We start from the raw sequence: 49521 nt of genomic DNA, 5'->3' as shown, positions 1-49521 counted from the left end.
AAGGCTTCTCCCCCCTCCTTTTCTTTTTAAAATGACCAGTATCAAACTGTTATAGAACACGAAAAAGAGCAAATGGTTATCACCATTCGTGCACATACATTGTTGAAAACAATTAATATAGTAGAAAAACGTCTTTTCGACAAATTACACAAGCTGTGGATAAACAATTCAACAGGCTGTGTAATAACTTTCCACAGGTTATCCACAAATTGTGGATAATATAAAAGGGCCAGATAAGTAATTAAGAGTTAAAACACAAATATAATATCAAAATAAACAAGATGGTGCAATGGGTGTCACAAACTTATCCACACACTTTACATCCTGTTGAAAAATAATTATCCACATCGGTTATTTGTGTGAAAAAAATGTCGATAATGGGTGTGGATAGTCTAAATATGCCGGAAAAATATCCACATTCTTGTTTTAAAGGTCTTTTAGGAGGAAAAAGAGAATAAAATGTTGGAAACTAAAAAAGAAGGTTTCTTCGTTTGATAATTTATGTTATGCTTATAAGGTTGATAATAAGAGTTTTATCATTGATATTGACAATCGATGGGTTACACAAATATAATGAGTTAGACTGTCTTAAACAGCTATTCCTCAGGGAGGTGTCATAAATGAAAAGAACGTTTCAACCAAATAACCGTAAGCGTAGTAAAGTTCATGGCTTCCGCAGCCGTATGAGTACTAAAAACGGACGTCTAGTTTTAAAGCGACGCCGCAGCAAAGGTAGAAAAAAATTATCAGCTTAGGCCACTGAATAATGTCAGTGGTCTTTTTTACATAAAATCGTAAATGAACTGTCAGTTTTTATCGGAGTGGAAGAAAACATGAAGAAGCGAAACAGGCTAAAAAAAAATGAAGAGTTTCAAAAGGTGTTCAAAAAAGGTCAATCAATGGCAAATCGCCAATTCGTTATTTACCAGCTGGATCAGCCAAATCAAGTTGAACTGCGTCTAGGATTGTCTGTCAGTAAGAAGATTGGTAATGCAGTGATTAGAAACCGAATTAAACGTCTGATCCGTCAGGTGTTTTTAGAGGAAGGCCATAAGTTAAAGCAAGAAAAAGACTACATTGTCATTGCACGAAAACCAGCGAGTGAATTGACCTTTGAAGAAACAAAGAAGTCTCTCCAACATTTATTTAGAAAATCCGCTGTTTATCAACAACAACCGAAAAAGTCTTCGTAATAGAAACTTTCGTTGAATCAATTTTTAAAAGCGCTTCCTTCATCTAGTGAATTAAAATGAAACCACCACTTTGCAAAGAAAAAATGTTACCATACTGATTAGGTGAGTCACTTTCTTAATCAATTCCAACTTAAATAAAGTTTGAAGTAATGGGAGGAATCTTGTTGAAAAGGCGATTATTACTAATATTTAGCTTGATTGGCGTATTGGTTTTATTGGCAGGATGTACACAGATCAATGAACCAATTACATCAGATAGTAAGGGATTCTGGAATTCTTATATTGTTTACCCGCTATCTCAATTAATCACGTACATGGCAAACTTAACTGGTGAAAACTATGGTGTAGCGATTATTATTGTAACACTGTTAATTCGCTTGCTTATTTTACCATTAATGATTAAACAGTTAAGAAGTACAAAAGCGATGCAAGCATTACAGCCTGAATTGAAAAAGCTTCGTGAAAAATATAGCTCTAAAGATCAAAAAACACAGCAGCAGCTTCAGCAGGAAACAATGGCCCTTTTTCAAAAAAATGGCGTCAATCCATTAGCAGGCTGTTTCCCAATTTTAATTCAAATGCCAATCCTTATTGGTTTCTATCATGCAATTATGAGAACAGCAGAAATTAAAAAGCATACATTCTTATGGTTTGACTTAGGCAGCCCAGATCCATTGTTCCTATTACCGATTATTGCGGGTGTAGCTACTTTCATTCAGCAAAAGTTGATGATGGCTGGAAATCCTTCGGACAACCCTCAAATGGCTATCATGCTATGGGTGATGCCAATTATGATCGTTGTGTTTGCAATTAGTTTCCCAGCAGCACTTTCATTGTACTGGGTTGTAGGTAACATTTTCATGATCATTCAAACATTGGTGATTAAAACACCTCAAGTAAAAGTTGATACAAAAGAAAAAGCTGGCGGGAATAAAAAATGAAGGAAATAACTGCTGTCGGTCGCACAATCGAAGAAGCAGTAGATTCCGGACTTAAACAAATTCAGCTACTACAAGAAGAAGTAGAAATCACAATAGTAGATGAAGGAAATAAAGGATTTTTAGGATTATTTGGTAAAAGACAAGCTGTGGTCAAGTTAGTAGAAAAGATAAATGCTTTTAAATTAGCTACACAGTATTTAGATAAAATTGTTAAGTCTATTGATCCTAAAGCAAAGATTATTTCCAAACAGGAACCGAAAAACATTTCTTACCACATTGATGGAGATAAAACGTCATTAATGATTGGAAAAAGAGGCCAGACATTGTACTCTTTAGAAACGTTGGTACAGCTAGTGTTTAATCGTTATTCTGATCAGTATCATCATATAACAATTGATATTGGCGATTATAGGAAGAAACGACAAGAAGCACTTGAACAATATGCAGTCAAAACAGCAAATCGGGTTTTAAAAACGAAGAGAAAGGTTCATTTAGAACCAATGCCTTCGAATGAACGAAAAATTGTTCATGATGCGATTGCTGCATTCTCTAAAGAACTTGCAACGGCATCTGAAGATACAGGCAGCAAACGTCATGTTGTGGTGCTGTATAAAAAATAGCAGAAAGGCTAAGATTCAGCAAAGCTGGATTTTAGTCTTTTTTTATTGAAAAATTGCTTTTTATAGAGGATTCATCCTTTATTTCTAAAAAATGAGTGTGTGATATGAGTGCAAAACGCCAATTTAACAAGTAAGTATAGGGGTCAGGGCGTTTAAATTTATTGGATTTAGGTGTAAGATGTGAAGACAAGTTTCAAACGTCGTTATTCACATGTGGATAAGTTAAGTGTTAAAATAGATAAGATGCAAAGCTGTGGATAATTAGATATGGGAACTTTCACTTCGCTTTCATTTATGATATCTTTAAATTTTGGATTAAGCGTTTTTGATATAGAGATGGACAATGTCCATTTAATAGATAACAGACTGTTTATTAAGTAGAGAAAGAGGTGAATGAGTGATGGATACAATTGCAGCAATTTCTACACCGATGGGTGAAGGAGCAATTGCGATTATTCGTTTAAGCGGGCCTGATGCGGTACAGATTGCTGATCGGATGTATAAAGGTCCTAAGGAGAAAAAACTTGTATCGGTGGATTCACATACGATTCATTATGGTCATATTGTGGATTCTAGCACTGAGCAAGTAATAGAAGAGGTCATGGTGTCAGTATTAAGAGCGCCAAAAACATTTACGAGAGAAGACGTTATTGAGATTAACTGCCATGGCGGGATTGTAACGGTCAATAAAGTACTGCAGCTTGCTTTAAGAGAAGGAGCGAGATTAGCGGAGCCAGGTGAGTTTACAAAACGAGCTTTCTTAAATGGAAGAATTGATCTTTCGCAGGCTGAAGCGGTAATGGATTTAATTCGCGCAAAGACAGATCGTGCGATGAATGTAGCGATTACTCAAATGGAGGGACGCCTCTCAGGTTTGATTAAACGACTTCGCGGCGAGATATTGGAAACACTGGCCCATGTTGAAGTCAATATTGACTATCCTGAGTATGACGATGTTGAAGAAATGACGCATCGGGTTTTAGTTGAAAAGGCAACATCAGTGAAAAAGGAAATTGAGTCACTGCTAACGACTTCTCAGCAGGGGAAAATACTTCGCGAGGGCTTATCCACTGTCATTATTGGAAGACCGAATGTTGGGAAGTCTTCCTTGTTGAATAGTCTTGTACAGGAAACAAAAGCGATTGTAACGGATATTCCTGGAACAACGAGAGATGTCATTGAGGAATATGTAAATGTTAGAGGTGTACCGCTTCGATTAGTCGATACTGCGGGTATACGTGAGACGGAGGACATTGTTGAGCGTATAGGGGTTGAACGATCTAGACAGGTCTTAAAAGAAGCTGACCTGATTTTACTTGTGCTCAATTATAGCGAGGAATTGTCAGAAGAGGATATCAAACTTTTTGAGGCCGTCTCAGGCATGGATATCATCGTAATCGTGAATAAGACAGATCTTGAGCCTAAGCTTGATATTGAAAAGGTCAAGCAGTTAGCGAAGGATCGTCCGGTGGTTACTACATCATTATTACAAGAAAAAGGGATTGATGAGCTTGAAATCGCGATTCAATCACTATTCTTCACGGGTTCAATTGAAAGTGGAGATTTAACGTATGTAAGTAATACAAGGCATATTGCTCTTCTTCAGGCAGCAAAACAATCCATTGAGGATGCTCTTGAAGGAATTGAAATGGACGTACCGATCGATATAGTTCAAATAGATTTAACACGCTGCTGGGAACAGTTAGGTGAAATTATTGGAGATGCTGTTCATGAAAGCTTGATTGATCAGTTATTCTCTCAATTCTGTTTAGGAAAGTAAAGGGAGGAACATAAGAAATGGGTTATGAAGCTGGCAATTATGACGTAATCGTCGTGGGTGCCGGTCATGCTGGAGTTGAGGCTGCTCTTGCTTCTGCAAGACAGGGCGCCAAAACACTTGTATTGACTATCAACCTCGATATGGTTGCTTTTATGCCATGTAATCCGTCCGTAGGCGGCCCCGCAAAAGGGATTGTCGTCAGAGAAATTGATGCTCTAGGCGGAGAAATGGCACGAAATATAGATAAGACGCATATTCAAATGCGCATGCTGAATACGGGGAAAGGACCTGCTGTCCGTGCGTTAAGAGCGCAAGCAGATAAGTTCCAATATCAGCATGAAATGAAAAAAACAATGGAAAATGAACCAAACCTGACAATGCTGCAAGGTATGGTAGATCATTTAATTGTAGAAGATGATGAATGTAAGGGTGTTGTTACTCAAACAGGGGCGAACTATCGTGCGAAGTCTGTTGTTTTAACGACAGGGACTTTCTTAAAAGGCCGCATCATTTTAGGAGACCTTTCGTATTCAAGCGGTCCAAATAACCAGCAGCCTTCTATTAAATTATCTGATCATTTAGCAGAACTAGGATTCGATTTGGTTCGCTTTAAAACAGGAACACCTCCTCGAGTGAATAGCCACTCGATTGATTATAGTAAAACAGAAATTCAACCAGGTGATGATGTCCCGCGGGCGTTCTCCTATGAAACGGTTGAATATATTACTGACCAGCTGCCATGCTGGTTAACGTACACGAGTTTAGAGACTCATCAAATTATTGATGAAAATCTACACCGTTCTCCAATGTATTCAGGTATGATTAAAGGAACTGGTCCTAGATACTGCCCGTCCATTGAAGATAAAGTGGTTCGTTTCAATGATAAACCGAGACATCAAATTTTCTTAGAGCCAGAAGGTCGTAATACGCAGGAAGTTTATGTTCAAGGATTGTCTACAAGTCTTCCGGAGGATGTACAGCAGCGCATGCTTTCAACTATCCCAGGACTCGAGAATGTTCAAATGATGAGAGCGGGTTATGCCATCGAGTATGATGCGATTGTGCCTACTCAGTTGTGGCCTACACTTGAGACGAAGAAAATTTCTGGATTATATACAGCCGGCCAAATTAATGGTACGTCTGGTTATGAGGAAGCAGCAGGTCAAGGGATTATGGCAGGTATTAATGCAGGAAGAAAAGCATTAGGTAAAGAAGAAGTCATTTTAAGCCGATCTGATGCATATATCGGTGTCCTCATCGATGACCTTGTCACAAAAGGAACAAATGAACCATACCGTCTCTTGACATCACGTGCTGAGTATCGTCTCCTTCTCCGTCATGACAATGCTGATTTAAGATTAACTGAACTTGGCTATCAAATTGGATTAATTTCTGAAGAAAGATTCCAAGCATTCCAGCAGAAAAAAGAAGCCATTGAAGCAGAGAAAAAACGTTTATATTCTGTGATCATTAAACCTACAGCAGAGACTCAAGAATTTATTCGTTCACTCGGTGGAAGTGAGTTGAAGGACGGCATTCGTGCAAGTGATTTGATGAAACGTCCAGAAATGAATTATGAAACTGTTGTGAAATTAGCTCCTGCGGAAACACAGCTTCCTTCTGATGTGTGTGAGCAGGTAGAGATTCAAATTAAATACGAAGGTTATATTGAAAAGTCACTCCAGCAAGTTGAAAAACTGAAAAAGATGGAGAACAAAAAGATTCCTGATCGTATTGATTATGATGCCATCAAAGGGATTGCAACTGAAGCGAAACAAAAGCTGAAAGAAGTCCGACCGCTTTCTGTTGCACAGGCTTCTCGTATTTCAGGCGTTAACCCTGCTGATATTTCTATCCTTTTAGTATATTTAGAGCAGGGGCGTATTGCGAAGATAGCAGAATAGAAAGGATGTCGGCATGAACATTAAACAATTTACAGCAGCACTAGAGGAGAAAGGGATCACTCTTTCTCCTGTGCAGCTTGAACAATTTGAAACCTACTTCCGCATGCTTGTAGAATGGAACGAGAAAATGAATTTAACGTCCATTACTGAAAAGGAAGAAGTGTATTTAAAGCATTTTTATGATTCAATATCAGCAGCATTTTTTATTGATTTTCACAAAGTGACGACGATTTGTGATATTGGAGCTGGTGCTGGTTTTCCAAGCATTCCTCTTAAGATTTGTTTCCCTCATCTACATGTGACCATTGTTGATTCTCTTCAGAAACGAATTACGTTTCTCAATGAGTTAGCAAAAGGATTAAACTTACAAGATACTACTTTTTATCATGATCGTGCGGAAACGTTTGGACAACGTAAGGAAAAGCGTGAAAGCTATGATCTTGTCACTGCTAGAGCAGTTGCACGTTTATCCGTCTTGAGCGAACTATGTCTGCCTCTAGTGAAAAAGGAAGGATTGTTTGTTGCCTTAAAAGCATCTGCCGCTGATGAAGAAATGCAAGCAGGGAAAAAAGCTGTCACAGTCCTCGGAGGAGAGGTTGTTGAAAAGCATTCCTTTGTTCTTCCTTTAGAAGAAAGCGAACGGAACATCATTGTCATTGAAAAGAAAAAGCAAACACCAAAAAAATATCCTAGAAAACCAGGAACACCTAATAAATCACCAATAGAAGGTTGATCATGTAAAAGGTCGGTTTTTCTTCAATATTTATGATTTTACAGAAGGAAAAAACATGAGAAAATAGAATTATAAAAAGGTAGTTTTTAAAGGTGGTGTAGGTTCATGAAGCATTCACTCTCACGCTTCTTCGGGCTTGGAGACAAAGAACATCCTGAGCGTGAAACCGAAATAGAGGCAGAGATTGCTGAGCATGATACATTAAAGGAAGAGATACAGGAGCTCCCGGTCGACACAATTATGCCAAACCGTTTTCAGCCACGCACCATTTTTTCAGAAGAAAAGATACAAGAGCTGGCCACGACGATTCATACCCATGGCATTATCCAACCGATTGTTGTTAGACCAACAGAAGAAGAAGGAAAATATGAACTGATCGCCGGCGAAAGACGTTGGAGAGCGGTACAGACTCTTCAATGGGAGAAAATCCCCGCTATTATAAAAGATTTTACTGATACGGAAACGGCATCTGTGGCATTGATTGAAAATTTGCAAAGAGAAGAGCTGTCTTCTATTGAAGAGGCTCATGCTTATGCACGTCTTTTAGAGCTTCATGATTTAACACAAGAGGCGCTTGCTCAGCGTTTAGGCAAGGGACAATCAACTGTTGCTAACAAATTAAGACTTTTAAAGTTGCCTGAAGAGGTACAACAAGCCATTTTAGAGAAAAAAATCTCTGAAAGGCATGCACGTTCACTTGTGCCCCTAAAGCTTCCAGAATTACAAATCGCGCTATTGCAGGAAATCATCGAAAAGCAGTTGAATGTGAAACAGACTGAAGAGCGTGTAGTGAAGATGCTTGAACAAAAAACGGATCGCAAACCGAAGCCAAAACGTAAGGCGTTTAGTCGTGATACACGAATTGCGATGAATACCATTCGTCAGTCTCTCCACATGGTAGAAGACAGCGGACTTAAAATAAATACCGAGGAAGAAGAGTTTGAGGAATATATCCAATTAACGATTCGAATTCCTAAATAGAAAAAAGCTGATGAGCGCCACTCGTCAGCTTTTTTTGTTTGTCTTATTTCCTGCACACACCATATTTACATAATATTTATAAATTGGTAAAATATGATTTTCATAGTATAAAGGAGGTGACAACTACTGATGAAAATGAAGAAGACTATTTTCGCCATTATTTGCTATTTACTAATTTCTTTTTCTGTTTTTCCAAATGAAGCGACAATATACGCTGTGAAATCGCCAACGGCTCATGCGGATGAAGGCCTGATGACCAACGAAGAATTGAACGTTTTGAAGAAGCAAGGTGTTGTTTCTAAAGATGTGACTGTACAGCAATTTAATCAAGAGTATGCGTCTTCCGACGATTCGATCGACTTGATTACAGCTGACGATGATTTGAAGAACTATGGTTTACGACAAAATAAGCATGATGAGCTGGTGACGGATGAAAAGCCGCACACCCTCAAGCAACTTTTAGGAAAGCCGTATCCTGGTACCGATATTATCCCTAAAAAAGGAGATATCTTGGTGACAACCACTGATGCTGTGAAGGGTTTGGTTGGACATGCAGGTATCGTCATTAATGAGAAAAGCTATGCTTCTATTCCAGGGTTTCGAAAGCATCCTCAACTTGATTCCATTCATAACTGGTTTCGCTATAGTGCCAATACAAAGGTAATTCGGATTAATCAAGAGGAGAAGGCAGATTTAGCAGGGGAATGGGCACACGATTATGTGAAAGATCATCCGAAGGCTCGCTACTCCATCACCATGTCAATTCAATCATTGGACCCGACTTATTGTTCAAAGATCGTGTGGCAGGCCTATGGCAAAACAGGGGACGCTTTGGGACATGCGACTTTTACCATTAAGACACCCTATGGATTTTTAAAAAAGAAAAGCTATAAAACAGTAACTCCTAAGGTCATTGTCAGTGAAGGCCGTAAAATAGGTGAATTATACTTTTAATATGTGACCCTCACTTTTGATAGAAGTGAGGGTTTTGATGTATGTCTATTTCTTAAAAAAGATATATCAATATACTTTTTAGATGTGTTTTCATTCGTTCTTTTATGTACGAAAAGGCACATTCACCGACGAATTTATAATAGGGAAACAAAAAAAGCAAACGTTTCATACTTTTTTTGATAGAATAGGAAGTATGAATGAATGAGAAACTTGTTAAGTTGAAAGTGGGTGACATCGTGGGGAAAATCATAGCGATTACCAACCAGAAGGGCGGCGTCGGGAAGACGACAACTTCTGTTAATTTGGGTGCGTGTTTAGCATACATAGGCAAACGAGTGTTGTTAGTTGATATTGATCCGCAGGGCAATGCCACGAGTGGTATTGGGATTGAGAAGGCCGACGTAGAGAAGTGTGTGTACGATATTTTAGTTGATGATGCAGATGTTCTTGATGTGATTAAGACGACAGAGGTCGAAAATCTTGATGTCATTCCTGCGACGATACAGCTTGCAGGGGCTGAAATAGAGCTTGTGCCTACAATCTCACGTGAAGTGAGGCTGAAGAGAGCACTTGAATCTGTTAAGCAGAATTATGATTATATGATTATTGACTGCCCGCCATCACTTGGACTGCTGACGATTAATGCGTTAACTGCATCCGATTCCGTTTTAATACCAGTTCAGTGCGAATATTATGCGCTTGAAGGATTGAGCCAATTGTTAAACACAGTTCGTCTCGTGCAGAAACATCTAAATACCGATCTTGCCATTGAAGGTGTCTTGCTGACAATGCTTGATGCCCGAACAAATCTTGGGATTCAGGTTATCGAAGAAGTGAAGAAGTACTTTAGAGATAAAGTCTATCAAACCGTCATTCCGAGAAATGTGAGGCTGAGTGAAGCGCCAAGTCATGGAAAGCCGATTATCTTGTATGATCCACGTTCAAGAGGTGCAGATGTCTATTTAGACTTAGCAAAGGAAGTGGATGCGAATGGCTAAAGGTCTTGGAAAGGGTATTAATGCACTATTTAACAACGTAGACTCAAATGAAGAAACGGTTGAAGAAATTAAATTAAAGGATTTGCGTCCGAATCCTTATCAGCCAAGGAAAACGTTTGATGATGATGCATTGTCTGATCTGAAAGAATCCATTCAGCAGCACGGTGTTTTACAGCCGATCATTGTTCGTAAATCGATTAAAGGATATGACATAGTAGCAGGAGAACGTCGTTTTCGCGCAGCACAACAAGCTGGTCTGACAACAATTCCTGCGATCGTTCGAGAGTTTTCAGAAACGCTGATGAGAGAAATTGCCCTTTTAGAAAACCTGCAGCGTGAGGATCTCTCTCCACTAGAGGAAGCGGAAGCGTATGCTTCCTTGCTGGATCATCTAAGTGTGACGCAAGAGGAATTAGCGAAGCGATTAGGGAAAAGCAGACCGCATATTGCGAACCATCTCCGTCTGTTGACTTTACCGGATGACATCCAAAAGCTGATTGCAAATGGAACGTTATCAATGGGACATGGCCGGACATTGCTTAGCTTAAAGAACAAAAAGAAGCTGGCGCCTTTGGTAAAGAAAATCGTGGATGAGGGGTTAAACGTACGACAGGTTGAAAAACTTGTTCAGCAGTTAAACGAAAATGTTCCACGTGAAACAAAGAAAAAAGAAGCACCAAAGGATCGAGTGTTGAAAGAAAGAGAGTCTTTCTTACAAAACTACTTTGGTACTTCCGTGACGATCAAGAAACAGAAGAAAAAAGGGAAAATTGAGATTGAATTCCTCTCGAATGAAGATTTAGAAAGAATCCTTGAATTGCTTTCTACGAGGGAATCATCAGAGTGACCATCTTGATATGAGATGGTCTTTTTTATATTCTTCCAGTGATATTTTGAATAGGGGTGAAGAGAGACCGGCTTTTTTCTCTCGTCCAATCCATTTGGTCAATGTGAGATAGACTTTCAGAAAGTGTATTGGCCATAGACATGACAAGATGAAGACGTGTGTTTTGGAGGACGAAGTATTCCATGAAACCACTCACATTGACGATCCCATTAATATGAATATCTCCTACCTCTGGCAGCTCCTTTTGGACACCAGCTCCAGGCTTTAACGGACCATCACCAATTTGGAAGGAACCGACACTTTTCACTCTTCCTAAACAGGCATCAACCGCTACAATAAACGGGTGTTTATGAGCTTGTTCAATTTCAGCGAGTTTTTCTTTTAAATTGACCGCATGCACTGGGTCAGAGAGTGTTCCATATACATGAAGCTTTTTCAAATCCAGACCTGAAAGCTTTGTACCAACAAGTGGACCTAGAGAGTCGCCAGTTGAGCGGTCTGTTCCAATACAGACGATGGCAACGGGTCTTTTTCCTGCTTTCTGAAGATGCGAGAATAAAATACTTTTAAGCTGTTGAATGGCGTTTGTATCCGTATGGGACACGTATTCTTTTACCCTATTTCTAAAAAAAAGACCGTTCTTGCTATTCATAGGTCTCACTTCCTTGTCATAGTAGTTAGTAACAGTATACGGAAACAAGCTTAATTCTATACCTATGAGGTGATGATTGTGTGGAAGGCTGGTTCAAGGTGGACGCTTTTAATTTTAGGAAGCTTAATAGGTGCGGGATATGCTTCCGGCCAGGAAATTTGGCAGTTTTTTGGCATTGATAGCGGACTAGCCATTCTACTGTTTACATTGATGTTTATGCTGTCTACCTATGTGGTGTTAAAAATCAGTTATGAGGTGCGTGCCGATCACTTTGTGCCAGTGCTGGAACGGATTGTCGGTCCATGGCTGGCTAAGGTGTATGACGTGTTAATTGTCCTTTATTTATTCACGACAACGACGGTCATGATTGCTGGCGGCGGGGTGACTCTTGAGATGTATCATGTGCCTTTTTGGGTTGGCATCGGCGCGTTTTGTTTGTTTTCATTTATGATTTTTTTCTGGGATGTGAAAGGGCTCTTATCTGTGAATGCTTTCATTATACCAATTTTGGTGGCGGGGCTCATCTATGCGTTTGTTTTTTATTATATGAACCATGATCATATGTGGCGGATTGATTTTGGGCAGCAGTACAATTGGCCTGCCAGCATTGTCTTTGCTTCTTTGAACATATTATCTGTTGTGGCAGTGCTGTCTTCGGTTGGGAAAGAAATGAAGGGGCTTGGGGAAGCCAAAGTGGCGAGTATCTTAAGCGGTCTTATTTTTGGTGTCATCTCGTATGTGTATAACGAAATACTGGTTGATATTTCGGGAAGTCTTTCATCAGAGGGAATTCCTTTGTTTACAGTATTAGAAGGGGCGCCGACTTCTTTGTTTGTGTTTATGACCGTTGTCCTTTGTCTAGCAATTTATACGACGACGGCAGCAGGTTTATTTGGATTATCCAGCCGGATGCTTTCTTTTGTACGAATGCCCCGCTGGCTGGTTGTATTGGTGATGCTTCTTTTGATGGCACCTTTAACATCTCTTGGATTTGCTGATTTGATTGCTTTCTTGTATCCAATTTATAGTTTGTTGAATCTGTATTTGCTCGTCTGTTTAATGCTGTATCCGATTTTAAGTAAAAAGATATTTTCTCGTTCTAAAAATTATATTGATAAAACAAAATAAGCACCTCTCTTTTTTAGAGCTGTGCTTATTTGATCTGAATTGAATCAATAGCTTCTTTGATATCATCATAGACAGGCATTTGCTTGAGACGCTGGAGGCGATCCTCTAATTCTGAAATGGCCTGTCCCTTTAAATGCTGGGAAATGTGTTGTTTGACAATGGTCGTCTGGTTTATCATGTCTTCTGTTTTAGCCAATTGATACTCCAAGTGCACGCGAGTATTTGCTAATTCGTCGTGCAGCCGCATTTTGAGCAGCCGTTTTAGATCCTTTCGCTGTCCTTCTCTTCGCATGGCCTGAATGGCGGCCATTTCTTCTGGAGACTGTGTTTGTGTATTTGGTGCCGATTGATTTTCGAATACAGACATGGAGCGGCGGGCACTCACATTTTGCAAGAAACGCTGGGCGTCACTAGGAGGCTTATTTTGATTGATCATGCGATGACTCCTTTCTTAATGAATACCCATTTGCATTGCAAGGCGTCTATCTGCCTTGGCGTAGTCATCACCCATTGTGTACATATGTCTTGAAAGAGCAGAAAGCTCTTGTTCGTAATCCCTCAGGGTGTACAAGGCATTCAGCTGTTTTTCGTGTGAATAAAAGGAGGAATATGTCTGTTCCATTCTGACTTCCTCTACCAGTGCTTCCACATCACTATGACTTAATAAATCATAGTGGCCAAAGCCGACGAGTCCTTTGAGCTCTTGTTTCACATGATGGACGGCGTCTTTTACGCTTTCATCAATTCCATCGATTTTTTCAAATACAGTGTGCACTTCATGTTCAATAATACTTTGTAGATCATAGGATGAATTTTTCAGTAAATGGGATTTTATGATAATTTCAAGTCCGCTTTGTGCATATGCACGTCCAGAATGAATTTCTTGCAGCAGCATGGCTGTAAAACTTGTATTATGATCAAGCTGTTCATCTAAAATACGGGCGGATCCATTCGGATGGAATGAATATCCATTTGCTTTGAATTCTCCTGAAACGAGAGCTAAAAAAGCATTTGTATCAAAGGATTCGTTCCATTCTATATTCATAGATGCAAAAGCTGATTTTAAAAAGGTGTCAATTTCCCTTTTTTTGTATTTAACGGATTCTTGGACTGAGTCTTGCTGCCGTGGCGGCACGGTGTACTTGACTTGTCCAACTCCTTGATCATGGCGATTGAGTAAACCGACGTAATGACTAGGCTGAATATATTCAGTCAACATGCGTGTATATTGACCTTGCTGCGCCTTTTGCTGAATCGAAGGCGACAGGCTGCTCCATATATTTGGGCTGTCAAAGGTGACGGCTTTTTTGACAGCTGGCTGTTCTGTTGCAACATAAGCACAAACAGCACCGGCAAGTGCTTGTCCAGTGAGATGGATACCTGCATTCGGATGCTTCTGACAGACTTTCTCTATGTATTCCTTCCCTTTAAAAAAAACATGGTCTTGATTGCCATCAAGGGACTTTCTTTCAATTGGATAGGCATAGTCTGTTTTGAGTAATGACTGTGCCGCGTTGTGTACATCTTGCTTAGATGTCACCGTCATTTGATGTGGCAGAGGACAGTGAAAAGCGACGATGAATTCATCTGATTGTTCCGGCTGCATCGTTAAACCATATATTTTATGGTCGATCTTTAGAAAATCGTGGACAGTGAGTGTTTGCTGACCTATTTCTATCGTATGGTGCTGCTGGTAATTGTCTATATTTCCAGCATGATCGGATATGATTTTATATTCTTTATCAGTTAATCTATCCTTTCGATTGACCATCGTACCTGCTCCCTCACATAACATTTATGCAGATATCATAAATCAAAAAATATGGAAAAACCACCGCGTTCTACCAATAAAAACCTTTTGACCTACAGTGTTTGTGACAATATTGAAAAAAAACGGAGTTTAAGTAACTATTGGTCACAAATAAAATGATCTAAAAGAAGGGTTTTTTCTCTAAAAAAGAATAGGATGAACGATTGAAAGAGGCTCTTGGTTTTGTGCATTGCCCTTCATCACCGTTTTTTTGTACAATAGATTCAATGAAGTGAGCAAGGAGAGGTGAAGGCTGATGGCAGACAAAGCGTTTGGGTTACATGATGTTGTAGAAATGAAAAAGCCCCATCCATGTGGTGCCAATCGGTGGAAGGTCATTCGTTTGGGCATGGATATCCGTATTAAATGTGAAGGCTGCGGACACAGCGTGATGATCCCAAGAAGAGATTTTGAACGAAAAATGAAGAAAATTCTCGTCAAGCATGAGGAGCCAACTGCTTAAGTAGGCCTCATGCTTTTTTCATTAAATTTGTCTTTTCTAAAACAAAGCCAGGTGCAATTTCTCGTTTTGAAGCATTGATTTATTCTTTTTGACGATGTTTCTTCTATTGAAAATGCATGATGGTTAGCTTGTCTTTTCATGTAAACCTACTTATAATTGCTCTAGGTTCATATTACGCAGTATAACGAGCACGTTTGATATAGAGGAGATGAAAGAATGGCTTTAACAGCTGGTATTGTTGGCTTACCTAACGTCGGGAAGTCAACGCTATTTAATGCAATTACACAGGCTGGAGCGGAGTCTGCTAACTATCCGTTTTGTACCATTGATCCAAACGTCGGAATTGTAGAAGTTCCTGACGAGCGTTTACAAAAGCTAACAGAATTGGTGCAGCCGAAAAAGACAGTTCCCACTGCTTTCGAATTCACTGATATTGCGGGTATTGTCAAAGGTGCATCTAAAGGTGAAGGTTTAGGGAATAAATTCCTTTCTCATATTCGTCAAGTAGATGCGATTTGTCACGTGGTCAGAGCTTTTGCAGACGATAACATTACACACGTAGCTGGTAAGGTTGATCCTGTAGCAGATATTGAAACGATTAATCTAGAATTAATTTTGGCTGATTTAGAAACAGTTGAAAAGCGTTTAGCTCGTGTGAGTAAGCTCGCAAAACAAAAGGACAAGGAAGCAGTAGCTGAATTTGAGATTTTGTCGAAGCTAATGAACGCATTTGAAGCTGGGAAATCGGCAAGATCTGTAGAATTTACAGATGAACAGCAAAAGCTTGTGAAACAGCTTCATTTACTCACATCTAAACCAGTTCTTTATGTAGCAAATGTGAGTGAGGATGAAGTAGCGGATCATGAGGGCAACGAATATGTGCAGCAAATCCGTGAGTTTGCTTCTGGTGAAAACGCTGAAGTCATCGTCGTTTGTGCAAAGATCGAGTCTGAAATTGCAGAGCTTGAAGGAGAAGAGAAGCAAATGTTCCTTGAAGAGCTTGGTATTAATGAGTCAGGGCTTGATCAGCTAATTAGAGCATCTTATTCACTTCTAGGATTAGCTACGTATTTCACAGCAGGTGAGCAAGAGGTACGTGCTTGGACATTTAAAAAAGGAATGAAAGCGCCAGAATGTGCTGGAATCATTCACACAGACTTCGAGCGTGGATTTATTCGTGCTGAAACGGTTGCGTATGAGGATTTACTAGCTGGCGGAAGCATGTCTGCTGCTAAAGAAGCAGGAAAAGTTCGTCTAGAAGGTAAAGAATATGTAGTGAAAGATGGAGACGTCATTCATTTCCGTTTTAATGTATAGGTTCTTGTCATAGGCCAAGTGATTTGTTATAATATACAATTGTGAGTAATATAATTTATTGCTCCTTGCCCGTTTAGGGCCGCTTAGACCAAAAGGAGGTGCAATCAGATGAGAAAGTACGAAGTTATGTACATCATCCGCCCAACAGTTGACGATGAGGCTAAAAAAGCAGTTATCGAGCGTTTCAATAACGTGTTAACTTCTAACGGTGCGGAGATCACTGGAACAAAGGATTGGGGTAAACGTCGTCTTGCATACGAAATCAACGATTTCCGTGACGGTTTCTACCAAATCGTAAACGTTCAATCTGACGCTGCAGCAGTTCAAGAATTTGACCGCTTAGCTAAGATCAGTGACGATATCATTCGCCACATTGTTGTTAAAGAAGAAGTATAAATCATTGAAATATATATTTAAAGGTGGTCTTTCAATATGCTAAACCGTGTTGTATTGGTCGGAAGACTAACAAAAGACCCTGAGCTTCGCTACACGCCTAATGGTGCGGCTGTAGCCACGTTTACTCTAGCTGTGAATCGTACGTTTACGAATCAATCTGGAGAGCGTGAAGCCGATTTCATTAACTGTGTTACTTGGAGAAGACAAGCCGAGAACGTGGCTAATTTCTTGAAAAAAGGAAGTCTTGCCGGTGTAGACGGTCGTTTGCAGACAAGAAACTATGAAAATCAGCAAGGACAGCGTGTCTTCGTGACAGAGGTTCAAGCTGAAAGTGTTCAATTTCTTGAGCCTAAGAGCGGCGGTGCTGGTTCAGGTGGATACAGCGGCGGTGGCAATAGCGGAGGCCAGTATTATGGCGGTAGCCAAAACGATCAGAATCCATTTGGAAATGAACCAAGTCAAAATCCATATGGCAATCAAAACAACCAAAATCGTAATCAGGGAAATAGCTTTAATGATGACCCATTTGCGAACGATGGTAAACCGATTGACATCTCCGATGATGATTTGCCATTCTAATTGATCTGAAAAAATGACTAAAGGAAAGGTGTGAAAACAAATGGCAGGTGGACGCAGAGGCGGTCGTGCGAAACGTCGTAAAGTATGTTTCTTTACTTCTAACGGTATCACGCACATCGATTACAAAGATGTTGATCTTCTTAGAAAGTTTGTTTCTGAGCGTGGTAAAATTTTACCTCGTCGTGTAACAGGAACTAGCGCTAAGTATCAACGTAAATTGACTTTAGCGATCAAAAGATCACGTCAAATGGCATTACTTCCATACGTTACTGGTGAGTAAGTCGTTGACTTAAAAAGCGGAGAGCCCCGGGCTCTTCGCTTTTTTTATTTTCCTCACTGTGAATCTCATCTATTTTGCTAGGGTTGTTTCTGACAGTCAACCGAGGGGAAGTATGTAAAAGTGACAGTTTATTCTATACAAATATGAGGTTGATCTGTCATATTGGTAGTCTAGAAAATAATTGCAGTCAGGGCGTGGGAAGATGATTGAATTTAAAAAGGTATCAATGCAATTTTCTGATGAGCGCTATGCCGTTCAATCCGTTGATTTGGAGATTCAGAAAGGTGAGTTTTTTGTATTGATTGGACCTAGTGGCAGCGGGAAAACGACAACATTGAAAATGATCAATCGTCTCATTTCTTCTACAGAAGGTGAGATTTACATAAAGGGTCAAAAAATAAGTGATTATGATATGTATGAGCTGCGCTGGGATATCGGTTATGTTTTGCAGCAAATTGCGCTTTTTCCTCATATGACCATAGAAGAAAATATTGCTGTGGTGCCAGAGCTTAAACAGTGGAGCCGGAATGAGACCAATCAGCGTGTCGATGAACTCATGTTGATGGTCGGGCTTGATCCTGCTATGTATCGACATCGAAAGCCAGCAGAGCTCTCTGGTGGACAGCAGCAGCGTGTCGGTGTGGCACGTGCACTTGCAGCTGATCCTGAGATTGTCCTGATGGATGAACCTTTCAGTGCGTTAGATCCACTAACGAGGGAGAAATTGCAGGATGATCTGCTTGATTTGCAGCGCCGTATACAAAAAACCATTGTTTTTGTGACGCATGATATGCAGGAAGCTATGAAGCTTGGTGATCGGATTTGTGTGATGAATGAAGGAAAAGTAGTGCAGATCGGACGTCCTGAGGAATTGGTTCAACATCCAGCCAATGCCTTTGTACAGGAGTTTGTTTCAGGGGCTGCCCGCCATGTGGGACATCGAGCTTTTGAGCTGGAAACCTTGGCACAACCGATGGCCCACGAAGCTCTTTTACCCTATGAGACGGTCTCAGCAGATGCCGCACTGGATGAAGTCTTGTCTCAATTAGCAAAGCACGAGGAATTGGCTGTTGAAAAGAATGGAGAGCGGATTGGACTAGTGAATCGTCAAGCAGTGATTCAGTATTTAGCTGATTCTCCTAAAGAGAGGGGCGAGTCACATGAATGATTGGACCCGTGTGTTATGGGAACGCAAAGAACAATTGGGACATGCCTTACTTGAGCATATTCAAATTTCTTTTATTGCTTTATTTTTAGCGATTTTGATTGCTATTCCATTAGGTATCTATTTAACGAGGGTTCCAAAGCTAGCGGAGTGGGTCATCGGGGTGACGGCCGTCTTACAAACGATTCCGTCGCTCGCACTTCTTGGCTTGTTGATTCCTCTCGTGGGGATTGGGCAAGTACCTGCGATTATTGCGCTTGTGGTCTATGCCCTACTCCCTATTTTAAGAAATACATATACAGGCATTCAGGAGGTTGATCCTTCTCTGAGAGAAGCGGCGCTTGCTATGGGGATGAATCATCGCAAACGGTTATTAAAGGTGGAGCTTCCTCTTGCTATGCCAGTCATCATGGCTGGTATTCGAACTGGGATGGTACTCATTGTGGGGACCGCCACTCTGGCAGCACTGATCGGGGCTGGGGGATTAGGAAGCTTAATCTTGCTGGGAATTGATCGAAATGATATGTCGCTCATTGTCATTGGCGCGATACCAGCTGCCTTACTCGCTCTATTATTTGATGTGGTGCTGCGTACCTTTGAGAAAATTTCCTTTAAAAAGACTGTGATCTCTGTGACTGTTTTTGCTCTGATTGCAGGAGCAGTTGTCGCTGCCCCCGTGCTGTTTCAGCAAGAAAAGAAAGAAATCACCATTGGCGGGAAGTTAGGATCAGAGCCTGAGATTTTGATCTCGATGTATAAGCTTTTAATTGAACAGGATACAGATATTCAAGTGAACCTGAAGCCCGGTCTTGGTAAGACGTCCTTTGTTTTCCAGGCTTTACGCTCTGGTGATATTGATATTTATCCTGAGTTTACGGGTACAGCAATTTCTGAATTCCTCAAAGAAACAGCAAAAAGCACAGATAAAAGAAAAGTGTATGAGCAAGCGCGGCGTGGATTGGAATCGTCCTTTCAGCTCCGCCTTCTTGAGCCCATGGCATACAACAATACGTATGCTTTAGCCGTGCCGCAGTCACTGGCTGATCAATATGAGGTGACCAATATTTCAGATCTAGGGAAGATCAAAAACCGTATAAAAGCTGGATTTACCTTAGAGTTTTCTGATCGTCAGGATGGGTATCGAGGTATTCAAAAAGCTTATCAATTTTCCTTTGACGATGTTGTGACGATGGAGCCGAAGCTTCGGTATCGAGCGATTCAAAAAGGAGATATCAATTTAGTCGATGCGTATTCGACAGACAGTGAATTGAGACAATACAAATTAAAGGTGCTTAATGATGATCAGCATGTTTTCCCGCCATATCAAGGAGCACCGCTGCTCAGGCAGGAGACATTAACTGAATTCCCTGAGATTGAGACCTCTCTCAATAAGCTTGCGGGTCAAATCACAGACGATGAGATGAGAGAAATGAATTATGAAGTCAATGTGAAGGGAAAGGATGCATTTCAGGTAGCGAAGGCCTATTTAAAAAAGAAAAAGTTGCTGCAATAAACAAGGGAAAGCAGGGCTGTTTATGCAAAACAGCTCTGCCTTTTTAAAAGAAAAACAAAAATCATTGACATTTACTTAAAAACATCATATCCTTAATTCGAGATAAATATATTTTTTTGATCTAATATCTCGAATTCGAGATAATATAAAGACGTCAGTAAAGACATAATGAATAGAGGCTTATTACTTCATGATTAGGAGGTCATTAGAAGTGAAAAAAACAGAAGGAATTCACCATATTACAGCTATTGTCGGTCATCCTCAGGAGAACGTTGATTTTTATGCAGGTGTTTTAGGACTTCGTCTCGTGAAGAAGACCGTGAATTTTGATGATCCGGGCACATACCATTTATATTTTGGAAATGAAGGCGGCTCTCCAGGGACAATTATTACGTTTTTCCCTTGGCCGGGGGCGCAAAAAGGTCAAATTGGTGCAGGGCAAGTGGGCGTGACGACATATGTCGTACCGACAGGCTCTTTCTCTTTCTGGAAGGATCGTCTTGAGCAGTTTAATGTCTCTTATGAAACGGTTGAACGTTTTGGTGAAGCTTTTCTCTCATTTGAAGATCCACACGGCTTATTGATTGAGCTGGTAGAGCGTGCGGAAGGAAAGCAAAACGAGTGGACATTTAATGGTGTCACACCAGATGTAGCCATTAAAGGATTTGGCGGAGCTGTTTTATTAACATCACAGCCGGAGCAAACGATGCAGCTGCTAGAGCAAACGATGGGACTTGAACGAGTCGGCGAAGAAGGAGACTATGTGAGATTCCGTTCGTTTGGTGAAATAGGCAATGTGATTGATGTGAACATTACGCCTGTTCCACGAGGACGTATGGGTGTTGGGGTTGTGCACCATATTGCATGGAGAGCAACAGATGATCAGGATCAATTAGATTGGCAAAGACATATTGCACAAAGCGGGTATCAAGTGACACCTGTGCAAGATCGAAATTATTTTAATGCTATTTATTTTAGAGAGCTTGGCGGCATATTATTTGAGATCGCTACTGATCCTCCAGGGTTTGCACACGATGAATCAGTGGAAACAATGGGTGAAGCATTGAAACTGCCACCGCAATATGAGGCGCAGCGCCGTCAGATTGAACAAATTGTACTGCCAATTGAAGTGAGAGAAGTTAAAGGGAAAGGAGATTCATGATGAAGCATCTTTTTCGAAAAGGAAAGAATGAACAAAGACCTGTCCTGTTATTACTGCATGGAACTGGCGGGACGGAAGAAGATTTATTGCCGCTTGCACATATAGTAGATCCTGATGCATCTGTTCTTAGTGTGAGAGGGAATGTATTAGAAAACGGCATGCCGCGTTTTTTCAGACGTTTGGCAGAGGGTGTATTTGATGAACAGGATTTGATTGAACGTACTGAGGAACTATATACATTTATCGGCGAAGCAGCTGATGAATATGGATTTGATCGTCACAATGTGGTAGCTATCGGATATTCCAATGGGGCAAACATTGCTGGAAGCTTGTTATTCCATTATGGGGATGCCCTAAAAGGCGCCATCCTGCATCATCCAATGGTTCCAAGACGCGGAGTTTCATTGCCTTCATTAGCGGGGAAACAAGTCTTTATAGCAGCAGGTGAAAATGACCCAATGTGCCGTCCAGAGGAATCACAGGAGCTGGAGCAATTGCTGCAGGGTGCAGGTGCATCGGTTACACTTCATTGGGAAAATCGCGGACATCAGCTAACAAGAGAAGAAGTCGATGCTGCGGCTTTATGGTATCGTCGTCAATTTTAAATAAGGTGGGGAATACAGGTGGGATTTTTACAGAAGCTTTTTGGGCAAAACAAACAAAAGGAGCTGGAACAAATGGAAAACGTAAAATTAGCGATTATTTATTATAGTTCAACAGGTACAAACTATCAGATGGCGAAATGGGCTGAAGCGGGAGCAAAAGAAGCTGGCGCAGAGGTCAAAGTATTAAAGGTTGCTGAATTGGCACCAGAAGCAGTTGTCGCTTCAAATCCAGCATGGAAAGCACATTTAGACGAAACAAAGGATGTGCCAGAGGTTCAATTAAGTGATTTAGAGTGGGCAGATGCCATCATCTTTAGCATGCCGACACGTTTCGGTAACCTGCCAGCTCAAATGAAGCAGTTCTTAGATACAACAGGCGGCTTGTGGTTCCAAGGTAAATTGGCAAACAAAGCAGTCAGCGCGATGACTTCAGCTCAAAACGCAAATGGCGGACAGGAGCAGACGGTTCTCAGCCTATATACGACGATGTTCCACTGGGGAGCCATTATTGCCGCTCCTGGATACACAGATGATTCCTTATACGGTGCAGGGGGCAACCCTTATGGCGTAAGTGTCACTGTTGACCAAAATGGAAAAATCCAAGAGGATGCAGAAGCAGCTGTGAAACATCAGGCAAAACGTACAGTCAATGTGGCAGAATGGATCAAAAAAGGTCAAAACGCTTAATAGATGTATAAAAAAAGAATGCAGCCTCGCCGCTGCATTCTTTTTTTCATTAATAAGGATCTGATGGTGTGCTGTTGTTGATGGCTTCGTCCACGGCTTCGGCAGCGCCTGTAGAGCCGATAGGTCCGCTTGGCTGCTCTTGTTTAAAGGCTTTTAAGCCGTCAGCAACACGCTTTCCGTAATCAGGGTCTGCTTTTGTAAAGTTTTCGATCATTTGGTCTTGAATGTCCTTTTGACATGTTGCAAGGGTATTGACTAAGTTCTTAATCAGTTCCTCACGCTCCCAATCATTAAAACGGCGATATGTTTCTCCCGCTTGTCCAAAGTTGTTCGGGCGGTCAATGGCTTCCCGTTTGACTTCACCTTCTACAAAAGGCGTATGATCCTTTCCATCCTGTTTGGCTTCTTTTAATCCTCCGAGGATCGATGGCTCATAATTCACATGGGGATTTTGGCCTTTGCCTTGATCGACATGGTATTCCATTTGCCCGTCTCTCTGATTGGTGGCGACATGCTTTTTCGGTGCATTGATCGGCAGCTGTAAATAGTTTGGCCCTACACGATATCGCTGCGTGTCAGAGTAGGAGAAGGTACGGCCTTGTAGCAATTTATCATCTGAGAAGTCCAAACCGTCTACGAGTACACCAGTCCCAAAGGCAACCTGCTCGACTTCTGCGAAATAGTTTTCTGGATTTTTGTTTAATACCATCCGTCCGATTGGTTTCCATGGATAGTCATCTTTGTACCAAAGTTTTGTCGGGTCTAGCGGGTCAAAGTCGAGGTGAGGGTGGGCATCATCTTCCATGATCTGTGCATATACCTCCCATTCAGGATAATCTCCTTGCTCAATGGCTTCATATAAATCCTGTGTGGCATGGTTAAAATTTTCTCCCTGAATCGCTTGCGCCTGTTCTTGGGTCAGGTTGCGAATGCCTTGTTTCGGTTCAAAATGATATTTAACCAGCACCGCTTTTCCTTCATGGTTGACCCATTTGTACGCATGGACACCTGAGCCTTGCATGTGCCGGTATGTAGCTGGGATGCCCCATGGTGAAAAGAGAAATGTCACCATATGCGTCGCCTCAGGTGATTGTGAGACAAAATCAAAAATACGCTCGCCGTCCTGACGATTGGTGACAGGATCAGGCTTAAAGGCATGAACCAAATCAGGGAACTTTAAAGCATCTCGAATAAAGAAAATTTTCAGGTTGTTCCCTACGAGATCCCAGTTGCCTTCCTCTGTATAAAATTTAATCGCAAACCCTCTCGGATCGCGTAATGTTTCTGGCGAATGACCGCCGTGAATCACAGAAGAAAAACGAACGAAAACAGGTGTCTTTTTCCCTTTTTCCTGAAACAATTTTGCCCTCGTATAGGTGGAGATGGGTTCATCCCCGAATGTGCCGTATGCTTCAAAATAACCGTGAGCTCCGGCACCGCGTGCGTGTACAACACGTTCAGGGATGCGTTCACGATCAAAATGACTGATTTTTTCTAGGAAATCGTAGTTTTCAAGCGTAGTGGGTCCTCTATTCCCAACAGTTCTCATATTTTGATTATCTGTTACGGGATGACCTTGCCGATTCGTTAAGGTTTCTTCTGACTCTGAAGATGATTTAGGCTGTTGATCTTCTTTCAATTAGAATCCCTCCTTTAATATCTCCCTAACAATATGGTCATGTTGCTCCCTATTTCATACAAGGATTGATATAATGATTGAAAACTTTCACGAGGAGCGAGCCTGATGATTCGATTACACTGCCTTCACGCCCATCCATCCAATCAGTCATATATAGAAGATGCTTTTGGTGAGACAGATGTTGATTTGCATCACACGGTCGATTCATCATTTATAGAACGCGCGACACAAGATCCTGCATTTGATCAACACCAGCAGCAAACGTATGCTATCAACAGATTAAAGCAAGAAAGTGAAGCCGATCTCATTCTGCTCACGTGTACACAATACATTGCCGCTTTGGGTGATCAGCAGCACCTCTTTAAACAACCGATTGTTCCGATCGATGAACCGTTATTTGAGCTGATTTGTGAGAAACAAAGGCCTCTTCAACTGGTGTTTTCCAACCCAGATACAGTGGAAGGGACGATGCATCGGCTTGAATCATATGCCACAGAGCGGGGCAAACAGCTTGAAGTAGAAATGGTTGTGATGGAGGATGTCTTTCATCTCTGCCTAAACGGTGATATGCAAGCCTATGATGAACAAATCAAGGAGCAGCTGAGAAAATGTATGAAGCAAAAAGGGAGAGACATTTGTGTGATGCAGCTTTCGATGGTTCGTGCGGCAAAGCAGGTGGAGCGGGAGACAGGCGTTCCTATTATTCATCCGCTTTCTCCACTAAAACAGTTTGTCCATCAAACACTATCCGCTTGGAAAGAGTGAACCCATCTGGTTCGCTCTTTTTGTATAGGAACGTAAATGCGTTGACATGTTAAAAAAATAACTGAGCGCAAACTATTTTCAAAAGGCGCGCGTCTATCCAATGTAAGAAATAACAGATGCGCATTTAAGATAAAGGAGCTCTTTGTAAAATGAAGAAACGAAAAATAGATGATCAATTTGCGGATTACGTCATGGAGCATAAACACAGTTTTTATCGGTTGTCCTATAGTTATGTCAAAAACCCAGAAGATGCTATGGATATTGTTCAGGAGGCCATTCATAAAGCACTCAAATCTGTTCACCGATTAGAGGATGCGAGCAAGATGCATAGCTGGTTTTATAAGATCGTGGTGAACACTGCCCTAGACTTTTTACGAAAGAAGAAGCGGGTGCAGGTGACAGATGATGATACGCTTGAATTCTTATCACAGGGAGAATCAGATGTATACGAGGATCAAGACGTCAAACGGGCTATAGAGGATTTGCCTGAGATGTATCGAGTCATCATTATTTTGAGATTCTTTGAAGATTTAAAATTAGAGGACATCGCCCAGATTCTCGATGAAAATGAAAACACCATTAAAACAAGATTATATAAGGCGCTGCGGCTTTTAAAAGTAGAATTATCACAGGAGGAAATTTAAATGGATAAGTATTTGGAACATTTAAAAGATGAATATTTAGAAATCCCTATTCCACCGGAATATGATGCGATGGTTGAACGAACGTTAAAAAGAAAAAATAAAAAACCTCATTTTCAGCAATGGACCATCGGACTTGTTGCGGCTGCTGCTCTTTTTGTTACAACGGTTAATGTCAGTCCACAGGCAGCAAGAGCGATTTCAGAGGTACCTGTCATTGGCGAGCTGGTGAAAGTCGTGACGTTTACAGAATTTAAAAAGAGCGATCAAGGAACGAATATTGATCTTAAAACACCACACGTTTCAGGACTTGGGGACGGAACATTACAAGACAGCCTGAATCAAAAATATTTAGCTGAAAACAAAAAGCTGTATCAAGATTTTGAAAAGGAAACAAAGGGTTATAAAAATGGTCATTTAAGTGTTGAGAGCGGTTATGAAGTGAGAACGAACAATGATCAAATCCTTTCACTAGGCCGATACAAGGTGACGACTCAGGCTTCTGCGGCAGAGGAAATGACATATGATACGGTTGATAAGAAAAACCATGTCCTCATTACATTACCAAGCCTGTTTAAAGATGATCGTTATATTGATGTGATTAGTGAAAATATTAAAGAACAAATGAAGAAACAGATGAAAGAGGATTCAAACAAAATGTATTGGATTGGCAAGCAAGATATGGCGGATCCATTTAAGAAAATTAAGCCGGATCAAAACTTCTATATCAATTCAAAAGGGAAGCTTGTGATTTCCTTTAATGAATATGATGTCGCGCCTGGCTACATGGGTGTTGTTGAATTCACGATTCCAACAAGCGTGCTAAAGGATATTCTCGTGAGTGATACGTACATTCATTAAAAAGAAGACAGACAAAAAAGACTGCTGAACAATTCAGCAGTCTTGTCGTGTTTTATTAAGAAAGTGCGTCTGTCAGTGCAGGTACGACTTGTTTCTTTCTTGATACAACACCTTTTAGTAAAGCTGTGTTGTTTTCAAGCGTGACGTTAAATGCTTTTTCTACTTTTGCTGCTTCAGCACCGAGTGCAAGAGCAAGGGAGTCATTTTCCAAAATGTCTGTGATGACTAAAACAAATAGATCAAGACCTTTTGCTGCAATGACTTCATTGATTTTCGCTTCAATGTCAGCCTGTCTTGCTGTCACTTCAGCAATATCTACTGTATTGACTTGTGCAATTTCGACTTTGCTTTTGCCTAGTGCGAATTCTTTTGCATCAAGTGTAATTAATTCTTGAACCGTTTTTTGGCTTAGATCAGCGCCTGCTTTGAGCATATCTAGGCCGTAAACTTCTGGATCTACCCCTGCGATTTTTGCAAGCTCATGTGCAGCATCAATATCTTGCTGTGTGCATGTTGGGGATTTGAATAATAAGGAATCAGAAATGATCGCAGATAAAAGCAAACCAGCGATTTCTTTTTCAATCGTCACTTGGTTTTCTTTATACATTTTGTTTAAGATCGTTGCTGTACAGCCTACAGGCTCTGCACGATAGTAAAGAGGTTCACTTGTTTCAAAGTTGGCAATACGGTGGTGGTCAATGACCTCAGTTACTTGTACTTGATCAATATCGCTTACACTTTGCTGGAATTCGTTATGATCGACAAGAATGACTTGCTTTGTTTCATTTGCAGCCGTTTCAATGAAACGAGGTGCTTCTTGTTTAAAGAAATCTAATGCGTATTGTGTTTCTCCATTGATTTCTCCAAGTCTGACGGCTTCTGCCTGAACGCCGATTTTGTTTTTCAGATCAGCGTAAGCAATAGCAGAACAAATCGTGTCTGTGTCAGGATTTTTGTGTCCGAATACGAGTGTTTTTCCCATGTGAATTCTCCTTCTTACATTTATTGATGATGTTTCTATTCTAACAGCTTTTGACCTTGAATTCAGGGTTTATAGCTAAGAATAATCTAAAAAATTGTAACATGCTGTTTGAAAACTTGCATGTGCGGTTCCATATCGGTGTTCCACGTGAAACGCTCCCAGGACAGCCTGCATTTTACTTGAGATTTACCGCTATGGTAAAATAAAGGTTGGGGCAAGACATGATGGAGCTGACATCATACGTATACATAGAAGTACACATTGAGCAAGATATAGACAAAAGGATTGGATAGAGGTGAAGGTGTGAAACAAACAAAAGCGTTAGTAGAGGGCGCAATCATGATGAGTATTTTTGCGGTCATGATGCTGTTTTATTTGTATGTGCCGCTTTTATCTATTATTTTCTTTCTAGCTGCTCCGATTCCGATCATCCTCTATACAATCAGACACGGCTTGAAAAAAGGAATTGCTGCTGGCGCTATTGGCATAGTGATCAGCTTTTTAATTGGGTCTATGGCTGGACTCATGAGTGCACCTATCTTAATTGCCGTCGGATTGGGCATGGGTGTTTTCTACAGCAGAAGGCAGCCTGGGAATGCCATCATTACAGGTGCGCTGCTTTATTTATTCAGTATTCTCATCTCCTTTGTTGTCAGTGTCCAGCTCTTTCAAATCGATATTATGAATATTGCGAAAGAGTCGATTGAGCAAATGATGCCGATGGTAGAGAGTGTTTTAAAGCAATCCGGGGCTTCTGAAAAGGACATAGCTAAACAGCTCAAACAGTTTAAAGAGATGCAGGATACGGCATTAAGTGCTTTACCTGTAGCGTTATTGATTTTGGTGACGCTGATGGCTTTTGTGAATCACTGGTTCGCGCGGCCTTTGCTCAAACGGTTTGTTTCAGACATGCCGTCCTTGAAGAAATTTAAGGATATGCGGCTGCCAAAAAGCATGGTATGGTATTATTTACTCACATTGCTTTTGATGCTGATTCAGACGGAAAAAGGCAGCTTTTTATGGCTCGTTCAAACGAGTGCGTTTCAAATTTTATTTATACTGGTGCTTATTCAGGGATTTTCTTTTCTCTTCTATTATTGCCACGAAAAAAACATCTCAAAAGCGGTACCCATTTTCGCTGTCGTGTTAACGGTTTTCTTTCCGCCAATCGGTGTGATTGTGCGAATTATAGGGATTGCTGACATAGGCTTTGATTTAAGAGAAAAAGTAAAAAACAAATAATTCACTCTGAATGTTGAGGAGTTGATATCAGTGCCAAGCTTCTATAGAAAACCTGTCATCAAGTATCCGATCTTCGCGTTAATTGTTCTTGCGGTGGTCACAGTCCTCCTCAACCTTTATTTCAATTGGATCATAGGAGCAGTTGGTCTTATCGTCCTTGCAGGTGTGCTCTACTTCTTAAAGTGGGCAGATACGCAAGTGCAGAAAGAGATTGATTCATATATTTCAACATTATCCTATCGAGTCAAAAAGGTTGGAGAAGAAGCATTAATGGAGATGCCAATTGGTATTATGCTGTTTAATGACCAGTATTATATCGAATGGACCAATCCGTTTCTCGCTTCGTGCTTTCATGAGAGCACACTTGTCGGCAGATCCTTGTACGATACATTCGAGTCTATTGTGCCTCTTATTAAACAAGAGGTCGAGACCGAGAATGTGACGCTGAATGACCGGAAATTCAAAGTCATTATTAAACGGTCAGAGCGCCTTTTATATTTCTTTGATGTCACGGAACAGGTGCAGATTGAACGACAGTACGAAAATGAACGAACGGTGTTATCTTATATCTTTTTAGACAACTACGACGATGTCACGCAGGGCCTTGATGATCAAGTGCGCAGCGCGATTAATAGTGAAGTGACGTCTTTGCTCAACAATTGGGCACAAGAATACGGTATTTTCCTGAAGAGAATTTCGTCTGAACGATTTATGGCGGTTCTAAATGAGAGCATTTTAGCTGAGCTTGAAGCGTCAAAATTCTCCATTTTAGACGAGGTCCGTGAGAAAACAGGGGCACATAGTGCGACGCTTACTCTGAGTATCGGGATCGGTGCGTCCGTTCCTTCCTTAAAAGAGCTTGGAGCACTTGCGCAGTCGAGTCTTGACCTTGCCCTCGGACGAGGCGGGGATCAGGTCGCCATTAAACAGCCGAATGGAAAAGTGAAATTCTACGGTGGAAAAACGAATCCAATGGAGAAACGGACACGCGTACGCGCACGGGTCATTTCTCATGCTTTAAAAGAAATTGTATCTGAAAGCGGCAATGTCATGATCATGGGGCATAAGTTCCCAGACATGGACTCGATCGGTGCATCCATTGGGATTTTAAAGGTCGCCCAGGCCAATGGAAAAGAAGGCTATATTGTCATTGATGCCAATCAGATTGGCGACAGTGTTCAACGCTTAATTAGTGAAATTAAAAATTATGAAGAGCTTTGGTCACGTTTTATCACCCCAGAGGAAGCAATGGAGCTTGCAAAGGATGATACATTGCTTGTCGTCGTGGATACACATAAACCGTCTCTCGTTATGGAAGAACGGCTGCTGAATAAGATTGAAAATGTCGTGGTCATTGACCATCATAGACGCGGCGAGGAATTTATCCGTGATCCTTTACTTGTTTATATGGAGCCGTATGCTTCATCTACAGCAGAGCTTGTGACAGAGCTTTTAGAGTATCAGCCGAAGAAATTACGGATTAACATGATTGAGGCGACTGCGCTTCTGGCTGGGATCATCGTTGATACGAAGAGTTTCTCCCTGAGAACGGGGTCAAGAACGTTCGATGCAGCATCCTACCTTCGTGCAAAGGGAGCAGATCCTGTCCTTGTGCAAAAGTTCTTAAAAGAAACCGTCGATCATTACATCAAACGAGCAAAACTCATTCAGCATACAGAACTGTATCAAAATCAGGTGGCCATTGCTTCATTGCCATCTGACAGGTCGGAGTATTATGATCAAATTACGATTGCCCAGACAGCGGATTCCCTGTTGTCAATGAGTGAGGTAGAAGCGTCATTTGCTGTCGCTAGACGAGATGACGACACAGTATGTATTAGTGCTAGATCATTAGGGGATATCAACGTTCAAATTATTATGGAAGCATTAGACGGCGGCGGTCATTTGACTAACGCTGCTACCCAGATTTATGGTATAACCATTGAAGAAGCGGTAGGGAAATTAAAGGCTGCCATTGACGAATATTTCGAAGGAGGGGTTCAAAGATGAAAGTCATCTTTCTAAAAGACGTAAAAGGCAAAGGAAAAAAAGGCGAAGTCAAGAATGTAGCTGACGGATACGCGCACAACTTTCTCATCAAACAAGGGTTAGCTGTTGAAGCAACTCCAACGAACCTAAGCGCATTGGAAGGGCAGAAAAACAAAGAGAAAAAGAATGCCATCCAAGAGCTTGAACAAGCAAAACAATTAAAAGAAACACTTGAGGCGTTAACAGTGGAACTCACTGCAAAATCAGGTGAAGGCGGCCGTTTGTTTGGCTCGATTACAAGCAAACAAATCGCTGATAAATTGCAAAAAGATCATCAAATTAAACTCGATAAGCGTAAAATCGAGCTGAATGACGCCATCCGTGCATTAGGTTACACAAATGTACCGGTGAAGCTTCATCCAGAGGTACAAGCAACGTTAAAGGTACATGTGACAGAGCAGGCATAAGTAGAAAAGAACCCGTCTCACGAGGAGGCGGGTTCTTTTTTTATGAAGGATCTGAAATATAGACACTGCGTCCAGCACGCATACCGGATAAAAACATGAAAAATAGGATGATGATAAAGATGATAATCGCTGGTGTCCATGTATGTGTGGAATCAAAAAGGATACCAATCATGAACGGCCCAACAGCAGCTAATAAATAACCGAGAGACTGCGCCATTCCAGAGAGGGCAGCTGCTTGTTCCATATTGGTTGTACGTAAACCGATAAATGTGAGGGCAAGACTGATACTGGCCCCTTGTCCAATGCCGATCAATAGAACAGAGATGACAAGGATAGGCGTCGATCCTCCGAGGAGAAGTCCAATCATGCCGAGTAAATACACAAGGACAAGGCCGGCGACAAGCGGTCTTTGCGTTTTTAATTTTTCTGCAAAAACGGGCGTTAAGAAGGTGGATGGCAGCCCAACAAACTGCATAATGGACAGCATCCATCCAGCTGTCGACAGGTTCATTCCATGGGATGTTAAGATATCAGGAAACCATGCGATGCTGCTATAGAAAAGGAATGACTGCAACCCCATAAAAAAGGTCACCTGCCATGCAACACGTGAACGCCATATTGGCTGCTCTGTAAGAGAAATACTTTTGACGGCCGCTGTATTCTGATGAAGAAGCTGCGGCGCCCAAACCATCATGGCGAGAAGGGCAAGTCCAGCCCATACAAGGAATGATGTATTCCAGCCGCCAGGCATCGTATGACTGAGCGGAACACTGACACCTGATGCAAGTGCAGCGAAGACGGACATTGAAGTTGTATATACACTTGTCATCAAGCCTGCATGTGCAGGAAATTTATGCTTCACAAGCCCCGGTAAGAGCACATTGCAAATCGCAATTCCAACGCCGACCAGCGCTGTTCCAATCATTAAGAAGGTGATGGAGCCAAACGAGCGAATCACAATCCCAAAGAGAAGGACGGCAAGTCCAAGCCAGAGGGTTCGTTCATTGCCAAGTCGTTTTCCGATTTTAGGTGCAATTGGAGAAAGCAATGCGAATGAGAGCAGTGGTAATGTCGTAAGAAAACCCGCCAGTCCATTTGAAAGCTGTAAATCGGAACGAATCGCGCCGATAACAGGGCCAACGGATGTAATGGCAGGCCGAAGATTAAATGCAATAAGCAAAATCCCAGCAATCAGCAGGATGGTTTGTCCTGTACTGCGAGGATGTAATGTTGATTTTTCTAGTTGTTGTTCCATGAATGTAAACTCCTTTATTTCTTTAAGAAGAACGATCTTTCTTCTGTTCAAGCTCCGCTAATTTAGCTAATAAGATATGCTGCGGCATATGCATGATTTGTTCTAACGGTACATTGAGTGATGCAGCAAGCTTTTGTGCGGTATCGGCTGAGATTTGTAAAGGTCTCATGCGCAAATCCCTCCTCTTTCAATCTATACGTTCCAATATATCATATCGGCTTTGTGCCATGCTGATAAAAAATTAGCGTTCTCTTTGATAAAACCACTTTAGGGCCGATAAGAAATTTTTTTGAAATTGTTTCAGATGATGGCCCTCCCCTTGTTCGATGTGATATTGCAGCTGCCTTTCTTGCATCCCTTTCTGTAATAAAAGGTCATGCAGTTGTTTGTTGAATAAAGGCATGTGCTGTTGAGCAGATGTTTTGCCTTTCCCTTCTTCACTGCCTACAGACAAATAAATAAAGTGATCCACACACTGAATGCTTTGTTGTTTAGCAAACGGTAGAAAATCTTGATACCAAAATGACCCGGAGATCGATGCGATGTTTTTAAAAAGATCAGGGTGCATGAATAAAGTATAAATAGCAAACAGCCCGCCTAATGAAGCACCTACGTGGCTATGTTCATGACAGGTCTCTTGAACTGGATATTCTCTTTTGATATATGGGAGTAAGTCATTCGCTAAAAATGACACATACGTCTGTGCCTCACCTTTAAAGTCAGGAAACCCAGATCGCAGTGATGACGCCTTCCATGGTGTATATTCGTCAAGTCGATTGAATGGGTGTATGCCGACAATGATGATTGGCGAGATGGTTTTAGTTTCGATCATTCTTTCGATCTCTAGCAGGTGTGTTCTAAACAAAGAAGAGCCATCTTGTACAAAGACAGCTGGAACATCAATAGAGGTGTCCTGTGGAAGGTAAATATCAAGCTGACGCCCATTAAACTCATCATATAGAAACGTTCCGTTCATGTGTATCCTCTCCTAAAGGTTTTCAACTGCGTTGAAAAGAAGACAAAGGGCTAAACAATTTAGCCCTTTGTCAAAAATCTGATTACGCATCTGTTTAGTTGTTTTGATCTAACCATTTGACAGCCTTATCAAGGAAGGTTGTTTTGCTTAGTGCTGTTCCTCCTTGAAGCATAGGATCAACGGCATTTTCATTGATGTGCCCATTTTTCACAGCTTTTAGGCTTGTCCAAATTTTATTTTTCTCTAAGTCCTTCAATGCATTTGGATTCGAGGAGTTTTCCTCTTTAGAGAACTGAACAAAAATATAGTCAGGATTGAGTTCGCCAAGGCGCTCCAATGAAATCAATGCTTGTGCTTTGGCTTTTTTGATATCACTTGGTGCTGTAAATCCTAAGTCCCCATATAAGGTCGAGTTGAAGTATACGTCTTCAGGGTAAACGTACAGGTCGCCCTGTCTAATGCGCAAAATGACAGCTGTTTTGTTGCTGCTTTTGTCTTTCAGGGTTTCTTTCGCTTGTTTGAGATCTTTCTGATAATCAGAAATGATGTTTTTCGCTTCTTTACTTTTTCCAGTCAGTTCACCGAGTAATAATAGATTGCTTTCCCAGTCAGAAGAGACATGGGATACTGGGATCGTCGTTTGGACTTTATCCAATTTTTTAATTGTTGCAGGCGGGAACTTGGTTGATCCGAGTATCACATCTGGTTTTAGTTTTAGGATTTTTTCCAGGTTCGGTTCTGTTTTTTCACCGATACCTTCTGTTTTCGCTGTAATGTCTTTAAATAATTCAGGGAATGTGCCGCCTACAGTAGAAGCACCAATAGGCTCGATACCAAGTAATTTTGCATCTTCCATTGATTCAAGGCTTCCAGCAATGACAATTCGTTTCACTGGTGTTTTGAGTTTGTACGTTTGATCTAAGTAGTTGATATTTGTTTCTGCTGTTTCAGCTGACTTGCTTTTGGTCGTGTTTGAAGCAGGTTTATTTTCTGCAGCACCACAGGCTGCTGCGGTGATCGTCATGATACAAAGGATAAGCAATGCGAACCATTTTTTCATTTGTTTTCTCCTTTAACTGATAATTGTTCTCAATTAAAGATTGTAGTAGTCTTTTGTCCTTTTATCCATAGACAATGATCTGTCAAATGATGGACTTTTTACGGAAAAAAAGATAAAAGGTCCTGAATGACTCGTTGATGACTGGCTGCTGTGTATTCACGCCAAGGGTCAGACGTAAGTGGATAGACGGCTTGCTGCGTCACAGCCTTGAGATTTTGCCAAGACTCCTGCTGCTTTAACTTTTGATAAAAAGCAATGGTTTTTGGCTCCTTATGCAGGAAGAGGAAGATGGCGTCTGGATCTAGCTGTTGTATAGAGCGAATGCTGATTTTCTTTTCTATTAGCTGGCCGTCATTCTGAAAAGCTGGCAGAAGGCCAATATCTTGAAAAATTACTTCTGACATGGTGCGATTCACAGACAAATAGAGCTGATCTTGAAAGATACGAAGAGGCAGGACGGTTTTTGGTGGATGATCAAAAAGGCATGTCTTTTTCGCTTGATTGACGAGTTCCTCGTAATGAATCAGCCATTCTTCTGCTTCGTTCGCTTCGTTTAGGAACGTAGCTGTTTGTTTGAATTGAGTGCGCCAATCTAATTGTGTGAATGGAACAAAGTGAACAGGACAGATGGTTTTTAACACTTGTTTTTCTTCCTCTGTCACATGATCATTGGCAATGATCAGCTCAGGTTTTGTTTCCTTTAATAGCTGTAAATTGGCTTCAGCGTGCTCGTTGATCCGATGTGCACTCAGGTGAATCGGAATTTCTTCTGCATGATGCTCAAAATCATGTGCTGTCCACTTAGGGTGAAGAGGGGCAGCATATGGGATGATATGAATGGGTGTGAGCTGGCCGAGTATGGAATGGCCATAGGCTGCAATTTTCCGCTGACGGCTTTTCATATAAGTTGAAGGGGTTATGCCCGTTTTTTTCTTAAAGATGCGGCTGAAGTAATACGGATCTTGATAGCCGATTTCCAGTGCAATGTCTTTGAGCTTTGCGTTGCCTTTTGCCATTAATTGTTTGGCTCTAGCCATCCTTTTCTTGGTGATATAATCAGTGACACTCACATCAAAATGCTTTTTAAATAGCTCACTGTAATGATTGGCGCTGATGCCAGCCATATGAGATAGACTTGTCAGGCTGAGGGGTTCTTCGGAATGTTGATCGATATATTGTTTTGTTTTGAAAAGGGCATGTGCCGTGTCACAAATATCTTCTTTATGCAGTGTGAAAAGCTGCATAATGAGCTGCTGAAAAAGAGTTTGGCTTCTAAAAAAGCTAATGGATTCAGGTCTTTGCCATTCCTCTGTCATATCGGACAATAAAGAATGAATATGTTCAATCGAGCTAATATCGATAAATTGCCATTTATTCAGTAAAGAACGGGCATGTTCCGTTGATACTTCTCCTATGTTTTGATTTTGCAGCGTGTAGAGCTGAAAGCGAAACAGATAGAGCTCGTGTTTTTGATAAGGCTCTGTTTTTAACATAAATGTTTCCCCAGGCATGATTGTATAGAGTGTCAGATGTTTCAATCGCCATTTTTGATCGTTCAATGTGAGTAAACCGCTGCCGCTTATGCTGAAGAGGAGGCAGAATGTATCTGATAGCTGCTGCTCTGTATGTGGAAGCTCTGCATTATTTATTTTTTCAGTATATGTTAATCGGTAGATGAATTGTTCGGCATTTGCCAATGTACGTAATTGATTGTTGTTTCCCATAAAACCACCTGATCTCTTATTGATTGATAAACATTCTCAATTAAATTGTAGCAGAAAGAGCTGAAAGATGGTGATGTTTATTCTGTCAAAAAAGCACCCTGATGGAGATCAGGGTGCGATGATTTATTCCGTTTTTCCATGTGCTAGCGCAGGTTCTTTTGTTAAGCTTAATGGCCGCAAGTCCTGCCAGTGTGTCTGGATATAATCGATGCAGGCATTTCTAGTGTCTTCACCAAAGACCTTTTCCCATCCATCTGGCACTGGTGCAAATGATGGCCAAAGTGAATGCTGTCCTTGTTCATTGACCAGCACAAGAAATACACCGTCTTCACGATCAAAGGGATTTGTCACTTGTCATCTCTCCTTTATTCTTAGTGCTTTTGTTTGACCCGATGCAGTGCGTTGTCTAAGATGACACCAATTTCTGCTAGGGGTTTAGGCTGGCACATGTCTTTGTGCCGGCAATGAATGTCGTGCTGTTCGATTGTTCCGTTGATATAAGGTGACCATGCTTCGGGATCAATTGGTGTAAACCAATCTGGGATAATGGTAGATCTAAAGAATAATATGTCCCCCTGATAAGTTTTTGGCTGATATTCTCCAAGCAATCGAACTGAATTCACATAGGTTTCTTTTAGATTTCTAATGGCATCTTCACTTAAGCTTGCTAGTGCACTGCCATCTTTTTTCAAAATGTCGACGGCACTTTTCATCGTGAGCGGTTCACCTGTTAAGGTATCTGGATCATAACCGCCAAGCGCAAGAAGAGCGATTAGTGCTTCTTCTTCATCAGGTGCTGCTTTAATCGGTAAGAAATGGTTCGGATAGGCATCCAGCATCGCAACGAGTGCGATTTCTTCACCTTGCTTCTGGAGCTGTGTAGCCATAGCCTGAACAACGTTTCCGCCTAATGACCAGCCAAGAAGATGATAAGGGCCTTTTGGCTGAATCGTTTGGATGTGCTTGATGTAATCCGCAGCCATATCATCTAGTGTGTGCGGGTAGTCATCTTTTCTTGCGATTCCTCGAGCCTGTAATCCATAAATAGGGATGTCTTTTTCTAATGTATTCAAGAGACCTGCATAGCACCAGCTAAGACCACCTGCTGGATGAACACAGAAGAGTGGATATCTTTCTCCATTTGTTCGCAGCGGCAGCAAGATGTCTAGTGCGTTTTCATCGCTTCCTGTTTCTAGTTTCTCTGCCAAACTTGCCACATTTGGTGCTTCAAACAATGTTCCAATGCTTAGTTTGACACCAAGTGCATCACGAATGCGGCTGATTAAACGAACTGCAAGCAGTGAATGCCCGCCAATGTCAAAAAAGCGATCGTCTATGCTGATTTTAGGCAAATCAAGCACCTCTTCAAAGAGATGACATAGGATTTCCTCTTTCGGGTTTCTAGGGCCGCGGCCATCTGCTTGCTGCATATGCAATTGAGGTGCTGGCAGTGATTTTTGATCAAGCTTCCCGTTTGCTGTAAGCGGCATGGCGTCAATCTGTACATATGCCGCGGGCACCATGTAATCAGGAAGACTGGCTGCTGCAAAATGACGAAGGGTTTCAGTATCGAAATGGTCTTCTTCAGTTGTGATGATATATGCGACTAAGCGTTTGTCGCCAGGCTGATCCTCTCGCATCATGACGGCAACTTGTGCAACTGCATCGTGGCGTGCCAGAACGGCTTCAATTTCTCCAAGTTCAATGCGAAATCCGCGTATTTTAATTTGATGATCAGATCTGCCAATGTAATCAAGAGCCCCTTCTTCTGTCCAGCGCGCAAGGTCGCCTGTACGATACATCCTTGTGCCAGGTGCCCCATATGGATCGGCAGGGAATCGATCTGATGTCAGGTCAGGTCTGCCTAGATAACCTCTTGCAAGGCCAGCTCCAGCTACATACATTTCACCTGTCGTCCCAGGGGGAACAGGCTGCAGGTATTCATCTAGTACGTACACGTGTAAATCAGGAATCGGTTCGCCTATTAAACTGCTGGAGTTCTTTGTGATCATATCTCGATTGAGTTCATTGTACGTAACGTGTACGGTGGTTTCTGTGATGCCGTACATGTTAAAGAGCTTTGGCTTACAGTCTGAGTGACGGCTGTACCAATCTTCTAATCTGCTAAGCTCTAATGCTTCACCGCCAAAGATGACATAGCGGAGTGATAATGCTTGGCCTAGTGTTTGTTGTTCCTTGTCTATCTGCATGAGCTGATAGAAGGCAGAAGGTGTTTGATTAAGTACAGTCACGCCTTCCTCAACTAGAAGCTGCAGCATCTCTTCTGGGGAGCGAGAGATGGTATGAGGTACAATGACAAGCCGGCCGCCATATAAAAGTGGTCCCCATATTTCCCATACTGAAAAATCAAAGGCATATGAATGGAACATTGTCCAAACATCTTCTTCATCAAATTGGAACCAATGTTCAGTAGATGTCAGAAGACGGATGACATTTTGGTGTGGGATGACCACTCCTTTTGGTTTCCCTGTAGAACCGGATGTATAAATAATATAGGCCGGATGCAGAGAAGATAGCGGCTCAATTCTGTCTATATCAGCTGGATTGTGATTTGGCGTAGTCAGCAATTGATCGCTCGTTTCCTTTTCGTCTAACAAAATCAAATCGCAATCAGCAGGGAGGTGCATTGCATCTGCTTTTGTTGTGATGCTGCAAACGGGTTTGGCATCTTGTATCATGTATGCCAGCCTGTCTGCTGGATAATCGGGATCAAGCGGAACATAGGCTGCGCCTGCTTTATGAACGGCTAATAAGCTTATGAGCATATCGATTGATCTAGGCAGGGCAAGTGCAACGAACTGTTCTGGTCCAACGCCTCTTTCTATTAATAAATGAGCAAGACGATTGGCTTTGTTGTTTAACTCACCATAGGTCAGCTGCCTCTTGCCATCCGTTACTGCGACTCGATCAGGAGATTGCTGCGCCGTTTTTTCAAATAAAGCCGGGAGACTATGTGCTTGGTCTAACTGAGCAATTGTCTTTTTGTCAGGGAGAAATGTTTGCCGCTCTTTATCTGATAAAATGTTCACTTGACCAATCGGCAGATGCGGGCGCTCAGCTACCTCTGTTAAAAAGCGCTTCATTCTGTCAGCGATTGCTCGAATGGTGCTTTGTTTAAATACATCTGTGCTGAATTCAAACAATCCTGTTAATCCCGCTGCTGACCCAGTTTCCGTTCTTTGTTCTGCCAATTCGATGGTCAGATCAAATTTAGCTGACCCTACTGGTTTCACGTAAAGATCTGAGTCAAGTTGTGTCAGCTTCATTTCTGCCTTCGGTGTATTTTGGAAGGCTAGCATGACCTGGAACAATGGATTTCTTGATCTGGACCGGGTTGGGTTTAGGATTTCAACTAGCCGTTCAAATGGCAGATCCTGATGCTCATAGGCTGCTAGGTCAACGTCTCGCACTCGCTTCAATAGCTCACTAAAGGTTGGATTACCAGCTGTATTTGTACGTAATACTAGTGTGTTCACAAACAAGCCCACAATATCGTCAAGTGCATCGTCATTCCGTCCAGCAATTGGACTGCCGATTGGGATATCTGTACCGGCCCCAATGCGTGTCAGTAATGCTGCAAGTGATGCTTGAAGCACCATGAACAAACTCACTTGATGCTGCTTTGCAAGCTCAAGGAGGTTCTGATGTAAAGCGGGTTCAATCGTAAAGTCTATCGTCGCACCGTTGAAGCTTCCTTCCTGTGGACGCGGGAAGTCATAAGGCAGTTCAAGTTCTTCAGGCAGGTCATGTAAGGCATCTTTCCAATAGCTGAGCTGCTTGGCAAATAGACTATCCGCCTTTTCTTCACTGCCCAACAGCTTCTGCTGCCAAATAGCATAGTCAGCATATTGAACAGGTTCTGCTGGCAAGGAGATGGATTTTCCTTGTATACGGGCTTCGTAAGCAGCAGCTAAGTCTCGCGTCAATGGTGCAAGTGACCAGCCGTCACCAGCGATGTGATGCAGCAATAGAAGCAGTACGGATCGGTTTGCATCAAGCGTGAATAATTCAGCTCGAAGTGCAGGTTCTTCTTCAATCTGAAAGCTATAGCGAATGGCTTCGTTTAACTGATTCTCAATTTGTTGATCGCTTGAAGCTGTGACATGGAGTTCAGGCTGAACACTTTTCGGGTGTAAAATGACCTGTCTTGGCATGCCGTTCTTATCTGGAAAAATGGTTCTAAGGGTTTCGTGTTTTTCAGTGATATCTGCCAGTGCACCAATGAGAGCTGTTTGATCTAGTGTACCTGTCAGCTGAATGACAAGTGGAATATTGTAAGTTGGACTTGGCCCTTCAAGGCAATGAAGGAACCAGAGCCGTTTTTGGGCAAAGGATAATGGAATTTCATCTGGTTTGTCTTCAACCTGAAGCGGCGGCCGAATGTCCTTCGCTTTGTCAATGTGCTGCGCAAGCTCAGCAACCCGAGGCGATTCAAAAATGGTACTCATGCTTAGGTCTGCGCCAAGTGTATCGCGTATACGTCTAAGCAGGCGAGCGGCGAGTAAGGAATGTCCTCCTAAGTCAAAGAAACTATCATCTATGCCAATTTGAGATAGGCCAAGGGTTTCTGCAAATAAACTACATAACATGTCTTCTTGTGGTGTTCTAGGTGTACGCTCAGAACTAACTAAAGACATATTTGGTGCTGGTAATGCTTTGCGGTCGATTTTGCCGTTTGGTGTAAGTGGAAGTTCTGGTAACACGACAACAGCAGAGGGCACCATGTAGTCAGGAAGTAATGCAGCCGCAAACTGCCTGAGCTCTGAAGGGTGCAGAGAAGACCCGTCTGTCAGCACAACATACGCACAAAGCAGCTGCTGCCCAGGTTGATCCTCACGAACGATAACAGATGTATGCTTTATGGCTTGATGCTGCATCATCACTGTTTCAATTTCACCTAGTTCAATACGGAAGCCGCGGATTTTAATTTGATGATCGGCACGGCTGATATAATCAATTGAACCATCTTCACGCCATCTGGCTAAATCACCAGTGCGATACATTCTCGTGCCTTTTGTGCCGAATGGATCAGCGACAAAGCGTTCAGCCGTTAAATCATATCGTCCAAGATATCCTCTGGATACTCCTTCACCTGCAATATAAAGCTCACCGATTGATCCTGCTGGGACTGGGTTTAGTCCTTCATCTAAAATGTAAATGCTCGTATTCCAAATGGGTTTACCAATTGCCGGTCCACTATTTTCTCGATGTGCTGTGACATTTTCCATCGTAGACCAGATCGTCGTTTCTGTAGGTCCGTACAAATTAGTAATGTCACATTGAAGAGATTGCAATGTGTGCAAAAGGGAGGCAGGGAGTGCTTCACCTCCAACAAGAACACGCATACCTGTGATCACATCAGGGTATTCATCTGCCAACGCATGCCACAACGTTGGTGTTGCCTGCATGATTGTGACATGATGAGAACGAATCATGTCTGAAAGCTTTGCTGGTTCTTGTATGGTTTCTTTTTTTGCCAATAAAATAGCAGCCCCATGTAAAAGCGGTAGGAACATTTCCAGCCCAGAAATATCAAAGGCAATGGTCGTTACCGCTAAAAGCTGGTCTTTTTGATCTAATAAAAATGAATCTTGCATGGACAATATAAAGTTGATCACATTTCGTTTTGTTACTACAACACCCTTTGGTTTGCCTGTCGATCCTGACGTGTAGAGGATGTAAGCTGGGTGATGTGGAGAGCCCTCGCTCCAAGCCGGATTGATGTGCGGACTGTCTGCTATCTCCTGATGAACAGTTGAATCATCCAGCTGAACGATGTGCGGATGGTCCAAACCGTCTGCTGTCTCTTTGACTGTGAGCAAGCACGCTGGTTTGGCATCTTCTAGCATATAGGCGACACGATCGTTAGGATAATCAGGGTCTAGTGGCAGATATGCGGCTCCCGTTTTGACGACGGCTAATAGACTTACGACCATATTGATGGACCGAGGCAGAGCAATTGCGACAAATTGTTCTGGTCCAATGTCATGTTTTTTCAAATAATGAGCTAATTGATTAGCCCGGTTATTCAACTCCTCATAGGTCAAAGTAATTCCTTCAAACTGTAATGCTTTTGCTTGTGGTGTTTTGCTCACCTGTTTTTCAAATAGTTCCCGTAAAGATTCCTTTGGTAATTCTCGTTTTGTATCATTCCAGTGCTTGAGGATGTTCTCTTTCTCTTCAGACAAAAGAAGGTTGAATTGACTGATCGTTTGATCTTGCTCTAGTCCGGTTATTTCCTCCAGCAATTGCAGAAAACGCTGCTGATGAGCGTCAACTGCTTGCTCTTTGTATACGGCAGGGTTTGCATCAAAGTCGATTTGAAATCCGTTCCCATCCGTGCGGTCGTATATGTTAATCGATATATCATCCACGGGTCCTGCTGAAAGGTTATGTGCTTGACCAATGCTCTGATCGAACATGAGATCATAATCAAATGGCATGATATTGATCTGCGGGCCAAATAATCGCTGATTTCTTCCGATGAGTTTAAAGTCTCTCCGCATGTCCTCGTGACGATATCTTTGATGAGGGCGAATGGCTTTTAGTTCATCAGATACTTGGCGAACAAGTGCTGATAGCGTCATTTCTGGTTTGCATGTTAAACGAAGCGGTACCAGGTTCATGACCATTCCGGGTGTTTGTAAGGCGCACGATCCAAGGCGCATCATCACAGGAAGCCCTAAAACAATATCATGTGCACCAGTCATACGATGCATATATAAAGCGGATGCAGCAAGGATCATTTCATGCCACGTACCACCGAAGGCTTGAGCATTTTTTTTCATTTTGCTTACCTTTTCTGCATCGTAGCCAGCCGTTTTTCGGATAAAATGATCCGACGTTCTTGGGGCAAGCTCAGCAAGGCTGACAATTTCCGGTTGATCAGCAAAGCGATTTTTCCAAAACGCTTGATCATCTTCATATCGATTAGACTGTTGATAGGTGAGCTCCTCTTGGACTACGTCATGTAAGGATCCAAATGTTTGAGGGGGCATTGGTGTCCCTTTCGATAGGGCTGAATAGACCTCAGCAACACGACGCGCAATGAGCGAAAAGGCGAATCCATCAATGGCAATGTGATGAATGCGCTGATACCAAATAAATCGGTCGTCAGCAAGCTGAAAAAGTACTTCACGGAATAATACATCTTTCTCTAAAGAGACTGGTGTTGAAAGATCGGTTTTCATCCATGCTTTAGCCGCATCAAGCGGCTGTTTTTCATTTTGTAAATTGACATATTGAAATGGGATTTCTTTCTTAGATGTCATCCATTGCTTTGGACCGTCAGTATCTTCAATGAAGCGCATATACAAGGAATCTGCTTCTAAGACAGTCTTTCTAATGGCTGCTTCAAAATGTATGGGATCAATAGGACCTTTAATCTCTATATACTCAGCTGTATTGAAAATAGGATTAGCTGGATCAAGCTGCTGCGCGTACCAAATGCCTGATTGGGCACCGGTTAGTGGGAATGAATCGACTGACTGGATCGACAAGGGTCTATACCTCCTTTACAAGTAATCGATATTTGGGATAGATGGCTGCTTTTCTGGGAAAAGAAGAGTCCGCCAATGAGCGAGCGTTGGATTTGCGGCAAGCTCAACGAAATTAACTGTCGCTCCTTGCTGTCTCCACTTTTCCGCTAGGCTCATCATTCTAATAGAATCAAGTCCAAGGTAGACAAGATTCTCGTCAAGCGGTATTTCATTTGGCTCGATTTGGAGATACTCAGCTACTTGGTGAACGATGGCCTCAAAGGATAAATCATCACTGTTTGCTTCTTTTCCTGTTAAACGACTGATGATTTGGTTTGTCGTTGTGGTGACTGCACAGCGTTCAGCTGCATAGGTCATGGCCATTTTGTGATGTTTCAGTGAAAAGTCAGCGACGGCATCGGCTACAAAAAAGGTTTCAATATCGAGCATGAATGCTTCTGCGGCTGTCAGCATACAGCCAATATGTGCATATACGCCAGTAATGATCAGTTGATCACGCCCGCCTTCTTGAAGGATATCCAAAAAATTAGATTTCTTGAATGCGCTATAACGCCATTTTGTCAGCATTGTATCTGCTTCAGATGGAGCAAGCTGATCAATGATTTTTGTCAATGCTTCATCATCACCAAGTCCAGGTCCCCAAAAATCTGTTAATAAGGCACGATCCTTCGGGTCTTGGTCACCAGGTTGCGCTGTATAGACGACGGGGATTCCAAGTTCATTGCATGTATCACGTAATTGTTGAATATGCTGCACTAACTCTGTGATCGGTGATGTATCTTGTTGAAATGCATTTAAAAAATATTGCTGCATGTCATGTATCAGCAGAACAGCACGTTTCGGATCTGGTATCCAGTTCACTTTATTTTCGGGTAAATCTTGTGTGCTTGGCATTGGATATGCAGGAATAGTAGGGATTGCCATGGTTTTCACTCCTCTTTTTTATACGTTGGCAGTATGGGTTGCAGCTAATTCTCTTAATGCTTTTTTACTGACTTTGCCTACACCTGTTTGCGGGAACGCATCGATCCATTCAATGCGGTCGGGAATTTTAAAGGCTGCGAGCCCGCGTTCTCTTAGAAATGATTTTAAGACGTGCGGTGCTGGTTTGTTGTTTCCTTTCGCGATAACAAAGGCACATGAGCGTTCGCCAAGAAATGGATCTGGCATAGACACCATGGCGGCATCATGAATGTCAGGATGCGCAAGTAAATGGTTTTCAACTTCTTCAGCGGCAACTTTTTCGCCGCCACGATTGATTTGATCCTTGTCTCTGCCTTCTACAACAACATTTCCTTCTTTGGTTAATCGCACGATGTCACCTGTTCTGTAAAAGCCATCGGGTGTAAATGCTTTTTTGTTTTGTTCATCGGCTTTATAGTAGCCGCGAATCGTATAAGGTCCTCTTGTTAAAAGATGTCCAGCCACTTCATGCGGGACGGGCTTGTCCTCATCATCTACCACTAGTACCTCATCATATTCAGACATTGGGCGTCCTTGTGTATGAATAATGACATGTTCAGGATCATCTAATCTGGTATAGTTGACCAGACCTTCTGCCATGCCAAAAACTTGCTGTAACCTACATCCAAGTGTAGGCATCACTCGTTTTGCTGCCTCAGCACTGAATTTAGCACCACCGACTTGTAAGACTTCAAGACTCGATAAGTCATCTGACCGATGAGGAGCGGCCTCTAGCCAAATCAATGCAATTGGTGGAACGACAGCGGTAATGGTCGCCCGTTCTTTTTCAATGAGTGGAAAGACGACATCAGGGCTTGATCCAGGTGCAAGAACGACACTTCCGCCTGCGTATAACGTCCCAAGGACGCCAGGCGAGCTTAATGGATAGTTGTGCGCAACTGGAAGTGCAGCTAGATACACACTTTCTTGTGTGAGCTCGCACACCTCATTGCTTTTCCAAAGACTATAAATATAGTCATCATGCGTGCGAGGAATAAGCTTTGAAAGGCCTGTGCTGCCTCCAGATAACTGAAGAAATGCAATATCGCTTGCCTCTACATGAATTTGGGGATCAAGTGCTGGGTCCTTGCGCAGATCATCCAAGTCAAGGAATTCCTCAGCTTCCCCTGCAACAATGACATGAGGTAACGAGGGAAGCTTTTCTTTCACTTGACGTGCGAGTGATCGATAATCAAAGCCGCCATCGATATCTGGTATGACATATGCGTCTGCTTCGGCAAACTCAATAAAATAAGTGATTTCACTGCTTCTATGAGATGGCAGCGAGAAGACGGGTAAAGCACCGATTCGAAATAAAGCAAAAATGACTTCAAAAAAAGCAGGAATGTTAGGAAGCTGTACGACAACCCGACTTCCCTTTTGAATTCCAAGCTGATGGAAACCTGCGGCAAGACTGCTGACACGCTGATCAAGTTCTTGGTAGCTTATGTGCGTATCAGCGTATGTAATGGCTGTTTTATTTCCTAACGATGCGGCGCGTTCACGAAGCATACCGCCAAAGGTTTCCCCACGCCAACAGCCGTTTTCACGGTAGCGTTTTGCAAATTCTTCTGGCCATGTAGGTGGTTGAACAAACATGTTTTTGTCATCTCCTATTTATTTTTATCACTGATGGATGCCCATCGCGTGAAGCATCGTGTTGAATTTTGCAGATGTTTCAGCTAACTCTTCTTCTGCCTTTGATCCTTTGACCACTCCTGCACCAGCAAAGAGACGCAGGGAGTGACCCTCAGCTTCTGCACAACGAATGGTGACAATCCAATCACCATCACCATTTGCATCTGCCCAACCGATCATTCCTGTGAAAAATCCTCGATCGAAGGGTTCAATCGCTTCAATGGCTTCACGTGCATCTGCTGTAGGTGTTCCGCATACTGCGGGTGTTGGATGAAGGCTAAGCGCCAAATCAATTGAGGACACACCGGAATCTATTAAGTCACCTTTGACCACAGTAGATAAATGCCACATCGTTTCTGTTTGTATGACGGATGGGGATGCAGGCACATCTAGTGTATGACAGTATGGAGTAAGCGCTTTAGTGACAGCTTCAACAACCACTGCGTGCTCGTGTAAATCCTTCGCTGAGGTAAGGAGTTCATCGCGGCGGCGCTGGTCTTCTATTGGATCCGAACTGCGCGGCCGGGAACCAGCGAGTGGATTGGAAATCACAGATGAACCGGTTTTAGAAAGGAGCAGCTCAGGGCTTGCCCCAAGAAGTGTGCGCTTTTGGGAAGCCTTCGGATCAGCTACATTTGCAGCAAACGTATAGCCAGTCGTATTATGACGAGCCAGTCGTTCGAGTATTGTTTTCGTAGGAATGTCTTGATTTGATTTGAGATGGAGAGATCGAGAGAGTACGATTTTGCTAAGCTCTCCGTTCTCAATTTTAGCTAATCCTTCGTTCACACCATTCATGTAGACCTCTGGAGCGGGGACAGGTGTCACCTCATAGGATGGCGATGCCGCTTCTGACTCCTCATCACCTTGTTGAAATTCGAGTGGATCACTAAACTGTACATGGACTGGTACATTTAAACGAACGGGCTGCGCCGGATCAAATGGGACAGCACCAGCCACAATCGGTGTTTGAATTCCAGCTTGTTTGGCATCTTCAAATACGTGCGCTACCCTTGTGGATAGTTCATTTAGCTGATTGGTTTCAATATGCTGGAAAATCCCTTCGGCAAGTATCGTGCGTTTAGGTGAAGCAAGAAAAAAAGCGCCTGGCTGATAGTCTTGAAGCAATTGTACTTTTTCTTCGGACGACAATAATGAATGTTTCATGAAAAGGCCTCCTTTTAAATGTAATGCTAGATTCCGAGTGTTGCGCCGCCATCGATCGTGAGATTCTGCATCGTAATATGACTGGATTGCTCAGATGCAAAGAAAATGACTGCATCAGCGATATTTTGAGGATCAGCGATTTTTTGTAAAGGAATACCGGTTTTATACGTCTCTAGTGAACCTTTAATCACCTGATTTTCTCCTTGTTTATCAGGCCATAAAGCCCATTGCATAGGTGTTGCGGTAGACCCAGGAGAGACGACGTTGCACCTGATTCCATAGGAAGCCAGTTCTAATCCAAGCGTTTTTGTAAATGAAGTGGCTGCTGCTTTTGAAGCGGCATAGGCAGCCATATTCATTCTAGGAATGGCACCTGCGTTAGAGCTGACGGTCACAATGACCCCTTCTGATCTTTTCATCATGTATTTGGAGACAGCTTGAGATACGTAAAAGACACCATGTGTGTTGACTGCGAAAGTTTGTTGCCAGTCATCTGCACTAAGCTGGTCAATAGAACCCATTCGAAGAATGCCTGCTACATTGACCAGTAAATAAATGGGGCCAAGCTGCTTTTCAATTTGATCGACAATGTGCTGAACAGATGCTTGATCGGTAATGTCACCTGGATAGGCAAAGGCACGTATGCCTTCATCATTCATTTGCTGGACGGTGCTTTGCAGCTGATCTTCTTTTACGTCAACTGCTGCAATAATCGCACCTTCTTCGGCTAGTCTTTTTGCGACTGCTTGTCCAATACCCTGTCCTGCGCCTGTGACAAGGACAACTTTTTGAGATAGACCACTGTGTTTCATGTGTTCACTGCCTTTCCTTCATGTCTGTGGTTGTAAAAGGATCATCATGATAGAGTGCAAATCGAAAAGCGTCATTCATCAGCACCGGTAAAACGGACGTATGTCCTTCTTTAGGGAATTCGTGATAGGCTGTATGCAAGCCATATGGGGATAAGGGCAGCATACGATTTGCTAGTGAATTTGCATGATCATTCATTTGACACGGATGATGTTTTTCTAACTCACCTACACCTACAAGCAGCCTGACATCCATAGGCATCTGACGTATATGGCTGGTGAACTGGCGTTCTTTTTCTAGAAATAATTTTTTGTTCCAGTGGATAGAAGGACTGCCTGCAATATATGTTTGATAAACATCAGGGTGCTCAAATAGTGTGTGTAATACAAAAAGACCGCCAAGAGAGTGCCCAAATAGTGTTTGACGACTCTGGTTGATCGGAAACCGCTGCTCGATATAAGGCTTTACAATCTTTTCTAAAAAAGAAAAGAACGCAGAGGCCCCGCCATATGTATGGTTGGAGAAGTCCTTTCTTTTGCCACCAATGGAAGCGTCAGGGCCGGTTAGAGTGAGATCATAATGCCTGAGCGGATGATAGGGCGCTTCTGTCTGATAGCCAATTCCAACAATGATGGCAGGTACAACACCTGTTTTTTCGGGTCTTCTTGACTGTAAACGAATGGCTTCGACCATTGTGCCAAAAAGTGAATTCCCATCAAGCACGTACATGACTGGAAAACCAGCCGCTGGAGGAGTAGTAGTCGGTTTAAATATAAAAAGTCTGTATGGGTGTGCTGTGATATCCAGTTGCTCCGTCCCGGGTATAAAAAAAGGACGGCTTTCTCCGAAAAGAGAATCCTCAGTACCCATTCCTTCAGGGCGTTTGGACATGTGTAAAAAATCCCCTTCCTCAAATTGACTCTCATATGCTGATAAAAGCAGGCTTGCGGATATAGGATGAGTGTAGAGATTGAAGAATGGTCCCTTCAAATGAAAATGATTCTCAATTATCACGCAAGCAAATCAAATGATAATGGTTATCAATTATGAAGTCAAATGTTCATTAAGTGGTGTAATTGATAATTTGATCTAAATTTTCGGAAAATAAAGGACT

At 42.1% G+C, this 49521-nt stretch carries 45 protein-coding genes; 28 read left to right on the top strand and 17 right to left on the bottom strand.

From position 1 onward, the window contains the following. Window positions 1-620: 620 nt before the first annotated feature. The 11 genes from rpmH to MHH65_RS19180 all read left to right on the top strand — a co-directional run bounded on the left by rpmH (window position 621) and on the right by MHH65_RS19180 (window position 10951). On the top strand, window positions 621-755 hold the full coding sequence (rpmH, locus tag MHH65_RS19230) for a 50S ribosomal protein L34 (protein ID WP_073208224.1): 135 nt from the start codon (window positions 621-623) through the stop codon (window positions 753-755). Window positions 756-833: 78 nt separating this feature from the next. Then, on the top strand, window positions 834-1193 hold the full coding sequence (rnpA, locus tag MHH65_RS19225) for a ribonuclease P protein component (protein ID WP_024427652.1): 360 nt from the start codon (window positions 834-836) through the stop codon (window positions 1191-1193). 158 nt (window positions 1194-1351) lie between these two features. Next, window positions 1352-2134: a YidC family membrane integrase SpoIIIJ gene (gene spoIIIJ, locus MHH65_RS19220; protein WP_087976621.1), complete on the top strand. Its 783-nt coding sequence runs from the start codon at window positions 1352-1354 to the stop codon at window positions 2132-2134. Beyond that, complete coding sequence (gene jag, locus MHH65_RS19215; RefSeq protein WP_034283644.1) at window positions 2131-2754, top strand: RNA-binding cell elongation regulator Jag/EloR; 624 nt, start codon at window positions 2131-2133, stop codon at window positions 2752-2754. Before spoIIIJ ends, jag begins: the two co-directional genes overlap by 4 nt. A 400-nt stretch (window positions 2755-3154) precedes the next feature. After that, a complete protein-coding gene (mnmE, locus tag MHH65_RS19210; protein ID WP_024424070.1) occupies window positions 3155-4534 on the top strand; it encodes a tRNA uridine-5-carboxymethylaminomethyl(34) synthesis GTPase MnmE in 1380 nt (459 codons plus the stop codon). Window positions 4535-4551: 17 nt separating this feature from the next. Then, window positions 4552-6438, top strand: coding sequence for a tRNA uridine-5-carboxymethylaminomethyl(34) synthesis enzyme MnmG (gene mnmG / locus MHH65_RS19205; RefSeq protein ID WP_046312540.1), 1887 nt, complete (start codon window positions 4552-4554; stop codon window positions 6436-6438). Window positions 6439-6451: 13 nt separating this feature from the next. Beyond that, the gene (gene rsmG / locus MHH65_RS19200) at window positions 6452-7171 is read left to right on the top strand and encodes a 16S rRNA (guanine(527)-N(7))-methyltransferase RsmG (protein WP_046312542.1); all 720 of its coding nucleotides are present in this window, start codon (window positions 6452-6454) and stop codon (window positions 7169-7171) included. Between the two features lie 105 nt (window positions 7172-7276). Continuing rightward, window positions 7277-8152 (top strand): nucleoid occlusion protein, encoded by an 876-nt coding sequence (gene noc, locus MHH65_RS19195; protein WP_024424067.1) that lies wholly within the window; start codon window positions 7277-7279, stop codon window positions 8150-8152. A 129-nt stretch (window positions 8153-8281) separates the two neighbouring features. Continuing rightward, complete coding sequence (locus MHH65_RS19190) at window positions 8282-9106, top strand: orthopoxovirus pf05708 family protein (protein ID WP_034283641.1); 825 nt, start codon at window positions 8282-8284, stop codon at window positions 9104-9106. A 236-nt stretch (window positions 9107-9342) separates the two neighbouring features. After that, window positions 9343-10104, top strand: a complete 762-nt coding sequence (soj, locus tag MHH65_RS19185) for a sporulation initiation inhibitor protein Soj (protein WP_008360890.1) — start codon at window positions 9343-9345, stop codon at window positions 10102-10104. Beyond that, a complete protein-coding gene (locus tag MHH65_RS19180; RefSeq protein ID WP_024424064.1) occupies window positions 10097-10951 on the top strand; it encodes a ParB/RepB/Spo0J family partition protein in 855 nt (284 codons plus the stop codon). The genes soj and MHH65_RS19180 overlap by 8 nt, the downstream gene beginning before the upstream one ends. A 25-nt stretch (window positions 10952-10976) precedes the next feature. On the opposite strand, the gene yyaC is transcribed toward MHH65_RS19180, so the two are convergent. Further along, window positions 10977-11603 carry a spore protease YyaC gene (yyaC, locus tag MHH65_RS19175; RefSeq protein ID WP_024424063.1) on the bottom strand — a complete coding sequence of 209 codons (627 nt, stop codon included), beginning with the start codon at window positions 11601-11603 and terminating at the stop codon, window positions 10977-10979. 72 nt (window positions 11604-11675) lie between these two features. Here yyaC and MHH65_RS19170 point away from each other — a divergent pair, with 72 nt between their 5' ends. Beyond that, window positions 11676-12731, top strand: a complete 1056-nt coding sequence (locus MHH65_RS19170; protein WP_268414038.1) for a hypothetical protein — start codon at window positions 11676-11678, stop codon at window positions 12729-12731. 25 nt (window positions 12732-12756) lie between these two features. Here MHH65_RS19170 and MHH65_RS19165 read toward each other — a convergent pair whose 3' ends face one another. Then, a complete protein-coding gene (locus tag MHH65_RS19165; RefSeq protein WP_061110353.1) occupies window positions 12757-13167 on the bottom strand; it encodes a hypothetical protein in 411 nt (136 codons plus the stop codon). Window positions 13168-13182: 15 nt separating this feature from the next. Next, window positions 13183-14502 (bottom strand): hydrolase, encoded by a 1320-nt coding sequence (locus tag MHH65_RS19160; protein WP_163114528.1) that lies wholly within the window; start codon window positions 14500-14502, stop codon window positions 13183-13185. A 295-nt stretch (window positions 14503-14797) separates the two neighbouring features. Here MHH65_RS19160 and MHH65_RS19155 point away from each other — a divergent pair, with 295 nt between their 5' ends. The 10 genes from MHH65_RS19155 (at window position 14798) to wrbA (ending at window position 22708) form a co-directional block, all read left to right on the top strand. Continuing rightward, complete coding sequence (locus MHH65_RS19155; RefSeq protein WP_008347561.1) at window positions 14798-15004, top strand: DUF951 domain-containing protein; 207 nt, start codon at window positions 14798-14800, stop codon at window positions 15002-15004. 216 nt (window positions 15005-15220) lie between these two features. Beyond that, window positions 15221-16321, top strand: coding sequence for a redox-regulated ATPase YchF (gene ychF / locus MHH65_RS19150; protein WP_024424059.1), 1101 nt, complete (start codon window positions 15221-15223; stop codon window positions 16319-16321). A 108-nt stretch (window positions 16322-16429) separates the two neighbouring features. Beyond that, the gene (gene rpsF / locus MHH65_RS19145) at window positions 16430-16717 is read left to right on the top strand and encodes a 30S ribosomal protein S6 (RefSeq protein ID WP_024424058.1); all 288 of its coding nucleotides are present in this window, start codon (window positions 16430-16432) and stop codon (window positions 16715-16717) included. Window positions 16718-16753: 36 nt separating this feature from the next. After that, window positions 16754-17296 (top strand): single-stranded DNA-binding protein SsbA, encoded by a 543-nt coding sequence (gene ssbA / locus MHH65_RS19140; RefSeq protein ID WP_007497456.1) that lies wholly within the window; start codon window positions 16754-16756, stop codon window positions 17294-17296. Window positions 17297-17336: 40 nt separating this feature from the next. Then, window positions 17337-17576 carry a 30S ribosomal protein S18 gene (rpsR, locus tag MHH65_RS19135; protein WP_008359105.1) on the top strand — a complete coding sequence of 80 codons (240 nt, stop codon included), beginning with the start codon at window positions 17337-17339 and terminating at the stop codon, window positions 17574-17576. 202 nt (window positions 17577-17778) lie between these two features. Beyond that, the gene (locus MHH65_RS19130) at window positions 17779-18744 is read left to right on the top strand and encodes an ABC transporter ATP-binding protein (protein ID WP_268414043.1); all 966 of its coding nucleotides are present in this window, start codon (window positions 17779-17781) and stop codon (window positions 18742-18744) included. Continuing rightward, window positions 18737-20254 (top strand): osmoprotectant update ABC transporter permease/substrate-binding subunit OpuFB, encoded by a 1518-nt coding sequence (opuFB, locus tag MHH65_RS19125; protein WP_075621353.1) that lies wholly within the window; start codon window positions 18737-18739, stop codon window positions 20252-20254. The genes MHH65_RS19130 and opuFB overlap by 8 nt, the downstream gene beginning before the upstream one ends. A 190-nt stretch (window positions 20255-20444) precedes the next feature. Next, on the top strand, window positions 20445-21416 hold the full coding sequence (locus MHH65_RS19120; RefSeq protein ID WP_268414045.1) for a ring-cleaving dioxygenase: 972 nt from the start codon (window positions 20445-20447) through the stop codon (window positions 21414-21416). After that, on the top strand, window positions 21413-22021 hold the full coding sequence (locus MHH65_RS19115; RefSeq protein ID WP_041105858.1) for an alpha/beta hydrolase: 609 nt from the start codon (window positions 21413-21415) through the stop codon (window positions 22019-22021). Before MHH65_RS19120 ends, MHH65_RS19115 begins: the two co-directional genes overlap by 4 nt. Before the next feature lie 72 nt (window positions 22022-22093). Further along, on the top strand, window positions 22094-22708 hold the full coding sequence (wrbA, locus tag MHH65_RS19110) for an NAD(P)H:quinone oxidoreductase (protein WP_034283654.1): 615 nt from the start codon (window positions 22094-22096) through the stop codon (window positions 22706-22708). Between the two features lie 49 nt (window positions 22709-22757). On the opposite strand, the gene katX is transcribed toward wrbA, so the two are convergent. After that, window positions 22758-24347 carry a catalase KatX gene (gene katX / locus MHH65_RS19105; protein WP_268414048.1) on the bottom strand — a complete coding sequence of 530 codons (1590 nt, stop codon included), beginning with the start codon at window positions 24345-24347 and terminating at the stop codon, window positions 22758-22760. A gap of 105 nt (window positions 24348-24452) precedes the next feature. On the opposite strand from katX, the gene MHH65_RS19100 reads away from it, so the two are divergent. From MHH65_RS19100 to MHH65_RS19090, 3 genes are all read left to right on the top strand, one after another. Then, the gene (locus tag MHH65_RS19100) at window positions 24453-25112 is read left to right on the top strand and encodes an aspartate/glutamate racemase family protein (RefSeq protein ID WP_268414050.1); all 660 of its coding nucleotides are present in this window, start codon (window positions 24453-24455) and stop codon (window positions 25110-25112) included. Window positions 25113-25261: 149 nt separating this feature from the next. After that, the gene (locus MHH65_RS19095; RefSeq protein ID WP_251232315.1) at window positions 25262-25756 is read left to right on the top strand and encodes an RNA polymerase sigma factor; all 495 of its coding nucleotides are present in this window, start codon (window positions 25262-25264) and stop codon (window positions 25754-25756) included. Next, complete coding sequence (locus MHH65_RS19090; protein ID WP_041105852.1) at window positions 25757-26614, top strand: DUF3298 and DUF4163 domain-containing protein; 858 nt, start codon at window positions 25757-25759, stop codon at window positions 26612-26614. A 55-nt stretch (window positions 26615-26669) separates the two neighbouring features. On the opposite strand, the gene MHH65_RS19085 is transcribed toward MHH65_RS19090, so the two are convergent. Then, the gene (locus MHH65_RS19085) at window positions 26670-27596 is read right to left on the bottom strand and encodes a manganese-dependent inorganic pyrophosphatase (protein WP_024424048.1); all 927 of its coding nucleotides are present in this window, start codon (window positions 27594-27596) and stop codon (window positions 26670-26672) included. A 303-nt stretch (window positions 27597-27899) separates the two neighbouring features. On the opposite strand from MHH65_RS19085, the gene MHH65_RS19080 reads away from it, so the two are divergent. The 3 genes from MHH65_RS19080 to rplI are packed head-to-tail and all read left to right on the top strand — an operon-like array spanning window position 27900 to window position 31294. After that, a complete protein-coding gene (locus MHH65_RS19080) occupies window positions 27900-28838 on the top strand; it encodes a YybS family protein (protein WP_335350974.1) in 939 nt (312 codons plus the stop codon). A 30-nt stretch (window positions 28839-28868) separates the two neighbouring features. Then, complete coding sequence (locus MHH65_RS19075; protein ID WP_046312571.1) at window positions 28869-30848, top strand: DHH family phosphoesterase; 1980 nt, start codon at window positions 28869-28871, stop codon at window positions 30846-30848. Beyond that, window positions 30845-31294: a 50S ribosomal protein L9 gene (gene rplI / locus MHH65_RS19070; RefSeq protein WP_008359128.1), complete on the top strand. Its 450-nt coding sequence runs from the start codon at window positions 30845-30847 to the stop codon at window positions 31292-31294. Before MHH65_RS19075 ends, rplI begins: the two co-directional genes overlap by 4 nt. Before the next feature lie 40 nt (window positions 31295-31334). Here the strand turns inward: rplI and MHH65_RS19065 are convergent, their stop codons facing one another. From MHH65_RS19065 to MHH65_RS19010, 12 genes are all read right to left on the bottom strand, one after another. Further along, window positions 31335-32549, bottom strand: a complete 1215-nt coding sequence (locus MHH65_RS19065; protein WP_034283619.1) for an MFS transporter — start codon at window positions 32547-32549, stop codon at window positions 31335-31337. 22 nt (window positions 32550-32571) lie between these two features. Further along, window positions 32572-32718, bottom strand: coding sequence for a YycC family protein (locus MHH65_RS19060; RefSeq protein WP_064498621.1), 147 nt, complete (start codon window positions 32716-32718; stop codon window positions 32572-32574). A gap of 72 nt (window positions 32719-32790) precedes the next feature. Continuing rightward, window positions 32791-33525, bottom strand: coding sequence for an alpha/beta hydrolase-fold protein (locus MHH65_RS19055; protein WP_034283617.1), 735 nt, complete (start codon window positions 33523-33525; stop codon window positions 32791-32793). Between the two features lie 94 nt (window positions 33526-33619). Further along, the gene (locus MHH65_RS19050) at window positions 33620-34585 is read right to left on the bottom strand and encodes an iron-hydroxamate ABC transporter substrate-binding protein (RefSeq protein WP_034283615.1); all 966 of its coding nucleotides are present in this window, start codon (window positions 34583-34585) and stop codon (window positions 33620-33622) included. 98 nt (window positions 34586-34683) lie between these two features. Next, entirely contained in the window at window positions 34684-36309 is a 1626-nt protein-coding gene (locus MHH65_RS19045) for a helix-turn-helix domain-containing protein (protein ID WP_098677376.1), read from the bottom strand. A 123-nt stretch (window positions 36310-36432) separates the two neighbouring features. Then, on the bottom strand, window positions 36433-36660 hold the full coding sequence (locus MHH65_RS19040; protein ID WP_025093680.1) for an MbtH family protein: 228 nt from the start codon (window positions 36658-36660) through the stop codon (window positions 36433-36435). 20 nt (window positions 36661-36680) lie between these two features. Further along, a complete protein-coding gene (locus MHH65_RS19035; RefSeq protein ID WP_335350975.1) occupies window positions 36681-43829 on the bottom strand; it encodes an amino acid adenylation domain-containing protein in 7149 nt (2382 codons plus the stop codon). A gap of 15 nt (window positions 43830-43844) precedes the next feature. Then, window positions 43845-44753: an isochorismatase family protein gene (locus MHH65_RS19030; protein ID WP_098677378.1), complete on the bottom strand. Its 909-nt coding sequence runs from the start codon at window positions 44751-44753 to the stop codon at window positions 43845-43847. An 18-nt stretch (window positions 44754-44771) separates the two neighbouring features. Next, on the bottom strand, window positions 44772-46391 hold the full coding sequence (locus MHH65_RS19025) for a (2,3-dihydroxybenzoyl)adenylate synthase (RefSeq protein WP_098677379.1): 1620 nt from the start codon (window positions 46389-46391) through the stop codon (window positions 44772-44774). Window positions 46392-46418: 27 nt separating this feature from the next. Then, window positions 46419-47597 carry an isochorismate synthase DhbC gene (dhbC, locus tag MHH65_RS19020; protein ID WP_098677380.1) on the bottom strand — a complete coding sequence of 393 codons (1179 nt, stop codon included), beginning with the start codon at window positions 47595-47597 and terminating at the stop codon, window positions 46419-46421. Between the two features lie 26 nt (window positions 47598-47623). After that, window positions 47624-48409 (bottom strand): 2,3-dihydro-2,3-dihydroxybenzoate dehydrogenase, encoded by a 786-nt coding sequence (locus MHH65_RS19015; RefSeq protein WP_098677381.1) that lies wholly within the window; start codon window positions 48407-48409, stop codon window positions 47624-47626. Between the two features lie 4 nt (window positions 48410-48413). Beyond that, window positions 48414-49298: an alpha/beta hydrolase-fold protein gene (locus tag MHH65_RS19010; RefSeq protein ID WP_098677382.1), complete on the bottom strand. Its 885-nt coding sequence runs from the start codon at window positions 49296-49298 to the stop codon at window positions 48414-48416. Window positions 49299-49521 lie beyond the last annotated feature (223 nt).

Origin of the sequence: Bacillus sp. FSL L8-0654 (assembly GCF_038629965.1) — a bacterium.
Classification (GTDB): Bacteria; Bacillota; Bacilli; order Bacillales; family Bacillaceae; genus Bacillus; species Bacillus safensis.
Note: the sequence above shows the minus strand (reverse complement) of the source record. Positions and strands in the feature narration are given on the sequence as shown.

Coding starts and splice junctions, on each gene's coding strand:
- rpmH (WP_073208224.1), top strand. CDS start 621: ATGAAAAGAACGTTTCAACCAAATAACCGTAAGCGTAGTAAAGTTCAT.
- rnpA (WP_024427652.1), top strand. CDS start 834: ATGAAGAAGCGAAACAGGCTAAAAAAAAATGAAGAGTTTCAAAAGGTG.
- jag (WP_034283644.1), top strand. CDS start 2,131: ATGAAGGAAATAACTGCTGTCGGTCGCACAATCGAAGAAGCAGTAGAT.
- mnmE (WP_024424070.1), top strand. CDS start 3,155: ATGGATACAATTGCAGCAATTTCTACACCGATGGGTGAAGGAGCAATT.
- mnmG (WP_046312540.1), top strand. CDS start 4,552: ATGGGTTATGAAGCTGGCAATTATGACGTAATCGTCGTGGGTGCCGGT.
- rsmG (WP_046312542.1), top strand. CDS start 6,452: ATGAACATTAAACAATTTACAGCAGCACTAGAGGAGAAAGGGATCACT.
- noc (WP_024424067.1), top strand. CDS start 7,277: ATGAAGCATTCACTCTCACGCTTCTTCGGGCTTGGAGACAAAGAACAT.
- MHH65_RS19190 (WP_034283641.1), top strand. CDS start 8,282: ATGAAAATGAAGAAGACTATTTTCGCCATTATTTGCTATTTACTAATT.
- MHH65_RS19180 (WP_024424064.1), top strand. CDS start 10,097: ATGGCTAAAGGTCTTGGAAAGGGTATTAATGCACTATTTAACAACGTA.
- yyaC (WP_024424063.1), bottom strand. CDS start 11,603: ATGAATAGCAAGAACGGTCTTTTTTTTAGAAATAGGGTAAAAGAATAC.
- MHH65_RS19170 (WP_268414038.1), top strand. CDS start 11,676: ATGATTGTGTGGAAGGCTGGTTCAAGGTGGACGCTTTTAATTTTAGGA.
- MHH65_RS19165 (WP_061110353.1), bottom strand. CDS start 13,167: ATGATCAATCAAAATAAGCCTCCTAGTGACGCCCAGCGTTTCTTGCAA.
- MHH65_RS19160 (WP_163114528.1), bottom strand. CDS start 14,502: ATGGTCAATCGAAAGGATAGATTAACTGATAAAGAATATAAAATCATA.
- MHH65_RS19155 (WP_008347561.1), top strand. CDS start 14,798: ATGGCAGACAAAGCGTTTGGGTTACATGATGTTGTAGAAATGAAAAAG.
- ychF (WP_024424059.1), top strand. CDS start 15,221: ATGGCTTTAACAGCTGGTATTGTTGGCTTACCTAACGTCGGGAAGTCA.
- rpsF (WP_024424058.1), top strand. CDS start 16,430: ATGAGAAAGTACGAAGTTATGTACATCATCCGCCCAACAGTTGACGAT.
- ssbA (WP_007497456.1), top strand. CDS start 16,754: ATGCTAAACCGTGTTGTATTGGTCGGAAGACTAACAAAAGACCCTGAG.
- rpsR (WP_008359105.1), top strand. CDS start 17,337: ATGGCAGGTGGACGCAGAGGCGGTCGTGCGAAACGTCGTAAAGTATGT.
- MHH65_RS19130 (WP_268414043.1), top strand. CDS start 17,779: ATGATTGAATTTAAAAAGGTATCAATGCAATTTTCTGATGAGCGCTAT.
- opuFB (WP_075621353.1), top strand. CDS start 18,737: ATGAATGATTGGACCCGTGTGTTATGGGAACGCAAAGAACAATTGGGA.
- MHH65_RS19120 (WP_268414045.1), top strand. CDS start 20,445: ATGATTAGGAGGTCATTAGAAGTGAAAAAAACAGAAGGAATTCACCAT.
- MHH65_RS19115 (WP_041105858.1), top strand. CDS start 21,413: ATGATGAAGCATCTTTTTCGAAAAGGAAAGAATGAACAAAGACCTGTC.
- wrbA (WP_034283654.1), top strand. CDS start 22,094: ATGGAAAACGTAAAATTAGCGATTATTTATTATAGTTCAACAGGTACA.
- MHH65_RS19100 (WP_268414050.1), top strand. CDS start 24,453: ATGATTCGATTACACTGCCTTCACGCCCATCCATCCAATCAGTCATAT.
- MHH65_RS19095 (WP_251232315.1), top strand. CDS start 25,262: ATGAAGAAACGAAAAATAGATGATCAATTTGCGGATTACGTCATGGAG.
- MHH65_RS19090 (WP_041105852.1), top strand. CDS start 25,757: ATGGATAAGTATTTGGAACATTTAAAAGATGAATATTTAGAAATCCCT.
- MHH65_RS19085 (WP_024424048.1), bottom strand. CDS start 27,596: ATGGGAAAAACACTCGTATTCGGACACAAAAATCCTGACACAGACACG.
- rplI (WP_008359128.1), top strand. CDS start 30,845: ATGAAAGTCATCTTTCTAAAAGACGTAAAAGGCAAAGGAAAAAAAGGC.
- MHH65_RS19065 (WP_034283619.1), bottom strand. CDS start 32,549: ATGGAACAACAACTAGAAAAATCAACATTACATCCTCGCAGTACAGGA.
- MHH65_RS19060 (WP_064498621.1), bottom strand. CDS start 32,718: ATGAGACCTTTACAAATCTCAGCCGATACCGCACAAAAGCTTGCTGCA.
- MHH65_RS19055 (WP_034283617.1), bottom strand. CDS start 33,525: ATGAACGGAACGTTTCTATATGATGAGTTTAATGGGCGTCAGCTTGAT.
- MHH65_RS19050 (WP_034283615.1), bottom strand. CDS start 34,585: ATGAAAAAATGGTTCGCATTGCTTATCCTTTGTATCATGACGATCACC.
- MHH65_RS19045 (WP_098677376.1), bottom strand. CDS start 36,309: ATGGGAAACAACAATCAATTACGTACATTGGCAAATGCCGAACAATTC.
- MHH65_RS19030 (WP_098677378.1), bottom strand. CDS start 44,753: ATGGCAATCCCTACTATTCCTGCATATCCAATGCCAAGCACACAAGAT.
- MHH65_RS19025 (WP_098677379.1), bottom strand. CDS start 46,391: ATGTTTGTTCAACCACCTACATGGCCAGAAGAATTTGCAAAACGCTAC.
- dhbC (WP_098677380.1), bottom strand. CDS start 47,597: ATGAAACATTCATTATTGTCGTCCGAAGAAAAAGTACAATTGCTTCAA.
- MHH65_RS19015 (WP_098677381.1), bottom strand. CDS start 48,409: ATGAAACACAGTGGTCTATCTCAAAAAGTTGTCCTTGTCACAGGCGCA.
- MHH65_RS19010 (WP_098677382.1), bottom strand. CDS start 49,298: ATGTCCAAACGCCCTGAAGGAATGGGTACTGAGGATTCTCTTTTCGGA.